Source organism: Sphingobium sp. LMA1-1-1.1, from assembly GCF_040676365.1.
Classification (GTDB): Bacteria; Pseudomonadota; Alphaproteobacteria; order Sphingomonadales; family Sphingomonadaceae; genus Sphingobium.
In genome coordinates this window covers 334,962-389,072 of the sequence record NZ_JBEGHS010000045.1, presented here as the reverse complement: position 1 = coordinate 389,072, position 54,111 = coordinate 334,962, and the positions used below count along the sequence as shown (strand labels likewise).

Genomic DNA, 54,111 nt, shown 5'->3' with positions numbered 1-54,111 from the left:
GATCGTTGCCGACGGGGACGAGATCGGCAATCACACCTATGACCATCCCAATCTCGCCACATGGTCCGAAGAGCCGACCCGGCTGCAGCTCAACGCCACCCAACGGCTGGTGCAGGCCTATACCGGGCGCAGCACGCGGCTGTTCCGTGCACCCTATTTCGGGGACGCGGAACCGACCACCGCGGACGAACTGGGGCCCGCGCTGACGGCGCAGAAGCTGGGCTATACGGTGGTTGGGCTGCACGTTGACCCCAATGACTGGCAGCGTCCCGGCGCCGATGCCATCGTGCAGCAGGTGATCGATCAGGTGCATGCGGCCGACAGCGAGCGGTCGGCGAACATCGTGCTGCTGCACGATGGCGGCGGCGAACGGTCGCAGACGGTGGCCGCGCTTCCCCGCATCATCGCGCAGCTGAGGGCCGAGGGCTATCGCTTCGTGCCGGTGTCCCAACTTGCCGGGCTGCCGCAGAATGCCGCCATGCCGCCGGTCAAGGCCAGCGACCTGCTGGCAGTGCGGGTCGATGTCGCCGCATTCGTGGTGCTGGCGACACTTTCCGCGCTGCTCGGCTGGATCTTCTACGTCGCCATCTCCCTGGGGCTGGCGCGGGCGGTGTTGATGACGCTGCTCGCCTGGTTCCAGGCGCGGCGGGGGCGGCCGACGCCACCGGATCATCAGCCGACCGTCTCCGTCATCATCCCCGCCTATAATGAGGCGCGGGTGATCGAAGAATCGGTGCGCCGCGTGCTGGCCAGCGACTATCCGGGCCTTCAGCTGATCGTCGCCGACGACGGGTCGAAGGACGCAACCAGCGCCATTGTTGCAGAGGCCTTCGCCAACGATCCGCGCGTCACGCTGCTGACGCTGCAGAATGGCGGCAAGGCGGCGGCGCTCAACCGCGCGCTGCAGGAGGCGACCGGAGAAGTCGTCATCGCGCTGGACGCCGACACGCAGTTCGAGCCGGCGACGATCCGCCGCCTTGCCCGCTGGTTCGCCGACCCCGCACTGGGCGCGGTGGCGGGCGACGCGCGGGTGGGCAATCGCGTGAACCTCGTCACCCGCTGGCAGGCGGTGGAATATATCACCGCGCAGAATCTGGAACGGCGTGCGCTGGCCGGCTTCGACGCGATAACGGTGGTGCCGGGCGCGGTCGGCGCTTGGCGCCGCGCGGCGCTGGACGCCGTTGGAGGCTATCCGGAAAACACGCTGGCAGAGGACCAGGATCTCACCATCGCGATCCAGCGCGCAGGCTGGCGCGTCACCTATGATCCCGAAGCGGTCGCATGGACCGAGGCGCCCGAAAGCTTCAGGACGCTGGCCAAGCAGCGCTATCGCTGGGCCTTCGGCACGCTGCAATGCCTGTGGAAGCATCGCCGCATCCTGCGCGATAGGAAGCCCACCGGCCTTGCCCTGGTCGGCCTGCCCCAGGCCTGGCTGTTCCAGATATTGTTCGCGGCCATTTCGCCCCTGATCGACCTGGCGCTCATCACCTCCATCATCGGCACGCTGGTCCGCGTGCACCAGCATGGCTGGGCGCAGACCAGCAACGATGTGTGGACGATGGGCGTCTACTGGCTGGCCTTCACCGGCATCGACGTCCTCTGCGGCTGGGTGGCCTATGCGCTCGACAATCACGACGTGCGCTATCCGCCGCACCTGCTGGTGGCGCAGCGCTTCGTCTACCGCCAGATCATGTACTGGGTCGTGGTGCGGGCGATCGCGTCGGCCATTGGCGGCTGGGTGGTCGGCTGGGGCAAGCTGGAGCGGACAGGCCGGGTCGCCGTCACCCAGCCAGGCATTCCGTCCGGGGCATGAACAAAGCTTAACATGACTTGGCAGCGCACCCGCTTCATCCTTCAATCGGCGGCGGAGATCCCGTCAGGACGGGCAAAGCGCCGCCAGCAAGTGAAGGAGATGATCCATGAAATACCTGATCTTCCCTCTCGTCGCTTTGGGCATGGGCACAGCCGCCATGGCGCAGGCGCCCAGCACCCCGCCCAGTTCCTACCCCCCCTGCTCCAAGACCGTGACCGACGAATGCACCAGCTCGTCGGGCGAAATGATGCACCATGCCGCACGCCCGGCCGCCCATCACAAGGCAGCACACCACAAGGCCGCGGCACATCACAAGGTCGCCGCACGGCATCACAGGACAGCGCATGCCGCCAAGCCCGCAGCCGAAGGCACGCCGGCGCCGAAACCCTCCTGATGCCGGCACGGCCGGGGAAGGATGGGACGCCGCCATCCTTCCCCGGCGCGACGGGGATGGGGGAGTAGGCGGATGACGAAGCGACCGATCGACAGGAACGCGACCGGCCTGCTGCTGGCCGGACTGGCGCTGTGCGCGCTGCTCATGAGCGGCGCCTTCTTCATGCATGTCCGCCGCGTCACGGACGGCCATATCGAAGCGGCGGCGGCCAAGGCCCGCGCGCTGCCCGGCATCACCCTGACCGACGGAAGCTGGCCCGACGGTCGCCCGGCGGTCGTCGTCACCAGCATGGAAACGGACGGGGAAGCCGCGCGCCTGGGCATCAGCGTCGGCGACGACGTGGTCAGCCTGAACGGCACGCCGATAAGCTCGCTGGATCAAGCCAGCACCTATCTGTTACATCATTCCCAGCCAAGGATAGCGCTGGGGCTGAAACATGCGGATCATATGCGCGTGGTGATGCTGGACCGGCCGGAAAGGGAGCAATGAGCCACAAGATTCTGGTGGTCGAGGACGATGCAGCCACCGCCGCCTACGTCGCCAAGGGCATGGGCGAGGCAGGCTTCACCGTCGACCGGGCGGACAATGGCCGGGACGGCCTGTTCCTGGCGAGCGACGGCAGCTATGGCGCGATCATCCTGGACAGGATGATGCCGGCGATGGACGGGATGGCGATGCTGAAGGCCCTGCGCGCGGCGGAGATCGAGACGCCGGTCATCATCCTTTCCGCGCTGGGAACGCCGGAGGACCGGGTAGAGGGGCTGACCAGCGGCGCGGACGATTATCTGGTGAAGCCCTTCGCCTTTGCCGAACTGATGGCGCGGGTGCAGTTGCTGCTGCGGCGGAGCGGCGGCAGCAGCGCGGTCGTCACCAGCCTGCGGCACGCGGATCTGGAAATGGATTTGCTTTCCCGGCGGGTGAAGCGGGGGTCGCGGAATATCGACCTGCAACCGCGCGAATTCCGCCTGCTGGAATATTTTCTGCGCCATCCCGACCAGGTGGTGACGCGCACCATGCTGCTGGAAGGCGTATGGGACTATCATTTCGATCCGGGCACCAACGTCATCGACGTGCATGTCAGCCGCCTGCGCCGCAAGCTGGACGAAGGCGGGGACAAGCCGCTGCTGCACACGGTGCGCGGCATGGGATACCGGCTGGGGCCGGAGGGCTGAGGGCGGGCGGAAAGCAGGGTGGTCTCAAGCTCAAGATCACCTACTTCGCCCTCCCCCCTTCCGGAACTTGACCAGCGGCTGAGGAGGCCCCGACCATCCCTGGAAACCATCCTTCCCGTCGTTGGTTCGGTTTTGTCCGATCGACCATCGGGCGGTTCGTGGGTCTGGCCTTTCTCTGCCAGTTCCTGGTGACCGGCGGCGTGCTGCTGTTCGTGCAGCAGGCAAGCCAGCGTACCGTCGTCGCCGCCGATCGTCAGGCGGCGGAGGATGCCCGCGACGACCTGCTTGCGCTCCATCGCAGCGGAGGGACCGCCGCCCTGCGCGCGGAGATCGCCCGACGTTTCCGCGCGGTCGAGGGGGAGCGCGCCGTGCTGCTGCTGACAGATCCGTCAGGCCGCCCCGTCAGCGGCAATCTGGGCGCTTGGCCTGCCGGACTGGCCGCTGACGGACGCTGGCAGATCATCTCGCTCTACCGCGTCGGCCGCGACGAGCCCGAGCCGATGGGCGTCATCCCGATAAGGTTGAAGGACAACACTCAATTGCTGGTCGGCATGGTGGTTTCCAACAGCCTGCAACTTACCCGCATCTATGAGGAGGCGCTGACCGCCGCCTTTGCAATAAGCCTGGTCCTGGCGCTGGGCAGCGCGATCATGCTGGGCCGCATCCTGGCGCGGCAGGTTTCGGACATCGCGGAAACCGCCAATGACGTGGCTGTCGGCGCGCTCGACCGGCGTGTGCCGACCGACGGCAGCGGCGACGCCTTCGACCGCCTGGGCCAGTCGATCAACGCCATGCTGGAGCGGATCGACGCCCTGGTGACGCAGTTGCGCATGATGACCGACGGCCTCGCCCACGACCTCAAATCCCCGGTGACGCGCCTGATTTCCGTTGTCGAGCAAGCCAGCGCCCAAACCGCCGACGACACCGCGCTCGACGCACTGGAAAAGGTGCATCATGAGGCGCAGACGCTGCGATCCATGCTCACCACGGCGCTGCTGATCAGCCGGACCGAAGCGGGATTCGGCGGCGACCAGCGGCGCGATACCGACGTCATGGAACTGCTGCGCGATGTGGGCGAGATCTACGGCCCGCTGGTGGAGGACAGCGGCTTTGCGCTGACGATCGCGGCCGCCGATCCGCTAGTCTTTCCGCTCCATCGCGAACTGGTGAGCCAGTCGCTCGCCAATCTGATCGAAAATGCGCTCTATTATGCTGAGGGGGGCGATCGCATAGAAATCAGCGCGGCGATCGACAATGGCGATCTGCTGATCACCGTGGCCGACAACGGTCGGGGGATTCCGGCAGAGAGCCGGGCCGCCGCCCTGAAGCGCTTCGGACGGCTCGATCCGGCGCGCGGCAAACCGGGATCGGGACTGGGCCTGTCGCTGGTCGAAGCGGTGGGGCGGCTGCACAACGGCATGGTGACGCTGGCTGATAATGGGCCCGGACTGAAGATCCTGCTGACCTTGCGGCGACCCTGAAAAGCGCATCCCGGGCAACGATCAGGGCGTGCAGTTCCACCGACCGCTGCCCAGGATGGTATCCGTTGTCGTGCTTGGAGAGTATGACAACGTTGTCCAATCGATGTAGACCCCTGTGGCTGCCAGATCAAGGGCATTTTTTCGTGACAATCCCTGCAGGAGTGCGCCCGGCCCGCCTGGCAGCAACGGTGGCTTCGCAAGAGGAACCTCGGCCCGCGGACAAACCGGGTAAACGCTGTTCCATCCCCCGGCCTTCCATGGCAAGAGCGGTGCCATGACGGCCCTTTTTCCCATTCAGTACTGCTGATGTCCAACATTCACGACGTTGCGGCCCTGGCCGGCGTATCCATCAAGTCCGTTTCGCGCGTGGTCAACAAGGCGCCCAATGTGAGCGAGGAACTGCGCGAACGGGTGACGACGGCGATCCGCCAGCTTGGCTATCGGCCCAACCAGTCGGCGCGGCGGCTGGCCGGCGGGCGGTCTTTCATGATCGCCTTCCTCTACAACAATCCCGCCCCTTCCTATAACAGCGGCATTCAGTCCGGCGCGGCGAACCGATGCCGGGACATGGGCTATCATCTGGTGGTCGAACCCATGCCGCTGTCGGGGGAGGAGCGCTTTGCCATTCTCGACCGGCTGGTGGCGGCGCTGCGGCCAGATGGCGTCTTCCTGGTGCCACCCCTGTCCGATGATGCGCAGTTGCTCCAGCGCCTGTCCGAACTGAAGCTGCCCTGCGCCCGCATCGCCGGCTCAGTGATGGCGGAGAGCTTCAACATCCCGACGCCGGAGCGCGCGGGGGGACGGATGGTCGCGGATCATCTGATCGGCCTTGGCCATCGCCGCATCGGCGTGATCACTCCGCCCGCCAGCCACAAGGCGGCGATGCAACGCGTCGAGGGTTTTCGCGACGGCATGGCCGCGGCGAAGCTGCCGCTCGATCCGCTGCTGTTTGTGGAGGGCGCCTTCGATTTCGAGTCCGGCATCAGCGCAGGCACGCATTTGCTGACCCAGGACCAGCGTCCCACCGCCATCTTCGCGACCAATGACGACATGGCGCTTGGCACCCTGACCGTCGCGCATCGGATGAAACTGCGCGTGCCGGAGGATCTGTCAGTGGTCGGCTTCGACGATACGCCCGCCGGCCTCACGGCCTGGCCGCCGCTCACCACCGTCAGCCAGCCGCTTGAGGAGATGGGCCGTGCCATGATCGACGCCCTGGCTGGAAGCGCCGATGATGCGCCGCATTTCACTTTCGACCTGGTGCAGCGCGACAGTTCCGGCCCGGCGCCCGCGTGACGGTTTGACGGCTCATCCCCGACCATGAAATGATCAGGATGATCAGCTGGGATGGCGCTGAAAAACGGGCCGGATCGCCCCGGCGATAGCGCAAACGCGACCCTTCCGATCCGGCACCCTGCCTCATCGCGTCAATTGGAATAGATTTTGATATCCTTGACGATCATATCACCCGAGCCATCGGCATAATCGCCATTGGTCTTTACAGCGACATCCATGATCGGATACCAGCGGAAGCCGGCGAACGGATTGACCGCCTGATAGGTTTCCTTGCCATCGATGAACCAGGTTATGTAGTCGGGCTGGATATCCACGGCAAAGCTGTGAAAACCCTTGGTGAACCCGCCGATGCCGTAGACCTCGTCGCTGTTCATGAATATGCCCTCCTGGAAGGTGCGGGTGATATTGGCGCCGCCATGCAGGGTGTTGGCGGTATAACGGTCGAAATCCCACCAACTCTCGAAGCCGAACCCCTCGTAGATATCGATCTCCGGCGGCCAACCGGCCGTGGAGATGAGCCAGAAAGCCGGCCATGACCCGCGCCGGTCGGGCATTTTGGCAGTGAATTCATATTGGCCATAGCCGATCTGGACTGGCCTGGTGTTGTGGCCGCTGAGGACGACCGAGCCGTAAACATAGGGGACGCCGTCCCACTCCAGCGGCTGTTTCAGTTTCTGGGTGTGCATGACAAGCCCTTCATCCGTGTAGCGCAGCGGCGCCTCGATCCCGGCATCACGATATACCCAGCCATCGAGATAAATGCCGGTTTCCTGGTTGCCCGGCTGCGAGCGGCCGTTGGGCAATTTGGTGGACCAGGCCTTGTCATGGCCTGCATCGGACCACTTCAATGTGTCCCGGCTCATCCGCCACTGAAGCGTGCCGCTTGGGCTGAAGGTTCGGGGTTCCCGGCCTTCTGTCTGCGCCGGCGTTGCTTCCTTCTGAAAGTCGCACTGCACATAGGCGCGGTCGGTGCCCATCATCCCGCCCCAGGGTGCCTCAACGAACCGGACGATGAAATCAGCCCCAGGGATCCCAAGGATGATCGGCACCTCCACCGTCTTGGTAAGCGGATCGCCCGGGCGGAAGATGACGGATTTATAGATGGGTTGGTAATTGATTCCGGCAACGCCTCTCACCAGACCGGTCCCATCCTCTGTCATGACCCTGGCAATCACGGTGTTCGGGGTGGGCCGGTCCAGGCTGATCGGAACATATGCTATGGTGGACCCGGGCCGATAGGTGGCTGGCCCGACGGATGCTGTGGCTCTTTCCGGATATCGAGTGCCATTGGCGAAGTCGAAACTGGCAAAATCCCCGGCATCCATCGACAGGGAGGAAGCAGCCGCCAACTGCTGCATGGATGCATCGTCTATGGCGGAGCGCATGAATGCCAATGTGCTGAACGCGTCGTCCGAAGCATGACGGCCATCTGTCGCCGCGAGCCGCGCTGTTCCACCTGAACGTTGAAAATTGACATTTGAGGTCAGACCCCAAGCGCTGACACAAACCACAAAAAGACATGCGAACAAAGCGCTCGAAAGCGAGCGCGAGAACGATGATTTTTTCATGATGCAACCCCCGTTGCTTTTTAGGCCGATTGGCCTTTTGTCCGCTCCTCCTTCAAGGGCAGATAGTCTCCGGCAATGTAGCCGTTCGAGTCTATCACATTGATTATCATATATTTTATTGCATCTGAAACGATCCTGAATGCGCGCCTCATCGGCTTTGCGGCACCTTTCATCGCGCTGCCTGCGGATGGCGTTTGGGACTGGGTGCCCGGATTGGTGAATCGCACGGAAGCAAACAGGGCTGCTGCTATCTTAACCCATGTTGTACAGATTCCCGGCAGACCGGAGGGACGGAGCGATCTCGATGCCTTCGGCCAGCGTCAGGCCGTCTTCTACATCGACGCCGAGATATCGGACCGTGTTCTCGATCTTGGAATGCCCGAGCAGGATTTGGACCGCGCGGAGATTGCCCGTGCCTTATAGATGATGGAGGCCTTTGTTCTACGCAGAGAGTGCGTGCCATCGCGGAGCCGCCTCTTTCGGTCGAACCAAAATCGAATTTCCCAAATCTGTTTGGACTTCAACGCGCGCTTTGAATCAACCTTCCTGTCCGCATTCCAGGCGGGGCGTTCTGAAAAGGCGGGGTCATACACTGAATGTCCCATGACACATCTCTGTTGGCCGCAGGTGGCCCGCGTCGCGCCCACCCAGTTGCCGGTGATGGTGCTGGGTCCAAGCGGCACCGGCAAGGAACTGGTAGCTCGCGCGATCCATACGACCTCTCCGCGCGCCGCAAAGCCGCTGGTCCCCGTTCATTGCGGCGCTGTGCCCGCGGACCTGTTGGAAAGCGAGCTGTTCGGCCATTTGAAGGGCAGCTTCACAGGTGCGCATGCCGATCGGCCGGGTCTGGTCGAAGCAGCGTCGGAAGGCACGCTTTTCCTCGATGAGATTGGGGAAATGCCAGCGGCGATGCAGGTCAAACTGCTGCGCTTTCTGGAGGACGGCAGCTATCAGCCTGTCGACGCGCGGGAGATGCGCCATGCCGATGTGCGGATCGTGGCCGCCACCCATCACAATCTGGAAGACGCCATTGCCGATGGCAGTTTCCGAGAGGATCTCTACTATCGCCTGCGCGGTCTGGTGCTGCGGACGCCTGCACTGGATGAACGGCCTGACGATATTGCGATGCTGGGCCGCCTGTTTCTGGGTCGTGCCAGCAACGGGGAGGGAATATTCGCCCCGGACGCGCTGGCGTGGCTGACGGCCCGACGCTGGCCGGGCAATGTGCGCGAACTGCGCGCAGCGGTAGAATGCGCGACCGCTCTTGCGCCCAGAGGTGCAACCGGCGTCACAATCAGCGCGGGCGACCTTGCGTTCGCCACAGGCGAAGTTGCGACTTCGGCACCCGCCCCGACAAATCAGACGCTGGAAGAGGAAATCGTCGCTCTGGAAAAGCGTCGGATCGTCGAGGCGCTCGACCGAACGGGGCATAATCATACGCATGCCGCGCGCGACCTAGGCCTGTCGCGAGTGGGGTTGCTCAAGAAAATGGACCGGATGGGCTTGCGCTAAATGGACACGCGCATGGTCGGGCTTCACGATAGCTGGTCGATCGAAACCCAGTCATCGGGACGCCACCAGCATTCGTCGCTACCGGTGCGGACTGCGCGTAAGCCGTCGATCCAGTTTGGGGTAGGAAACTGCCTTGCGGCAAGCGACCATTTGCGGAAACTTCGTTCGATATGGAAGTTCGCGAAGAGCGGACATCACTCTGTGCAGGTTTCAGCCAAAGCACGAACCCGCTTCGCGGGAGGGTCGCTTGGGGTGACGTAGCCGTCATTCGAACATAGGGCCACGAACGGCAAGTGTTGAAGAGATCGGACATTCAAGCAATCGACCAGGAAGGCGCCGATGGAGGGCCAAAGTCTTTTGGGTTCGAAGCCTGAAAGACTAGGCCCTGCGTGGAGCATCATCGTGATAGATCATCCGTAGCGGAAGCCCGCCATTGCGGATGCCAGGTCTCGATCTCGCGCGGTCGTTCGAGAAGTTCGCCGAGCGCCGCATGCCAGGCCGTGCGGTAGGGGCGGAGCAGCTGGACCTGCAACACGTCCTCGGGATCCGACCATGTTTCGTGAAGCTGGAAGCGGTTCGGTCGGTCGGGATCGACGTGCAGCGCCGCGTGGATGAAGCTCGCCGCGTGACGCATCGCCTCCAGCACCGGGTCGAGCAAGGCCCGGAAACGCTGCAGCCGATCCGGCCTGACATGGAACGTGATGACATAGGTCTCGCTCATCGCGGGATCCTCTGCGCGATATCGGTGGCAAGGCGCGCCGCATCGGTCACCATCACGCCGTGCGCCACCCCTGCATATATCAGAAGCTCGGCCTGGGGGATGATGGCCGCATAGCGCAGGGCGCTTGCCTCGATCGGTGCGGAAGCGTCGCGGTCGCCATGGAGGATGAGCACCGGCACATCGATCGCTGCGGCGTCTGCGGTCAGGTCGGCCTCCACGATCGTGCGCTGGAACGCCACCACCGCGCGGCGGGAACAGTCCATGACCATCGAAGCCATCCAGTCGTTCAGACGCGGGGGCGAACCGGGGGCGAAAGGCTCGATATTGTCGTCGATCCATCCCGACAGGTCACCGGCAAGTTGCATGCACAGGGCATCGAGCATCTGCGGTGTCAGGCCATTCTCTCCTGGCGCGGCCATGACGCGCGGGCCGGTCGCCCCGACCAGCACCAGCCGGGATACCCGCGCGCTTCCGTACCGGGCCAGATACCGCATTGCTTCCCCACCCGCGCCCGAATGCGCGACCAGCGTCACGTCGCGCAGATCCAGCGCATCGATCACCGCGCGTAGATCGTCGGCGAGGGAATCGTAATCGCAGCCGCCCCAATCGGTCGATCTGCCATGCCCTCTTCGATCATAGGCGATGGTGCGCAGCCCCATCGCGTTCATCAGGGTCATCGTTTCGCCCCAGATGCGCGAGTCCATCGCCCAGCCTGCGAGGAGAAGCATCGGCGGACCGCTGCCCCAGTCGCGCACGAACAGGGAGTGGCCGTCGCCACGCGCGACGAACGGCGGGGTCATGCCTCGCCTCCATCGAGGAAGCCGATGACCTCGGCGATGCGACCGTTTGCGTCCAGCCGTACGACGTCGGTTCCCGCCACGACGGGCACGCCGCCGTTGGGGGCGAGCGTCCAGGAAAAGCGCACGAAATCGCCGTGTCCATCGGGTGTTCCGGCGAGGGCGAAGCTGTGACCGGGAAACTGCGCGCGCGCGCCGCCGATCATTGCGGCGATGCCGTCATGCCCTGCGTCCTGCATCATCGGATCGGCATAGCGTGCATCCACGCTCCAGGTCTGGGACAGGCGTTCGCGGCGCGACGCAGCATCAGCGTCATTCCACAAGGCGACGTAGGCGCGGGCGATGGCATATGGGTCGGTCATGTTGGATCTCCTGTGCTACCGATCGGCAAGGTGACGCATCATGCGGAGCAATGCGATTACCTGGTGGGTAATCGCATCCGCACAGCAGGACGATAGGAGATGTCCCCATGGCAACGCGACTTCAGAGCGTGGGTGATATATTGCGCGACTGGCGTGGGCGACGTCGGTTGAGCCAGTTCGACCTTGCCGGGGAGGCGGAGGTCTCGACCCGGCACCTCAGCTTCGTCGAGAGTGGCCGCGCCGCGCCGAGCCGCGACCTGCTGCTCCGTCTCGCCGGACCTCTGGCGCTGCCGCTACGCGAGCGGAACCGGCTTCTGCTGGCGGGGGGATATGCGCCGATCTATTCGGAGCGTTCGATCGACGAGCCGGACATGGCTGCGGCACGCCAAGCCGTCGATGCCGTGCTGCGCGGGCACATGCCCTATCCCGCGCTGGCGGTTGACCGGCACTGGAACCTCGTTCTGGCGAACGAGGCTGCAGGTGCGTTGCTGGCGGATGTAGCTCCAGCGCTTCACGAAGCGCCGGTGAACGTGCTGCGGGCAAGCCTTCATCCCCGAGGATTGGCAGCCCGGATTGTTAACCTGCCGGAGTGGCGGCATCATGTGCTGACCCGTCTGCGCGACGAGGCCGACCGTGCCGGCGATCCGGTGCTCGCTGCACTCCACGACGAACTTCGTGCTTTACGCGCCCCGGCGAGCCGTCATCCTCCCGGGCCCGGCGGGCGTATCGCCGTGCCTCTCGTTCTGCGCGGTTCGAGTGACGGCCAAAACCTCAGCTTCATCTCCACAACGACCGTATTCGGGAGCGCCACCGACATCACGCTCGCCGAACTAACGCTCGAATGCTTCTATCCCGCGGATGACCAAACCCGGCTAGCGCTGCGCCCGACAGATCAGCGGGGATAACCGCTACCATCCGAATCAGTCGCTGTGCGATCGTACCTCAAACGGCCTGATCGCGTCTGATAGCCACACTCCTACGCAAGTGCAGCATTGTTTGGCCATTCAATCGCTGCGATTTTTTACCTCGAAAGATCTGTCGCATTGGTGAAACCGATTCTGAACTCGGCCTCTGTGACACCCACCCGGATCTCGAGTCAGTAGGCGGGCAATGGGATCGATAAGTCTGCTATCGGCAGAAGCTGCCATGTAAATTCGCTCGTCGAACGGCGTAAGCTAGGTCGCAAGCTACCGCTTCAAAGGTAGCCTGTGGAGTGGCAAATGCCGCCAACATAGCCGACATTGGGAAGTCGGCATGCGATCCTCAAACCGGTCGTATGTTCACGTCTCGTTTAGGAATTATTGCGGCATAGGGTTTTCAGACTGCCAGGACGATGCAGCTTTGCAATCGCGTCGATATCAATGTTTTTTTGGCGAGCGATGCGCTCCATCATCAGCTGATTTCCAGTCCATGGGTCATCACCATTATAGGCTGGATCGCGCTGTACCGCTGTCAGGCTCACATAACGCGCGCCTGCGACGTCCAGCCTTGCCAGCACCTCGGGCAGCATGACCGCGCCCCAACCGCTCAGATGGGTCAACAATATCTGGGGAATCATGCGGCCATAGACCTTGTGCGAAAGCGACTTCATCCGCACGATCCCCTGGTCGATATTTTTCAGATATTGCGCCTTCATGGTTGCGATTGCGGCGGTGTCCCCCTTGGCGAGGCAACGGGCATAGGCTTCGCTATAGGCCCAGTCGTCGAAACTGACTGTGGCTTCGGCAATCCGATATCCCCGCTGCTTCAGGAACGCCATGGCGCTGTCATGCTGGGCCTGATCCCTGCCCGCTGCCATGTTGGGAAAGCGGAAATAATGCCAATCCGCTCCGTCCATCCGGCGGGCGATCTCCTGCTCGCCGGTCACGACATCGGTTTTCCATTGCTCGAAAGAGGACGCGCGGTTCAGGTTCAAATGACTGTAGGAATGATTGCCTAACGGATAGCCGGCGCGGCGCCAGCTATCCAGAACCTTGCCTCCGTCCTTGTCCCGTTGCAGTTTCGCGACGTTCACGAGGCCGTAGGCTTCAGGCACCCCGTGCTGCTTCAATGCCTTGATATAAAGTTCGGCAATGGACAGTCGGGTCATACCGGTGGGCAATCGGCCATTTCCGGTCAGATCGTCCACCGTTATGGCAATGTCGAAGGGCCGTCTATCTCCGGAATAATCGGCGGAAGACCGCGGCGCAGCGACCAGCATGAGCGCAGTCATCGCGACCAGGACCGCGACTCCTACTCCTATCATCTTCACCCTGCCTCGGAGGGAGCGTCGCCCAGGCACAGCAGAGCCGTCAGCGAGCGACTTTCCGATTTTCCTGAATGTAGCCATGTCGTCCGTTTTGAATAGGCGCGCCAGCGTTTTTTGATGACGCGATGCCTTCACCCAACATGTAACATATTGGTTTACCCGAGAAATTCGATGAGTGTTGCATATTATGCGATGCAGTGACGCCGGCTCGGGTTTTGGCGGTCGAAAATCTGAAATAGTTTCTGCGCACTTTCTTGCCAATTCAATAAAGAAAAAGGGGCCGAGAATGCTTGATTCCATAAGGCATTCCTGCATCATAACGTCATACGACTTTTCGATAATCTTGATCGAATGCCGAACTTCCTGGTGATGGCCGATATTTCACGGGAGGATTGTGTATGATCAGGCAATATCGCGCGGATATTGACGGGCTGAGGACCGTGGCCGTCATCCCTGTCGTTATCTTTCACTTGGGCACTAGCCTCTTTTCCGGCGGGTTCGTCGGGGTCGATGTTTTTTTTGTCATCTCCGGCTTTCTGATCACGCAAACGCTTCTGGGTGAACAGGGCGGATGGCGCGACGCGCTGTTCGATTTCTACAAACGCCGCATCAAACGCATTTTCCCTGCGTTGTTCGCGCTCTATCTTTGCGTGATGTTGGCCGCTTTCGGCCTGCTGATGTCCGATCAGTCCGCCGAAGTCGCAAAGTCGATCATCGCTTCCATTTTCTTCCTGTCCAACATCCTGTTCTACAGTCAGAGCGGATATTTTGATGGAGAGTTGGACAGCAATCCACTGCTCCATACCTGGTCCCTTTCGGTGGAGGAGCAGTTTTATATATTCTTTCCGCTGCTGATCTTCTTCACCCGCAACTGGACCGCCGCGCACCGGCGGCAGCTTGTCTGGGCGTTGACGCTGGCCAGCTTCCTTGCCGCGCAATGGATGGTTTCCCGCAACGCGAGCGCGGCTTTTTACCTCATTCCCTTCCGCACCTGGGAACTGTCGCTGGGCTCGCTGCTGGCGATCGGGGCGATTCCCGCGCCGCGCCGGCAGTGGCAGGCCGAAGTCGGTGTAGCGGTTGGCCTGGCACTCATCGCCTACGCGGTCCTGTTCTACAACAAGGCCACCACTTTCCCCGGCGCGTCGGCTCTTGTCCCCTGCCTGGGGACGGCCCTCATATTGTTGTGCGGGGAAAGCTGGCGCACGTTGGGAGGACGGCTGCTTTCCATCCCGCCCATGCGTTTCGTCGGGCTCATATCCTATTCGCTCTATCTGTGGCACTGGCCGATCATTGTCTTCTATCGCAACATCGACAGCCGCCTGGACAATGTGGAGCGCGTATCGTTGCTGATCGCCGCTCTGGCAGCCGCAACGATTTCATGGGCATTTGTCGAAAAGCCTTTCCGCCGTTCGAGCCGCCTGAGCTCTCGCATTGTGGTGCTGCGGGGCACGGCTGCCATGGCGGCATGCGGCGCGGCGGTTTTTTCGTTGGCCGTCCTTAGCGACGTCCTTTATCCGATCTCGGCGCAGGCGCGCGGCGTCCTGGCTTATGGTGAGCGAACCGGCCGCACGGAGATGATGCGGACCGGATCCTGCTTCCTGACGACCCAAAATCGCCTTTCCGATTATTCATTCGAACGATGCATGAGGGCGCCGCACGACAAGTCCCGCGTCCTGATCGTGGGCGACAGTCATGCTGCCCATCTTTATTACGGACTGAACCATGCCCTGCCCAACGCTCACGTGCTGCAGGCAACGGCAGCCGGATGCAAACCCCTGGTCAACAGCCGCGGCGATGCCCGCTGTCTAGCGCTCATGCATCAGGTGTTCAACGAGCATCTGAAACGGATACGGCCGAACATGGTGATCCTGTCGGCGCGGTGGCTGGAGAAGGATGTCCCTGACATCGAAAAGACCGTGCGGCTGATCCAGCAAGCCACGCCACGCGTGATCGTTTCTGGTCCCATCGTCGAATATGATCAGCCGCTTCCCCGGCTGCTTGCAAGGCACATCGACCGGGACGAGCCCATAGACATGCATCGTAACAAACAGGTTCCGCTGGTCGACCGGCAATTGGCCGCAGCCATGAAGCGGGCGCACATTCCGTATTTCTCGCCCTATGCCAGCCTCTGCGCGCCGGACTGCCGCCTGTGGGTCACGCCAGGCGTGCCCGTCCAATTTGATTATGGCCACCTTACGCAACAGGGATCGGTTCTGATCGCCGATCTCATGGCTCGGCAAATCCAGCCCGAGCTTGCGGGCATCCCAAAGGCGGCCGACGTAGCTCAATTGCAGCCAGCAACTTATTGAAAGCTAAGCGGCGATTAGCATGGCCAAACGGCGAGCTTCGGTTGCGCCGTTTAGGCCCTGAAGCGATCAAGATTTGGCGCGCTACCGACCAAGACCGCAACATAGCGGACGGTTGTAGCGCTTCGCCCGACCGTCGAAACCGGCCGTTCATTCACGCTGCAAATTATGGCTCCCCTGGCCGATTTCAGGATGGCGGGTTAATGGCAGCAAATCGGGAAAGCTGCCCTTACCTCGTAGAAGAAGCCGCGCCGCAGTCGACCAGAGATTGCCCCTCATTGCCGGAGGCGTCTGGGCCTCGTTCATTGGAGATGTTTCCGGTACCTCGCTGCCGCATCGCCTCCCGGAATAAGATAACTTTTCGAGGCAGGCGTTAGTCAGCCTTCCGGCTGACGCCGCCTCTAAGCCGCCCATCTGCAAACCCGTCGCGGCACGGCCGACAATCAGGTTATCAACAGCTCAGGCTGCCATACCTCTTCACTGCGAAACCACCTTGGACCTGAGCACACGACAGATCCCGCCCTTTAGCCGAGCATCGGGCGACCGCGCGGCCATAGTGATCCGTATCGATCTGCCGACATTCCACGGCCTGGCCGCTGACCAGCGACTGGAGGTTAGCGGTGCTCGCATAAGGGTCGCCGGGCGTGCATTCGCGCCCCGGCCGGCAATGGCCGGGTAGTTCCGGCGCATCGATCGAGGAAAGGCGAATGCGGGTCTCGCCGAGCGTATCGTGTCACAGTCTAGAACCCGAGGACTCACGCATCCGATGCCGAGGCCCGCGTCTGCCTTTGCGGCGGGCCAACAGGGTAGGTTGCCGTCGAAATGGGTCAACGCGATGCTCAGCGCGCCGCCGCCGAGGCGGAGCGTTCAGCATCCTTCGGAAGTCGAAATCATCCCCGATCGGTGCACTATCGACGGAAGGGCTCAGCCTGTCACCTCTCAACCGCAGAAGGGCCGCGGCCAGGCTACATGCTGGAGGCCAAAGCGGACAGACTGCACGCGCCGGAAGCCGAACGGAACATAACGCCTCTGCAAGGGTTCTGAACCGGACACTGCCCGCTGGAGGTTGCTATGTCTCCTCGATCCGTTCTTGCTCTATCAGCTGTGACATCCGCATCGTTGCTCGCGTCTGCCGTGCTGGCGCAGCCCGCCACCGGAGGACAGCGCGCCTTCACCGTTGCCCTGACTGGGTCAGCCGAAGTCCCGGGTCCCGGCGATACGGATGGAGCCGGAACTGCCAAGATTAGCGTCAATGTTCCGAAAAAGCAGGTTTGTTACGAGTTGAGCGTATCCGGCATCGCCACGGCGACCGCTGCCCATATTCACGCGGGGGCTACAGGGATCGCAGGTCCGCCAGTGGTCACGTTGGATGCTCCCGCCTCAGGTGCCAGTAAAGGCTGTGTGGATGTTACAGCCAAACTCGCGGCGCAAATCCTTGGCCAGTCGAGCAGATATTATGTGAACGTCCACACCGGCGATTTCCCCGCTGGGGCAATTCGTGGCCAGTTGAAGTAGGCAACCTGTCGGCCTCCTGAGCGATTGTGGATGTCTCCCCGCCATTGCCCTCCCGCTTGTAGAAGAGACTAACAGCAGGCTGCGAACGGTCCCGTTACGGTCGAGGATAGCCTCGACCATCATGCTCGGCCTCTCGAGCAAGCAGTACATGGCGCGCGCACTGCAGATTTGCACTGAACGGCGACGGTGATAAGGCTGGCGGCATACCGTGATCACGCGGGCTTGATCGATGACGTTGAGCCACCTGTCATTCTCCGACTGGATCGAACATGCCTTCAGCCATGAAGTGGGCGTACACGGCAATGCGTGGTTCTTCGATATGGACGCGCCTTGGTGGGATCCGGCGCCCGGCGTGGCGGTCGACTACCTCACCCGTCTATTCGCTGAGCCGCTTCCCGCATTGCAATGGTTCAACGACGCGCAGATCGCGCAGGGCCTGACCTATCTCATGAATACATCCGCGTCAGGTGATAGCGGCTGGCTCTACTGCCGTGACGTCCCCGCGGCCGAGCGACAGCGCTGCGTCGAGGCGATCGCCGATCTGTTCGAGCAGATATTCGCGTTGCGCGCGGCGCCGGTTCTGAGCCACATTGATGAGCCGGGCGGTAATGCGCTCAACATACCCTGCTATATGTGGTTCGACGTCATGCCCTCTGTCGCGCTGGCCGATGACCCGGACAGGGATCGACTGCACCGCGCAATGCTGGCCACGATGGAGCGCATATTGGCGCTGGAGAATATCGCCTGTCAGGAAGCGGCGCTGCATGGCCTCGGGCATTGGGCAGCGGCGTATCCAGGCAAAGTGAGAGAGACGATCGAAGTCTATTTGCACGCAGACACCGGTAGGCGAGCCGACCTCTCGGCCTATGCGCGCGCCGCCCGCTGTGGCTGCGTTCAATAGTTGGGAGCGGCAGCGCCGTGATGAGCGGAGCCCGTGTAGGCGGGAACGTTAAGTCAGGCATTTCAACTTCCTGGCGCAAACGCAGCAACGTCGCCCGGCCGTCGCAGCATCTTGTCAACCTCGCTGGCGTGGACCTCCTCGGCATAGATCATCTGCCGCGCATATTCCTCCAGGGCGACCGAACGCCCTTCCACGAGGACCATCAGTTCGCGATAGAGCGCCAGTCCACGCCTTTCAGCCTCCAGCGACTCCCGCAGGATCGTGGCGATGTCCGTCGTATGGCTGTCAAGCAGCGGGCCGAGTCCCAGCGACGGATAGTCGCCTAGCATCGTGATCATTTCACCGGCTTGCTGCGCATGAAGCAACGACTCGTCGGCCTGTGTGCGTAGCCAGGAGATGATCGGGATTCGGCCGAAGCCGAACACCAAAAAGGAGTAATGGGTGTAGCGGACGACGCCCGCCAGCTCTTGCTCAAGGATGCGGTTGAGGACAGCTACGGTGGCGGACCTGTCGATGTTCTGCATCGCCAATTCCTTCCAGTTTGACCTGCGCCAGCATACGCCCTTTCTGCCGCCACTCCAATCGCTGGGGTTAAGGGTCTTTTGGGAGAGAGGCAGCCGGATCGGGTTGGCCTCGGCTTTGGGAAACAAGGCTCGGTCTTTTCTCCGCTGCCTCGTTTCGCTTCCGGCCTAAGTCTCTGCGCGCGCAAACAACTTCGTCACTACAAAACGCGCGAGCTGCTCGGGTGGCGGAACCCGACTCGATCGGAAGGAGTCGTCGGAAGCGTCGGACTTTCCGACTTCGCAATAGTCGTCCCGATAGCTGCCGTTTGTTCATCGAGCTTTGCCGGGCCAATGCGCTCATGCCGATCGGGCAGTCGGCGCTATCGCCGACTGCCCGCTCCTGCTGCACTCGGTCTATTACCGCAGCGCCGCGATCACCACCTCTGCCAAAGGCGTCGAGGATTGCGGGTTCTGACCGGTGAGCAGGTTGCCGTCCTTGACGACATAGGCGTGCCAGTTGGCGCCCTGCTCGAACAAAGCGCCCTGCTTGCGCAGCGTGTCGGCCAGCAGCCAGGGTGCGTTCGCCGCCGTTCCGAACTCGATCTCCTCCTCGTCGCTGAGCGAGGTCATCTTGCGACCGGCGAATGGCCAACCGCCATTCTCGTCCCGCGCCGCCAGCAGCGCCGCCGGGCCGTGGCAGACCGCCGCGATCACCTTGTCGGCCTTATCCGCCTCGATCAGTACCCGGCCCATATCGGGGTCCTTGTAGAGATCCTCGACCGGGCCATGACCGCCGGGGACGACGATGGCGTCATATTTGCTGGTGTCGATCTCGGCGAGCACCAGCGGCTTTTTGATCCGCGTCGCATTCTCGTCGAGATAGGCGCGCATGCGTTCAGCAATCTGCTCGCCGACGGTGTTTGGATCGAGGCTACGCTTGTCCATCGTCGGCACGATGCCGCCGGGGCTGGCGAGATCGACCTTGAAGCTGGCCCGCACGAAGGCTCCGTCGAGATCGACGAATTCCTGCGCCCATACACCGGATTCATAGATGGAACCATCGGCGCGGGTCCATTTGTCGGCGGCTGAAAGGACGATGAGGATATTAGTCATCGATAGTCTCCTTCTTGTTGTCGGAGGACGACGGGGTTGATGGGACAGTGAGAGGACGTGGTCAGATGTTCTGGCCGCCCGACACCTCGATCCGCTGGGCCGTGATCCAGCGATTGTCGGACCCGAGCAGGCTGGCGACGGCCGGCCCGATATCGTCGGGCACGCCAACCCGCCCAAGCGCGATCATGTTGGCGAACGCATCATTATATTCCGGCGTGTCGCGGACCGCACCCCCGAGGAAGTCGGTCTCGATAGCGCCGGGCGCGATTGCATTCGCGGTGATACCGCGGCTGCCGAGCTCCTTGGCCATGTACAGCGTCAGGATCTCGATCGCGCCCTTGGCGGCCGAATAGGCTGAGAAGCCGGGATAGGAAACCCGGGTCAGGCCCGACGAGAAGTTCACGATCCGGCCGCCGTCGACGATGAGTGGCAACAGCGCCTGGGTGAGGAAGAACACGCCCTTCACATGCACGTTGAAGAGCTGATCGAACTCCGCCTCGCTGGTTTCGGCGAAGCTTGCCATCTCGCCATGGCCGGCATTGTTGACCAGATGATCGACGCTCTCTCGACCCCAGGACTGGAGCGTCGCACGCACCCGCTCGACGAACGGCGCCAGCGCGATCACGTCGCCGACATCGAGCTGCAGCGCGATTGCCCTGCGGCCAAGCGCCTCGATCTCCGCGACGACGGCCTGAGCCTGGCTCTCGCCGCTGCGATAGGTGAAGATCACATCGCCGCCGTGGCGGGCGATGCTGAGGGCGGTGTTGCGGCCGAGGCCACGGCTGCCGCCGGTAACGAGGGTGATGGTGGTCATTGGTCGTTCCTTTCGTGGTGCTGATGTGTCGGCAGCCCGCCGACGGGGTGGTGGCTACGCCTCAGGCCATTCGGCCCTTGGCGGTTTGCGAAAGCGGGGTGTGGCGCCGTGCGGACGAGGTGCTCAGGCGATGGTGCAGCCGCACCATGTCCCGGCCGCACGCCCCCTCGATGAACAGAGCACTGATCGCCGCGAGCATGACTGCGAGCGCAGCGCTACCGGCGGCCGCGAAGGACGCTTGAAACTCGCGCCACTGCGTGACGGCGAGATTGTAGCGTGTGGTCGCACCGTTCTGGAGGATCGCGCAGGCTTTGGTGAGGATCGCCGGCCCAGTGATCAAGGTCAGCGCGGAGAATGGATCGTAGGACATTGTGGCTGCTCCTTTCTGCACAAGCGTGCTCACAGGGGCCGGCATAGTGCCGTGGCCCAGCGAATGGCTTTCATTTTTTCGGCGATGCCTGGTCAGCATATCCGCTGGCCGGAGCTCTTTAAGCTGGTGCCGTAATGCCTTATAGAATGGCGCGGCGGAAAGACTTTGTAGCTTTGCTGACCATACCTGCTAGGCATGACCTATGGAGCTTCGCCATCTGCGCTATTTCGTTGCGGTCGCCGAGGAAGGCAGCCTGACTGTCGCGGCTGAGAAGCGCCTGCACACAGCCCAACCGTCGCTCAGCCGCCAGCTTCGCGATCTGGAGTTGGAGGTCGGCACGCCGCTGCTAATCCGGACCTCACGTGGGGTGACGCTGACGCCTGCCGGGCAGATCTTTCTCGATCATGCACGGCTCGCCCTGACCCAGGCTGCCGAGGCCGTCGCCGCTGCGAGGCGCGTATCCCGCCCGGCCAAGGCCAGCTTCTCGGTCGGTTTCCTGACCGGGCAGGAAGTGGAATGGCTGCCCCACGTGACGCAGATACTGCGCGACCAGCTCAAGGAGATTGATTTCCGCGTCTCAAGCGACTTTTCGCCTGCCGTTGCCGAAGCCGTGCAGCGTGGCGAGATCGACCTCGGCTTCTCCCGCGTCGAGCCCCAGCCCGATGTGACCTATGAAGTGATCGCGTCCGAACCGATCGTGGCCATTCTCGCGGGTGACCATCCGCTCGCTAGCCGATCCGAGATCGAGCCGGTCAAACTCGGGGAATTTCCTTTCATCGGCTATACCGATACGCCGCACGTCCTGCGCGGGATCGTCGAGCGCTATCTGCGGGAGCGCGGCGTGAGCGTCTCATCCAGCCACTTTCTCGACAGCTTCGCGACTGGAATTTCCTTGGTGGCGTCGACCGGCGGACTGACGCTCTTGCCAGCCTATGTCGAAAAGCTGCTGCCTCGGTCCGTCGTGAGCAGGCCGCTTGCCGGACCTGCTCCCGTCATCGAAATCGCCGTTGGGTACCGGAAAGACAATCCTTCGCCGGTGTTGAATGATTTCCTACGAAGTATTGATTGGCTTATCGCTGCTCATGCTGCCGCCGCCCGGCAAGGTTCGCCGACCTAGCTCTTCGGGCGAAATCGCCAACATTCCCGCCGTTCACGGCGACAAACGGACTTCGCGATGGCAGTCATACGTTCATCTGAGCACGAGCATTTCAACGCGGTATTTTCAGCCACGGCTATCTGGCGGAATTCTTGCTCAGGCGCTATTCGGTTTGGATGGCAGGAGTACTCCCATCAGATAAGCTGGAAGACTGGCTAACGTCGCCGCCAGGCGCGGAGCCTCGCTGGTTTCAGGATCGAGGAAGGGCGTTCGAGCGGATCATTCGTAACCAGTTTCAATCGGAAGGGCTCGAGCCGCGCCTCAACATTCGTCCGAGCGGCGAAGAGATCGACGGGTCATTTGTCCTCGGCGAAAGCACCTACCTGGTCGAAGCGAAATGGCGCAAGGATCCGATCCCGGCTTCTGATCTCTACGCGTTTAAGGGCAAGGTGGATGGGAAGCTCGTCGGCACGATCGGCGTCTTCATATCGATGTCTGGCTATTCTTCCGAAGCGATCGACGCACTTAAGTTCGGCAAGGATATCAACCTTATTCTGTTCACTGGCGCGGACTTCCTGCTGGTCAATTCGGGAAAAATTGGCTTTACTGGCGCGCTTCGACGAAAACTGCGATACGCTGCCGAGGAGGGGCAACCATTCCTGCCGTTGATTCCAGACGGCAGCCGCCTTGAAGTGGCGGAGCCTGCTGTTACAGATCCGCGTGCACCGCTAGGCGAAACCCGATCATCGAGCCCGGTCTGGCACGTTGTCGTCGAGAGCGAGGCGGACGAGGCTGGCCTGCGCATAATTTTCAACCGGCTTGATCGGCGCTCCGCCGAACACGTCCGTTTTTGGGCGGCGGGCGGACAAACAGGGTTGGAGAGTCTCGTTCGTGAACTCGCCCTATCGGGCTGCGACAATGTCGCGGTGATTGTGGGAACCGATGTGCCGCCTGTGGTGCTCAACGGTTTGCGCGAGGAAATGCGGAACCATGGTAACTGGCTGTTGGTCCTGCCGACATCTGTCGAAGATTGGCTCGATAGTGCAGTTCCCGCGGATTATGCAAACGCCGTACCCGAAACCTCGGTCCGGGCAAAGGCGACACGGCGATGGGCCCGCAATGCGGATCTCGACCGCCTCCTACAATCGAGCCGTGGTTTTGCTGACCTATTCAAGCGGATTCAAAGCGACTTCCCGAGCGGTTTCGAAAGCGTTAGCTTTTAGGACCGACCCTGTCAGTCTTCCTTGGGTGATACGGGCCACGGCAATTTAAGGCCGCGTCCTCGCGCGAAGCTATTCAGAGTTTTAACAGAAACGAGCGCATTATAGGTGCGATCCTTCTTACCATACGGGCCCATATTCGTGCTGGTCGCGGCTCGTACCATGGAACCAATCTCTGTACGTTCATCGGCGAGAGGCATATGGCCATGGTTGATCAGTGAAAGGATTTCCTCGGCCAGCGCTTTCGCACGAGGAGACACTTCGAACTTTTCCTCCGGCAGGTTGTCGGCGAGAGCGCAGGCCGCGCGCCGGACTGTCAAACGCTGCACGCCAAGCCACCATTTCTGGCCTCCGTTGAACCGATTGAATTTGGTGAGGCCGAGATAGGTCAGGCACCCTGTGGCGATGATGATAAGGGGGACAAATACCCACGGACTTGCGAAGAATGCGTAGATGCCACCCCATACAGCCTTTGCCGCAATTAAAGTGGCCGGGACATAGCTCATGCCGTTAGCGCGGGCCATGTCGTATGATGTTGACGTCACGATCGGCATAGCCGCAAGTAATAGTGTACCAACGACACCGCCCAACCATTTCATACTGGATTTCATCGATACCCCCTCCCATTTCAATTATAGAAATTGTCGATGGGGTGCCACGCTGTTTTTACCAGCCGTTCTCATCGGCCCACAGAGAGCCAAGAGGGGTGAGCGGTGGTTTTTTTCATGGTCCGGGAAATGCCTCGCTCTGGTCGAGAAGAGCCGCTTCGATCGAAAGCTTCCATTCCGTCCTGAACCGCCAACAGAGCGGGCGTATGGTGCTCCTTGGGTTGACCTAGGAACCTGTCGTTCGTTCATTTGAAGGCGCATGCCTGGAGTGCCAAAGTCACATGGCTTTGCTATGGCTATCCTCAGTTGTTGTGGGAAAGGGCCAGCCGATGATTACCGTGTGGGGTGGGCAAACCTCGCGATCCATCCGGGTCGTCTGGGTGTTGGAGGAGATGGGCCTTCCCTACCTCGTGCGGCAGGTCGACATGCTGGCCGCCGAGCAAGACCCCGAATTTCTGGCGGTCAACCCCGCCGACTATATCCCGGCGATCCAGGACGGCGATGTCATCATGGTCGAGTCGATCGCGATCATGGAGTACCTGATGGCGCGCTACGGGCCGACGCCGTTGGCGCCGGCGCCGCACGATCCGAACTTCGCCGCCTACCAACAGTTTCTGCACCTCGGTGAAGCCGGCCTCGCGACTCTAATGATGCCCGTCGTCGTCAGCCGCTTCATCGCGCCCGAGGCCGAACGGGAGAACTGGGGCGCGACCTGGTGCCTGCGGTCGTTCCAGAAACGGCTGAAGCTGGTCAGCCAACGGCTTGCCAACTCGCCCTACCTCGCGGGCGAGACATTCACTGCGGCCGACATTTCGGTGACCTACGCGCTGAACCTAGGCCAACGGAACTGCGGCATCACCCTCGGCCACGCTGAACAAGCCTATATCGCGCGCACGACGGGCCGCGACGCCTATAAGCGCGCTATGGAGCGTTCGCACGAAGGGGTGAGCACCTAAGCCTCTGCCTGCCCCGCGCGCTGGGGCGTGAGACGGTAGCACCCGCCGACATAGCGGTCTTTCTGTAACATAGTGGTGAACCCCCAAAGCTGTCGGTTATTCATATGGCCAAAGTTTCAACTTAAATTGCCATCTGGCGTTGCCAGCTAGCTAGCAATCGGGGAACATGTGTGACGTACTTGGACGGACTGACCATCGCCGCGAACTGGGCGACCATTCTCACTGCTGTGATTGCAACAATGGCGTTTGGGCGCTTTCTACGCGGGCAAAATAATAGAAGGAAAGCGCTTGAGACGTATCTGCGGGAAGAGAAGCTGAGAGATCGCGATGAGGGCAGGCGAAGCGTCATCCACCTCATGGCGAACTTGGCGATGACTGAAGCTGAGATCCTTGCGGCAGCATTTCAGAGCAAACAGATCATGGCCATCCCTGGAATTGATGGAAACGGAAAGGCTAATAGATTGCTCTTCGAATATGAGGGCGATGACATTCCGGCACCTCGAAAATTCTAGCCACCTGAGTGCGGGTTCGCCAACATTGCTGACGTTCGCTGGACGAAATTTCCTCGCCGGAAGCGGTCTTACATTCACTTTAAAGCTGGCGAACTGAAATGATCGGCATTGGAACTCCGCGCCTGGTCGCAACGGTGCTGCGAACGACGACTTCTTCACAAATGGCACTTCAGCCCAATCCAGAAAAGGGCGCATCAATTCCGTTAATTAGATCGATAAACTATTCCAAGCCCTTCTTCTTACGATCTTCCAAATGAGCAGCATCAATGTCCGCGGCGAGATTAGCCGGATTGACCGACCTTTTTACAAGATCGGGCGATTGAATTCCCATACTTCCAACGAGGTCGAGAAACCACAAATCGGTGTCGGTACGCTTAGGCTTGATCTGCAAGTGCGTGGAACGATTGATGCTGAAGGCAAGAAAATCGGCGATCTGGATCAGCGGCTCTGCATCGGATGCCGCAAAGCGTCCATCGTATTGATCGCCCCATTCCCGAAACACCCTTTTAGCGAATGCAGAATCCGGCTTACCGCGCCCGGCGTCAATCCGGAGTATAAGCCGTGCAGGTGGCGGTGGAACTGCACGCTTTAGCTTAACGAGAAGAAAAAATAGAGCTTGGCCATCCCGTTCGCTAAGGTCAATGCCATCTAAGGAACCAGAAAAGCCCAGATCATGATCGGCGAGAGTTCGTTCATCGACAGTCTGGATGTGCACCCGCCATCGATACCGGCGATATATCTCTGCAAAGAACTCGAACAATTGGAGGTTGGCGCCCTTGGGCGCCTGCTCCCAGACGCCATATCGATTGTAGATATCCACAAAGTGAAATTCTGCAGGCGAGACCCCTAATAAAGTTGGCAATTCACTGAGGCATGCCCTGACGCTTTCGCGAACCTCATGAACTTGCGCATCGGGAAACTCCACAGCTACATAGGTTCGACGTTTACCTGTCACATATTTTGATGGCTTTGCATCTTCAGGCCCGTAAGTATCATCTATCGCAATATGCACCCGAAATTCCTTCTCGTAGATCGACGAGTGAACCTTCCTTCTGCACCCAGAGAACGTTCAGTGGAATGATCTGCCGTGCTTTTTTGATCGCTAGTTGCCCTTTCGCTGCCCGAGCGGAGCCGCCAAAAAGGCAGACGTTCGAAGTTCCGGGAGAGGAACTCAAAACTTGCCTTACGTTCACGGAAACCTCTCACCACAATTCGAGGCAGCTGCGCTCGTCAGAAATCGAGACGCTCGCTATCGTCGTCACCGTCCAGCCATGCGATGAGGTCCGCCCCGCCAGCTCCGACTTCGCTCGAACTGCCCTCTTCTCCCGGACCGTCGTCCCGCCAATCGTCTCCGTACCAGCTGCTGGTGTCGACGCCGGACACGATTTCCGCTTGGGACAGGTCCCGCGGATCTTCGAGCGGGACATCGAACAGGCACTGGAACGGGAAGCACTCGTCGAGCTCTGCGCCATCGCCACGCCGCAGATCGGAGTTCGAACCCCATTGCAGCGTGACCGAGACAGTGCCCGTGGCGCAATAGCGCACGGTCGAAGGACCGATCGAAGCGACCTCTGTTCTGTCGGTGTAGATTTCATCAATCGTGTGATGGGACGCCAGCTCGTCGATCGAAAGGATGGTTTCCGAGAGCAGGCTGTCGACCGCCCCTTCGTCGAGTCCTTCGGTCAGCGGATCGATGAGCGCCGCGCGGCAGTCGTGATAGGCATGGATCAACTCCTCCACGGCCGTCACCGTCGCTTCCGCCTCGGCGGCCTGCTCGGCGGGATCACGCACCAGCGTGTCGGCACGGCCATGAACATGCTTGCTGAGCTTGTTGAAGGCGCGGAGAAGTCCGGCGCGAAGCTCCTGGGGTTCAAGACCCAATTCATCTTTGAGATATCCGTCGGTCAGGCCGCCCTGCAGCCAATATTGGATGCGCTGCGCACGCACAGGCTTCGCCTGTCCTTCGATTGGCTTGTACCAGGCGCAGGCTTCGACTTCGGCATCCGGCGCAAGTGTACCCATGACATGTTCGAAAAGCATGCGGATGGCAGTCGCAAAGAGATTTAGACGCAGCGGATTGGCCTTGTCGCGAAGAACGCTCGCGGCACCTTCGATCGTGATACGGAAGAAGTCGTCAGGCGCCAACGGTGCCAACGCCGCGAGCCGATCTTCGGGAGCGGATGCGGAAGCCGATCCGCCGTTGCCGTCCGTGGCCTTGGTCACACAATCTCCTCCATGTTGTTTATCTCCCGCGCGGCACTTGGTGCAAGCGTCTTCCACTGGTCAAGATCTCCACGACACGAGCGCGTGCTCGACGGTAGCGGATGTCGCCTCTCGCCGCGCTCGCGCTGTTTATCCCGCTTGCTTGCCATCGGCATCACTAATGGATTGGCAGCTGCTCGCGGCCATCAGCGGCCATAAGCAAAACGGGGCGTCCAGCGCTCAACCGTTGCTACCTCGTCATCGTCATCTTCGTCCTCCGACTCGGCGAGATCATCCGAAGACAGTACCGTCAGGGTGAAACCATAGCAGCCAAGCCCAATCACCTCCTCGTCGAGATGCACATGGTTGTTGGTGTCGAACCAGTCCATGAGGTCGCATTCGCCCGTCGCGCGACGAGCCGCCAACACGTTCTCGGGCCGCGCGTTAAAGGCCGCCGTCGCGCCGACGGGCAGAGGGTCTCCCTTCTTGAGAAAGATACGCTTGCCCAGCCTTTTGAACGCGTCGGATGGAAAGGAGTAACTGACCTCCGCGCCGCTGCTGACGATGATGCAGAGGGGAAAGGATACGCATTCCGCAGCCCGGATCGCTGCCGCGGTGAGCGAGACGCGGGCGTCCTCGGCCAGCCGGCAGATGCCCTCAAGACCCACTCGATGCTGATCGAGATGGCTACGCACCAAGCCGCCCGGCATCAGCAGTCCGGCGGCGAAATGGTCTGCCTCGAGCTCAATTGAGCTGCTCCCTTCCGTAAACCCGGCCCGTGAGAAGTGCCGCCCGCCGGCCTTCAGAATCTCGTCAGGGTGGTCGGGCAGGAAATAATGTCCCAACTCGTGGGCCACGCTGAATCGCTCGAATCCCTCATTCTCGAGTTCGGCGGAATAAATGATGATCGGCTTAGGCTCAGCGAAAATGAGAGCGCCTGACACACCTGGCATCCCGGCCGGCTTCTTCTCGACATGAAGGTCGTGCTTAGCAGCGATCGCGAACGGGTCCACGGGAAAGGCGTGGTAGCCATCGTCCCGCGCCCGCTTCTGTCCAGTTTGGGTTGCCATCAGGAGACGGAATTTACCCGCCATCTCAGGACTTTCCTTCCCCCGCCAGCCGGTCGATGAGACCTTGGATATAATCTCGGTCGCCGGCAGTGAGCTTGTCCTCATTCCTGAAAGCCACCGTCGCCTGAACCCCCAATAGGTAATCCGACGATACGCTGAGTGCTGTCGCCAGGCGGCGCACATTTTCAAATGACGGCTTGCGGCGATTCGCCTCGAAGTGGGCGATCGCGGACGGCTGCATGTCGGAGCGATCCGCCAACTGGGCTTGGCTAAGTCCTTGTCGTTCGCGGGCTTCCTTCAGCCGTGTTCCAAACAGGGATTCCGAGCTTGACTCATTCATGACGATTCCGTATATAGTTGATGACGAACTCGTCAAATCCGTCTTGGGGCACCGTCGCTGATGGCCATAGCGGAACATGACGAGTTCGTCAAGATAGACATACGAGCTGTAGCGGTCAACCCCGCCGACAGGAGATTGAAGACATGAGCAATGACAAGCGCATCCACGTCGTGCCCCACAACGGGGCGTGGGCGACACGCCGCGAAGGCGCCAGCCGGGTCGGCAGCACGCACTCGACCCAGGCCGACGCAATCAACGCTGCCCGTGACCGGGCGATTCGTGGGGCCGGCGAGGTCGTGATCCACCGGCCCGACGGGCGGATTCGGGACGCCGATTCCTACGGCAGCGATCCCAATCCGCCCCTCGACCGCAAATACTGAGACATTGGCATCCGAGACGGGGCCTGCGTCGCCAAATCAGAAGGAAGAAGAGCATCATGGCTAAAGACAAGCTGGTCACGATCGCGATCAATTCGCGGAAGTTCGAGGAGCCGAAGGGTAAAATCAGCTACAACCGGGTTGTCGAACTGGCCTATCCTGATTTCGCGCAGTTCCCCGACGCCACTTACAGCATCGTCTACGAGCGCGGTGCTTCCGGCCATGTCCAGGGTACGCTCTCGAAGGGCGGATCCGTCGAAATCGTTGAAGGGATGCGCTTCCGTGTCAAACGCACTGGAGAATCATGACGACCTGAAGCGGCTGATCGAGAGGGATTATGCGCTCTCGATCGTCGGCGGCCATCTGGTGGTCAATGACGTCTATTACCTCGACAGCAGCGGGGAGCTCCACAAGGGGCGTCTCGCGGCGAAGCTGAATCTTCCGACGCCGGAAACTCTCGGTTCGCCATATAATCACCAGATGTATTGGTCGGGGGCCAACCCGCACTATGCGGATGGGACGGCCATTCCAAAATTGGGGACAGGCACCGTTTCGCTGCCGATCGGTGACACGACCTATGTTCGCCATCTCTCCAACAAGCCTGAGGAAGGCTTCGCAACCTACAGCCTGCTGGTCGAGCATTATGTATCTCTGATCTCGGGACCCGCCGAGCAGAAATACGGTGTGTCATCCCGCACCGGCGCGACCTACGACGTCCCGCCCGATACATCCCCTTTCAAGGTCCGCGACACTTTCTCAGCAAAGGCAGAGATCATGGACCTGAATCAGCTGGTTGCGGGCGACCGGGTTGCCGTCATTGGTCTCGGGGGCACTGGTGCCTTCGTGCTCGACTTCATCGTGAAGACGCCCGTAGCGACGATCGACGCATATGATTTCGATACTTTCAAAGTCCATAATGGCTTTCGCCTGCCGGGTGAGGTTCCGATGAACCAGTTCGGCCATCTGAAGACCGATGTCCTCCGGCGCAAATATGAGCCGTTTCGCCACGGCCTTACCTTTCATAACAAGCGCATCAGTGCGGGCGATGAGGCTCTATTCACCGATATTACTTTCGCGTTCGTCTGCATCGACGATGGCGAGGCGCGGGCGGAAATCTGCGAGATGCTCACCGGCCGCGGCATCGATTTCATCGATGTCGGCATGGGCGTCGAGAAGGAAGAAGGTTCGCTCGACGGTTTGGTCCGAACCACCCTATTCACGCAGGCGTCGGCAGCGAAAGCAATCGAGGAGGTACCGCTCGATCGCCGGACCGATGAGGGCGCTTATCGCACGTTCGTTCAAATCGTCGAACTCAATGCGCTGAATGCTGCAATCGCCGTTATGCGCTACAAGCAGCTCCGTGGCTTCTACACAGATGAGGCTGGCTACCGAAACAGCCTGATCTCGATCGGCTCCAGCAACTGGATTGGCGATGCATGAGATATCGACTCGTCGAGGTGGAGGAATTGCCGGAGATTCTCGAACCGGGTGCGCTCTACTGGTCCAGGGAATATGAAATCTCGGCACACCTTTGCGCATGCGGATGCGGCGACGTCATCTATCTGCCGATCGGTCCAGTCGACTTTTCCATCTCCGCCGACACGAGTGGGCCGACATTGATGCCATCTGTCGGAAACTGGAACGTTTGCAATGCGCATTACTTCATCATCGGCGGCAGCGTTGAATGGGCCGGTCAGTTGACTCCGCAGCAGATTGCCGAGGGTCGAGTTCGAGAGGATGCGCGGCGCGCGGCTTATTATAATCGGCGTGAAAGCTGGTGGCGCCGGTTCATCCGTCGGCTCAGCGCTTGGCTGCGGCAATGACCGCTTTTCCCCTCTTATAACTCTTAAGCTGCCTGTCGGGACTGTCCAACAAAGCAGACATGATGGCCGGCTCGAGCGCGGCAATGAGATGTCCGCTGCCGGCTAGCGAAATTTGGCCGCTAAGCGGCGAGGAAGGGTCGTCTCCGCCCGCCCTCATGCGAGCACCGGATTGGTTGCTTCAATTGCCTCGCACTCGGTTTGGACGCCCAACAATACCGGTTCGGCCATAATTTCGCTTTTGCAGAAGGTCCGGCAGCTCGTCTAAAGGCGGGCCGTCAGGATTTTGAACCACGATGAATTATCGCCATTCCTTCCATGCCGGCAATAGCGCCGATGTCGTAAAGCACAGCCTGCTGATCGCCCTGGTGCGGGCTTTGCAGCACAAGCCGGGCCCGCTGACCCTGATCGACACCCATGCCGGCTGCGGGCTGTACGACCTTGGCGGCGACGAAGCCCAACGCACCGGCGAAGCCACGCAGGGCGTGCTGCGGGTCTTTGCCGACCCGAACCCCTTGCTGGACGACTACCGCGCCGCCGTACGGGCGGTGAATGTGGGTGACGAACCGCACCTTTACCCCGGCTCACCGCGATTTCTGGCCCAGCTTTTGCGCCCGCAGGATTTCCTGATCCTGAACGAAAAGCACCCGGAAGACGCTTACGCCCTGCGCGGCGTGATGCGGGGCACGAGCGCGGCCGTGCATGAACGCGACGCCTACGAACTTTGGCTGGCTATGCTGCCGCCCAGCACCGCGCGCGGCGTGGTGGTGGTCGACCCGCCCTACGAGCAGCTGGACGAACGCCCGCGCATCACCGCCACCCTCGCCGCCGCTCACCGCAAATGGGCGCATGGCGTGACGGTGATCTGGTATCCGCTGAAGGACAGCGCCACGCATTGGCGGTGGAAACAGCAGTTACGCAAGCTCGGCATCCCGAAATTGCTACTGGTGGAGCATTGGCTATACGATAGCGAGCAACCTGGCATCTATAACGGCGCGGGCCTCTTTATCGTCAATCCGCCCTACGCTTTCACGCAGGCACTGCCGCCACTGTTGGAAGCTTTGCGCGCCGCGTTAGCGCCCGAAGAGCATAAGGGCGAGATTATATCCGGTTGGCTGGGCGATTAAAATAGAGCCTCGCCCCACCCATATCCAAAGGGGCACGCTCGTTGGCCGTGCTCCAGACATTGTGCCTCTGCGCCCGCTGGTAATGGACTCGATCATGTGATCCTGTTCGCTCGGAATGGCGACTGAGGGCGTCGAAAAAGCCTCCCGATGCCAGGGGTGGTGTACTGCTGCCGACATGCTAAGGGTCTGACATGTTTCAAGCACCCGGCCGCAGCGGCACTGTCGAGATCGATGGTTCCAAATTTGATTGGGAACTCCTGAGCGAGCCTCAATTGTCCTCTTCCGATGGCTGGAAGGGAATGACTGTCTCCCTGCGCCAGAGAAACATGCCGCGCGAAGCGGTACTGGAATTTCCCGCACCCAAGCGCCTGATGAGAGGATTGCCGAAAGGCCGTTTGCACATCAACGATGCGATTGCTTCGCGAGGGGTTCGGGCAGCATTATCGGCAGGATGGGATCCTGCTTCGCGAGGCAAACCTACGGTTTTCATGGTTGATGCCAACGGTGACTAAGGGGGGCATAGATCGTGCACTCCCGCCATCGCTGAAGCCGAACCACCATCTCGTTCGGTACCGACACGAAGCTGACTGATCCGCCTCGTCGGATCCATCCGTCCTTGCCGAACGCCCGTTCGCCCAAGACCTCCCCGATGACGCGTGTGACTGGTTGCGCCGCCGGTCCATGCCTGCAATAGCCGCCAGCCCGCCTCCACAATCCGCACATAACAGGACGGAATCATGACTTCGCTGGCTCGCTCGATCGGCATCGACTTCGGCACCACCAATTCGGTTGTCGCGCTGGGCGGCGTGGATGGCGAGGCGAGGATGGTGGATTATCCGGGGCCCGACAACACCGGGTCGATCTTCCGCTCCGCTCTTTGCTTCTGGGAGGATCATGGCGTTTCCGGCGGTGTCGCGCGTGAAGCGGGGCCTTGGGCCATCGCCGAGTTCCTTGAGTTCCCCCAAGGCAGCCGCTTCCTGCAATCTTTCAAATCCGTGGCAGCAAGTAGGGCGTTCGAACATGCAACAATCTTCGACAAGCGGCTTCGCTTCGAGGAGCTGGGCCATGTTTTCCTGGAGCGGTTGCGGGCGCATGCTGCCGACGCGCTAAAGGACCTCCCTTCCCGCATCATCGTGGGACGCCCAGTCCGCTATGCGGGGCAGCGCCCGGACAGCGCACTTGCCTGCCGGCGGTACGAACTCATGTTTGCGGCCCTCGAACGGGAAATCCATTATGTCTACGAGCCGCTGGGCGCTGCGTTCAGTTTTGCTTCCCGCCTGGCCGAACCTGCCACTCTGCTGGTCGCGGATTTCGGCGGCGGCACCAGCGACTTTTCTGTCGTACGGATAGAGGCGCCGGGGACCCTGCCGCGCTGTACGCCGCTCGGGTCCGCCGGCATCGGTATGGCGGGTGATCGCTTCGACTATCGCATCATGGATAAGCTGGTCCTGCCGATGTTGGGCAAGGGCGGCACCTATGCGTCCATGGGCAAGACGCTGGAAATACCGCCCGGCCATTTCGCCGATTTCGGCGACTGGGCCCGCCTCGCGCTGATGCATAACCGGCGTACGCTGGCCGAGCTGGAGAAGCTGAAGCGGGCAGCGAATGATCCCGCCGCGATCGACCGCATGATCGCCGTGGTGGAAAATGAGCTTGGCTATCCGCTCTATGACGCGGTTGGGCGGTTGAAGCGGACGCTTTCCGCCGAGGAGCGCGCGCACTTCCATTTCGACAGCTCGGGCGTGCGTGTGGAGGCGGACGTCAGCCGTGCCGATTTCGAAAGCTGGATTGCACCCGACCTCGCCCGCATCGGCGCGACGGTGGATGTAGCGCTCGACCGGGCTGGGATCAGCGCGGGTGCGATAGACCATGTTTTCCTGACCGGCGGCTCCTCATTGATCCCCTCCGTCCGCCGCTTGTTTGAGGAACGCTTCGCCGCGAGCCACATTGCGAGTGGCAATGAGTTGACCTCCATCGCCCACGGCCTCGCACTGATCGGTCAGGAGGCCAGCATCGCTGAATGGACGGCAAGCAGCGAAGATGAAATCGAGCAGGGTTGAATAGCGGTCGGGTACCAAAAATTGGCGCCGAATGACATCCGGTCGGCCCGCTCTGCGAAGCCCGCCTCCCCCTGAACGCGGGTCGGGAGAACATTGATCGCGGTCAGGCAGCCTTTTTTGGCGGCCCCATGCCTCACATCTTCAATCGGGGGGAAATGAGTGCATCCATGGACCAGATGCCGCCGCCGCGGGCGACAAGCGGAAGCAGGATCGCGGCCCAGCTGAGATGCGTCGGCCAAGCATCGGGATAGACGAATGTCTGGATGACTAGGGTCATGCCGAGCAGGGCGAATGCCGAAAGCCGCGTGAACAGGCCGAACAGCAGCAATATCGGGAAAAGATGCTCCGCCCAGGTCGCCATCGTTGCCGCAAGATCCGGCGGGACGAGCGGCAGGGCATATTCGGTGCGGAACAGTTCAAATGTGCTGTCGGTAATGGTAAGGATACCAACCACCTTGGTCCGTCCCGACAGGAAGAATATGGCTGCAATGCCCAGACGGGCGACCAGCAGCAACAGCGCATCGGGCAGCAGCGTTTCGATCCGCCGGACGATGGCGCCGTGGATTGGCGAGGGCAGATTCATCGTTCGTCTCCAGGAGGCATGGCCGGGACGGAATGGCGCCCCGGCCGCCATGGTCAGGCCTTGGGGGAAAGCGCGCCGTTGCCCTTGGGCGTCTTGATCGACGTGCAGGTGCCTGCCTTCACCAGCTTCCAGGCATTGCCCTGATAGTCGACCTTCGACGTGCCCGCGCAGCTCGTGCCGGGACCGGCCGCGCAGTCATTCTTGCCGGCGAGCGAGACGCCATAGCATTTCTCCATCTTCGGCTTCGTCTCGGCATGGGCGGACGCGGCGAGCGCGGTTGCCGAAGCGATAGCGATGCTGGCGGCGAGCGCGGCATGAGTGGTACGCATGATAATGTCCTCTTCGATCCGTCGCCTCTGCGCGCGACCCGGACAGGGGCCGGGCCGCGCGGTGACCGGGGAGGAGGCGTGAAGCCCGTGTCACATCGGTGGGTTCGGGGAAGGGCAAGGTGCGGTTACAATCGAACAGCGCAAAAAATTTCCGTCGATGATGTAACCGATGGCCGGTCCGGTCCGAACATGCGGGCGAGGAGATTGAATGCAGACCACAGAGGAGCATCTGCGCGCGTTGATGATCGATGGGCTGGACGGCGACGCCGCCGCCCATGCGGCCTTGCTGCGCCTGCTTGTTCCGCTGCTGCGGGGTTTCTATCGGCGCCGTGTTCGCGGCGCCGACGACGATGTCGAGGATATGGTGCAGGACACCCTTATAGCCGTTCACACCCGCCGCGCGACCTATGATCGCGGGCGCGCCTTCACCGCCTGGCTCTATGCGGTCGCCCGTTACAAGATGATCGACCATTTCCGCCGCGTCGGCCGGTTGCGGCCGATCGACGATCTGGAAGAATTGCTGGTCGCCGACGAATTTGAAGCAAGCAGCATCGCGAAGCTCGACATAGACGATCTGCTGGAGCAATTGCCGCCCAAGCAGGCGCGGATGATCCGCGCGACCCGGCTGGAGGGGTTGAGTGTCGCCGAAGCGGCAAGCGCGGAAGGCATAGGCGAATCCGACGTGAAGATTTCGGTGCATCGCGGGCTGAAGGCGCTAATGGCGCGGGTGCAGGGGGCGATGCGATGAACACGGACGATCTGATCCGGCAGCTTGCCAGCGATACCCGCCCGGTGGGCAGAAACAGCGTCGCGCGGCGGCTGGCCATCGGGATCGTCGCCGGCGGTATCGCGTCGGCGCTGCTGATCCTGGCGTCGATCGGCGTCCGCCCGGATCTGGGCACGGCCATGCAGGGCGCGTCCTTCTGGGTGAAATGGGGATACACCCTTTCCCTGTCGATCGCCGCGCTGATGATGACGGCCCAGCTCGCCCGGCCCGACAGCGGTCGATTGCGCGGCCTTTGGGCGCTTGCGATACCCGTCGTGCTTCTTGCGGCGGTCGGCCTGCTCGAACTGGCGCGCACGCCATCATCGCAATGGCTGGCAATGTGGCTCGGCCATAGCTGGAAGAGTTGCCCCTGGCTGGTCCTGTCGCTATCGGCCCCGATCTTTGCCGGCTTGCTATGGTCCTTCCGCAGGCTCGCCCCTACCCGGCTCCGCGCGGCCGGTGCGGCCGCCGGTCTGTCGGCAGGAGCCTTCGCGGCGACCGTCTACTGCATCCATTGTCCCGAAGTCTCGGCGATCTTCGTCCTGACCTGGTATTCTCTAGGAATATTGCTCGCGACCTTGATCGGCATGCTGGTCGGGCCGCGGCTGCTGCGCTGGTAAGCCGCAAACCGCGCGGTTACGGAGCCTATTCCCGGTCCCTAAAATTCCAACCGCCCCTGTAACCGCACGCCGCTCCAAACCGAATGACAGGGGCCATAATGGCTCAACATATTTTCGGAGAGATCATCATGCTCACCTATAATAGCGGCATCGGCATGGCCGCTTCCGCCGCCGCCATCGCGATCGTGTCGGCAGCAGCGGCCCCGGCCGTGGCGCAGGACAGCGCGGATACGAAGGTCGTCCATTGCTACGGCGTCAACAGCTGCAAGGGCACGTCCGACTGCAAGACCGCTAGCAACGAGTGCAAGGGGCAGAATGTCTGCAAGGGGCATGGTTTCAAGGCCATGACCGTCAAGGCGTGCAAGGCCGCCGGAGGCAGCCTGACCGAGCCGAAATGACGTTTCCATGCCCGGCGCGACTATCCGCGCCGGGCAGCATTATCAGCAGGGAGTGTGCCCATGATCCCGTCCTTTCCCGGTTTCGGACTTGGACTGCGCAAACCGCATTACGCCGACTTCCTGGACCACCGTATCGCGGTCGACTTTCTTGAGGTGATCTCGGAGAATTTCATGATCGACGGCGGTCGGCCGCGGCGTATCCTGCGCGACATCCGCGCCCGCTACCCCGTCGCCCTGCATGGCGTGTCCATGTCCATCGGCTCCGCCGACGGCCTCGATCGGGCCTATCTCATACGGCTTCGCGCGCTTGTCGATGACATCGAACCTTTGTTCGTTTCGGATCACCTGAGTTGGTCGCGGATCGAAGAGTTCAGTTCGCACGATCTGTTGCCATTGCCCTATACGCAGGAAGCATTCGACATCGTCAGCGCCAATATCGACCGCGCGCAGAACGCGCTGGGCCGTGCGATGCTTATCGAGAACCCTTCGACCTATATCGATCTCGCTCCAGCGGACATGACCGAATGGCAGTTCATCGACGCCCTGTGCGCGCGAACTGGCTGCGGTCTGCTGCTCGATGTGAACAATGTGTTCGTCAGCGCCAGCAATCATGGCTTCGACCCCATCGCCTATCTCAACGCCGTGCCGCATGATCGCGTGCGCCAGATCCATCTCGCCGGGCACAGTCAGGGCGACCATCTGCTGATCGACACGCATGACCGGGCGGTACCTCCGTCCGTGTGGCAGCTCTATGCACATGTCCTGCCGAAGCTTGGGCCGGTCGCGACGATGATCGAGCGCGACGACGCCATCCCGCCGTTGCTAGACCTTCTGGCCGAACTCGGAACTGCGCGTCGGATCGCCGCCGGAAAGCTGGAGGAAGCGGCATGAGCCTGCTGGCGCTTCAGCGCGACATGCGTGACTGGCTGATGCGGGAAGATGGGGCTGCTGCCGACCGCATCGGTGCGACCGCTGCGCCAGGTCTTGCCGTTTATCAAAATAATTATCGTACCCAACTTGTCGCCTGTCTGGAAAGCAGCTTCCAGCGGACACGCGCGTGGATCGGCGAAGACATGTTTCTTCATGCCGCCGTGCATCACATTGACAACGTCCCGCCGAGCAGTTGGACGCTTGACGCATATGGACGCGATTTTCCGGCAACACTTGCACGACTTCACGCTGCTGATCCCGAGATCGCGGAAATCGCCGGCATCGAGCTTGCACTCGAAGACCTGTTCATCGCAGCCGACAGCTCTGCCGTTGGGCTGGACGGTTTGGGCGATCTCGATTGGGATCGCGCGGTCTTGACGTTCGCGCCGTCGATCAACCTTCTGCATCTTAACACCAATGGCTTTGTCATATGGTCGGCCCTGGTTGATCAGAAGGAGCCGCCCGCGCCGCAATATCTGGACAGGCCCGATGTCGCCCTCTTGTGGCGTCAGGGCGAACAGTGCCGTATCAGGACTATCGACGATGCCGAATTGCAGGCGCTGCTCAAACTGCGTTGCGGCATGACATTCGGCGCATTGTGCCGCGACGTCGCTCTGTTGCTCGGAGAAGAGGCAGGCATGACGCTTGTTGGACGGTGTCTGGGCTCATGGCTTTCCGACCATATGGTCGTCGCCATAGACGATCGCGAGCAAGCTGCAGCACGGTGCTCATCGCATCTTCAGCTTTGAAGACCGCTTTTTGAAAGATGCCGTCGTTGCGGCTTCCTTTGAGGAACTGCAAAAATTGGTCGACACCTGAAGGAATAGCGGACCGTCTGCACCTGGGAAGCAAGAATGGGAGGCTGGGCGTCTCATAAGGGTCGAAATAGGTAGGCGGCACTTGGGACATTAGACGCATTCGTATTTCAGGGACCGCCAGAGCCGCTCGATGAAGACATTGTCCATCCAGCGTCCCCGGCCATCCATGCTGATCTTGATCTCGGCCGCCCGCAGAACGCCGGTGAAGGCGTTGCTGGTGAACTGACTGCCCTGATCCGAAGATCTCTGGCTTGCCAAAGCGGGCGAGCGCCTCCTCCAGCGCCGCGACGCAAAATCCCGCATCCATCGTGTTCGACAGCCGCCAGGCCAGCACCTTGCGGCTCGCCCAGTCCATGATGGCGACCAGATAGAGGAAGCCCTGGCGCATCGGAATGTAGGTCACGTCCGCGCACCACACATGATTGGGGCGCTCGATTGCCAGCTTGCGCAGCAGATAGGGATAGACCCGGTGCTGTGGGTGCGGATCGCTCGTTCGGGGCCGTTGGTAGATCGGCGTCAGACCCATCTTCGCCATCAACCGCCGAGTCCGACGGCGACCCACCGCACGGCCAAGGCGCTGCAGATGCCGCGCCATCTGGCGGCTGCCATACCAGGGGCAGTCCATGAACACGGTGTCGATCACCGCCATCAGCGCCAGCGTCTCGTCCGTTTCCGGAACCGGGGCGTAATAATAGGACGAACAACTGATCTGCAGCAGGCGGCATTGCGTCGAGATCAACAGGCGGTGGTGAGCAGGTTCGACCATCGCCCGCCTCCGATCCACGCTCATCGACCAAAGGCGTTCGCTAAAAAATCCCGCTCCACCATCAGTTGCCCGATCTTGGCGTGCAGCTTTTCCACCTCGCCCTCGCTGACTGCCTTGGCCGCATCGCTCGCCCCGGAGAACGTGCCCGCCATCCCGTCGATGGCCTGCCGCTTCCAGGCCGCGATCATCGTGTGATGGACCCCATGCTTGGCAGCCAGTTCTGTCAGCGTCAGGTCCCCACGGATCGCTTCCAGCGTCACCTTGGCTTTGAAATCGGCGCTGCAGCGCTTTCGTCTTCATTCCCGTACCAATCCATCAGGTCGGGATTAGGACGGATCGACATTCAGATGATGACGAGCCGAAAATGGTGATTGTTCGTGACCCGGCGCGCAGCGTACTTTCAGTATGTGAGCACCGGAAGCACGGAAAACCGCGATTTGCAGGCCGTCGGGGCTGGATGTCGATCCGTCCTAGCCGGCATGACCCAAGGCCTGGGTCAAATCTGCAAGGATGTCGTCGATATGCTCCAGCCCGATCGAGAGGCGCACATAGCCTTCCGATACACCGGCGGTGGCGCGCTCTTTCTCTGAAAGCTGGGAATGGGTGGTTGACGCGGGATGTATCGCCAGACTGCGCGCATCCCCGATATTGGCGACATGGTAAAACAACTGGAGCGCGTCGATGAACCGGCGGCCCGCTTCGCGACCGCCGGCAAGCTCAAAGCCGAGCAACCCACCATAACCTCCGGTCAGAATCCGGGCGGCTCTCTCGGCCTGCTGTCCGGTTTGCAGCGAGGGATGAATGACGTTCAGTACATCCGCCCGCGCGTTCAGGAAGGCTGCAACCTTGACGGCATTCTCACAATGCCGGGGCATGCGCAGGGGGAGGGTTTCCAGGCCCTGCAGTATCTGGAATGCGTTGAAAGGGGACAATGCCGACCCAAGGTCACGCAGCAATACCGTCCTTACGCGCAAGGCATAGGCGATCGGGCCCAGGGGCCTGGCCGCTTCGCTCCACACCGCTCCATGATAGCTTGGATCAGGTGTGTTGAGCAGGGGTTGTCGATCGGGGAATGCGCTCCAGTCGAAGTTGCCGCTATCCACGATCATGCCACCCACGGAAGTGCCATGCCCGCCGATATATTTGGTGGTCGAATAGACGATGATTGCCGCACCATGGTCGAACGGACGGGCAATCAGCGGGGCGGCCGTGTTATCCATGATGAGCGGAATGCCCATCGGCCTACCGAGTGCGGCGATCTCCGCAATCGGACATACAACGAGCTTGGGATTAGGCAGAGTTTCGGCGTACCAGGCCCGCGTGCGATCGTCGCTGGCGCGAACGAAGGCGTCTGGATCGGCGGGATCCACAAAGCGAACCTCGATGCCCATGTTCTTCAGCGTATTTGCAAACAGGTTCCAGGTGCCGCCATACAGGTCCGTCCCGCTGACAATATTGTCACCTGACTTCGCAAGATTCTGGATCGCAAAGGCCGAAGCGGATTGTCCCGACGCCACCGCGACCGCAGCGGCACCCCCTTCGAGCGCGGCAATGCGCTGTTCGAGGATGTCGGTCGTGGGATTGCCGAGGCGTGTGTAGATGTTGCCCAGTTCCTTCAGGGCGAACAAGTCAGCGGCATGATCGGCATCGCGAAACTGATAGGAGGTGGTTTGATAGATTGGCGGCGCGACCGATCCGGTCGCGGGATCTGCCCGCCACCCAACGTGAAGGACCATTGTTTCAGGGTGCAGGCTGTGGTCCGTCATCATGATCCTCTCTTCGTTGATGCCTTTGATAGGAAGATTGCTGAAATCATTCCCCGAAATTGGCACATCGCGATGCTAATTCTTAACGTTGCGCATTATGCATGTGAAGGAGGAATGGCTTTGCTGCCGCTCGTCCACCTAGCGCTGTCAAAGCAAATGCACGTGATGTCAGGAGGGGGGTTCCGCCTGCCCTTCCCACCCGAAATGCATCCGGTGGAGACGAGTTCGCATTGGACTGACAGCACCGTTCCCAGTCTATTTTCAGCCACATCAGCCGCCGGGTTCACTCGCTCCCTATGCGTGCCAGATAATAGGGGATCATTGCCCGCACCGCCCGTTCCGCATCGTGCCGGCGATAGCCGAGGCGCCGGACGCTCTCAGGTTCGGGTTCATAGGCGACAATTGTGTTACGCCCGGAATAAAGGGTGGCGTCGGGCATCGAAGGATGTTCGGCGTCGCGCACCGGCAGGGACTGCGGTCGGCCCAAGGCGTCGAGGATCAGTTCATAATAATGAGCGAACAGCCAATTCTCGTCGCCTACGAGATAGGCTTTCCCGTTCTCGCCCCGCTCGAGCGCGCCGGAGACAGCCTCGGCAAAGGACAGGATCGACATGAAATTGCCGCCACCTGGAATCATCCAGAGCGGTTGGCTGTCCATCTGGCCGAGCAGGTAACGGATCGACCATTCCAGTGAAATCGCACCCACGCCCTCCACATGACCCATGATAAAAGGGGCTTCCAGGCTACAGACGTGGAAGCTGTCGCTAGCCATGGCGCGCACAGCGTCGTCCGCCGCTTTGCGCGAAGCGACGTAGCCGCTCGCTTCGATGCGGTAGCGCGGAAGAACGGCAGTATAATAGCTGCCTACATAGACAGCCCGACCGATTCCGGCAGCGCGCGCCCGGGCGAAGAAGGCAGGCACGGCAATGTTGTTCGCCTGGTGGAAATAGGCTGCTTCGTTGGCGTTCGGCGGCAATTGCCGCACATCATTGGCTGCGGCGAAAACCAGGGCGTCGAAGCGCGACAGGAAGGCGACATCGAAATCGTCGGTCTGGTAGCTGCCCTGCGCGAAGGCGAGGCGATCGAGCGCACCGGGTGCAGGCGGATTGCGCCCTGCGATCGTCACGTCGTGACCCTGCTCGGCAAGGTGCAGCGCTGCGCCCGCGCCTATCAACCCGGTGCCGCCCACCACCAATATCCTGGCCATAGCCTCTCCTGCTGTAGCGCATGGCTCCGACCTCTGGGATCGGTTCAACGCGCGAGAAGAGTATCGAACCGGTAGCCGAGGCCAATTTTATTCTGCTGAATGGCGCATCCAGCACGGACGTGATCAGCTCCGCTACAGATTGTGGTCCAAATTGGCCGATGATAGCCTTCCGTACCGATAAAATTGGGAATGGAGAGCCGCTGTGGCAACGGTCCTGAAGGACGTCGAAGCACCTGCGCACGTGCCCGTCGATCTGATCTTTGATGTCGATATCTACAATTTGCCAGGGCTGGAACATGGGCAGACGCTCGACGTCCATGCGCTGTGGAAAGATGTTCAGGACCGGCATCCGCGTGTGTTCTGGACGCCGCGTTATGGCGGTCACTGGATAGTCAGTCGCTACGCTGACATAGAGAAGATACTGCTGGACCACGGCACATTTTCGAATGCGGAGCCCTTCATTCCCAAGGGCGTCATTCCGTTTCAGACGCCCGTGCAACTCGATCCACCCGAACATGGCCCATATCGCAAGCTGTTGATGCCAGCGTTCATGCCAGCGTCGCTAGCGCGCGCGACTGACCGCGCCCGCGCCGCAGCGGCATCGATCATCGAGGAGTTGCAGCCCCGCGGACGGTGCGAATTCGTCAAGGATTTCGCCGGCGTCATGCCGATTATGGCATTCCTGACCCTGATTGACCTTCCGGTCGAGGATTTCGCTTATCTGCGTAGCGTGGCGGTTGAAATGAGTGACCCAACCAATCCCAATGCGGCGCAAGCCTGGACGGACATGTCCAATTACGTGCTGCGCCAGATACAACTGCGCCGGGATGAACCGCGCGACGATTTCATCACGTCGATCCTGTCGGGACAGGTGGCAGGGAGGCCGCTGACCGATGATGAGATTTTCAGTATGTGCCTGCTGATTGTCGGGGGCGGACTGGACACGGTCGTGTCGATGACAAGCCTGGCCGCAAGTTACCTGGCGCAGCATCCTGAACTCCGGCGCATGATCGCAGCACGGCCTGAGCTGTTGGATAATGCTGTGGAAGAGATTGCGCGGCGTTTCGGCACCAGCAACCTCGGTCGATTGGTGCGCCAGGACACCGAAATCGCGGGCGCGAAAATGAAGGCGGGCGACATCGTGCTATGCCTGTTCCCCCTTGCAGGATTGGACGAGACGGTAAACGACGATCCGATGACGCTGAATTTTGAGCGCAAGCGTCCGAAACACCTGGCGTTTGGCACCGGCCCCCATACCTGCATCGGCAATCGTCTGGCCAAGCGGGAAATTCGCATATTTCTCGAAGAATGGTTCAAGCGGATTCCCGATTTTCGCTTAGTCGAAGGGTGTATGCCCCGAGTGCGCACGGGCATAGTCAATTCGGTCGAACGGCTCGATCTGGAATGGGACGTATAACGCGGCAGGATAAATTTGCTGACCAATTCGCGTGCCGTCTGCTTTGCTGAGATCGCACATGGCGGTACTGTCAAAGCAAACGGCCCCGCAGTAACGGTTGGCATGAACAAGCCTGTTGCCAGTCCATTCCGGTGCTTCAACTCCTCCCCGAAAGTAATCCGCCTCGTGGTGCTGATGTATGTCCGCTATCCGCTGTCACTGCGGAACGTGGAGGACCTGCTCTTCGAGCGTGGCATCGACATCTGTTATGAGACGGTGCGCCTCTGGTGGAACAGGTTCAGTCCACCGTTTGCGGACGACATCCGCCGGCAGCGGATCAGTTGTGCCACCCATGACCATAGCCATCCATGTCCGGGTCTGGCTGAATTCCACATGGCTGAGCGCGTAGCTATTAACGTACATTAGACCAAACATGATGACAGTCGATGTCGCGATCATGGCTGCGAAGCGACCGTAACTCATCGACATATCCATCTTTTTATTCCGGTCATGTTGCTCATATTCCATTGCCAATCTCCTTTTGCGGTCCCCTCCTTTTCATTCCGAATAGCGTGTGGTTGATCGCAACGTTCCCGCGATCGCTACACTCTCTAGGATGATTTTCGCGGCAGTCGACATCTACGCTGGACTCAGAACCGGAAGCGCAGCCCAGTAACCGGCGGACTTACAAAGAGAGACGCTCGGCCGCCTTGCCCAGTAGCGGCTTCTCTTCAACGGAATCCTCGCGCTTTTTGACCGAAAACATCATGTGGAGAGTGGTTTGCCTTTGTCTGACAGCACCGGTCTTAGCAATCTGTTTACTATGACGGCATAGAAGCGACAGATGTGGGAGAGGCTGTCGCTTGCTCAAGGCATTACAGATCGGATACAAGCCTCGTGAGGCACGTCACCCGGTGTTGATACCGGCGCGGATGCACATAGGCGCATCCTGGATCGAAGTTGTCATTCACAATCTGTCCTCCGGTGGTGCGCTTGTCGCATCTGACGAAGCCCCAGATCGCGGCACATATGTGGAAATTCGGCGAGGGCGACAGACCATCATTGGGCGGGTCGTCTGGCGAAAGGATCGCTTTTTCGGAATCCAGGCGCAGGGCAGGCTCGACGTCGCTGCCATAATCGACGAACCGCGCCTGGCTTCCCGCCCCCGGTCGGCGAATGACCCCGGATCTACCTTTGAGCGCCGAGCACAGCCGAGAATGGATGCTGATGCCAGGATCGCACGCCAATTGGAGAGCAGCCGGCGTTGGTCAGCGGTATTCCAGTTCGGTGTGTTTATCGCCCTGGCTCTCATTGCTGCTGGCTTCGCCGCCAGTCAAATATACGATGTCCTCTCGCCATCGTTTTCCGAAATAGAAAGTCACCTTTAACTTTACGTCCTTTGGGCCCGCAAATTTCGCACTCGGGCCATCGCCGTTCAGCAAAATATTTCATGGACAAACATGCGATATTGGATGCCATCGTGGCAGGCGGTGCATTGCCAGATCGACCGGGCTATTTCATCGCCCCGACCACCGTGCGGGGCATAGAGGATGGAGGCCGGCTGGCCGATGAAGAGTCGTTCGGTCCGCTTCTCCCTGTGGTGAAGGATCAAGGATGAGGAGAATGCGCTGCCTCATGCTACGGCCTTGGCGGATCGATCTGGTCGTCGATAATGGTGGTGAAGGCCTGCATGAGTTCACGCAGTTGCATGTCGTCAATATTGCGAAGTAGCAGAGCGCAGTGGGGACCTGCGCAAGAGAGAGGATCGTTCATGAAAGCGGCGGTACTGCGGGAAATCGGCAAACCATTGACCATTGAGGACGTTACGATCGGCGACGTGGGTCCGCGAGAGGTGAGAGTGGCTGTGAAGGCGGTCGGAGTGTGTCATTCGGACCTGCACTTCGCCGAAGGGCACGTGCCTTTTCCGCTGCCCACCATATTGGGCCATGAAGCGGCGGGAATCGTGATCGAGGTCGGCAGCGATGTACGCTCGGTCAAGCGTGGAGACCATGTCGTAGGCTGCCTCTCCGCCTTTTGCGGCCACTGCGCGTCGTGCGTTTCCGGCAGGCTGGTCCTGTGCAGCACGGGCGAGACGCGGCGGGACGCGGCAATGCCACCGCGGCTTTCCATCGGCGGCGAGGCCGTTCACCAGTTCGTCAACCTGTCGGCGTTTGCCGAGGAGGTGCTTGTCCATGAAAATGCCCTTGTGGCGATTTCGCGCGACATGCCCTCCGACAAGGCAGCCGTGCTGGGATGTGCGGTGCTGACGGGGGTTGGCGCCTCCATCCACTCGGCAGGGATCCGGCCCGGCCAGACCGTTGCGGTCATCGGTTGTGGGGGCGTAGGATTGTCGGCGATCAATGGTGCTCTTCTGGCGGGTGCTGGCAGGATCATCGCGGTTGACCGCGCCCCCGCCAAGCTCGAACTGGCGCGGCGCTTCGGCGCTACCGATGTCATTGAGGCAGGCGAAGACTTGGCCCATCAGATATTGGAGATGACCAGAGGCGGCGTCGATCATGCCATAGAAGCGATCGGTCTCAAATCCACCGTCGAAGCGGCTTTCGCCATGCTCCGCCCTGGCGGAATCGCGACGGTCGCCGGCATGATGCCCGTGGGAGTCAAGATCGAACTTGAGGGCTTCGCCCTGCTCGGTGAACGCCGGCTTCAGGGTTCGAACATGGGCTCGAACCATTTTCCGGTCGACATACCGCGCCTGGTAGATTTCTACATGCAAGGTCGCCTGAATCTTGATGACCTCGTGGCCGCGCATATCCGCTTGGATGAGATCGGCTCGGCCTTCGACGCCTTGCGAAAGGGCGAGACAGCAAGGTCTGTCATCATGTTCTGACCATAAGAAGGCGGTCTGCGTCGTTCGCTACGTGATTCCCGCTGATCTTAAAGCGGTTCCGAGATGCTGCAGGAGCTGCAAATGCATGATCGAGCGGATTTCACGCAGATGGCGCGAACAGCCCGATGTCAGCTATTCCGACTCATACGCAATCGGGTTGCAAGTGCGCAAACTGCCGGAAAATAGGCTTACCGTACTGTTGATGACGTGCAACAGTTCGACGACGACCGAGAACGCCAGCGTCTTCCAGCTTTGACAGCATATCGTCCAGCCGAAGGCCGCGCCGGATTTGGCCGGGGTCTCCAAGTCCGCCGTCAGGCCGCCGGCCCCCGGCGCTCGTCGGGCTCAACGCGAGCGCGAGAACGAATCTCCATGTCGCCAGTTACACTCATGACGGCATGGAGGTTGCAATGGATCTGAGCCACGAGATGCGTATGGGATGGGGTCGGTTCGCGGCGATGATCGCGGTATCCACCATCATCATGTTTTTTCTGATGTACCAACTGGTTTACAGTTGGGACCACGTCCTGTTCAGCCTGACGCGACTTGTCTCATCGTTCGTCATGGGCTGTGTAATGATAGCGGTAATGCTCGCCTTCATGTGGAAGATGTATCAGCCGCAAGCCGCAAAACTCCTGGTGCTCGCGGCGTCGGTCTTATGCGCCATCGCGCTTTTGGCGATCAACCGAAATCAGACGTTGGTTGGCGATACCGGCTTCATGAAAGCAATGATCCCGCATCATTCCATTGCAATCAACAACGCCCGGAAGGCGGACATTCGCGATCCACGCGTGCGCTACCTTGCGGATCGGATCACGCGCGATCAGGTCAAGGAGATCGCAGAGATGAAAATGCTGATACAGGATATCGAGCGACATGGCAGGCGGGCCGATCATCCGCTGCCCGCTGGTCCGACCAGGTTGGAACCCGATGGTCTGGCCGAGGCCCGCGACTTGCTGAGCGGCAAACTGCTGTCGGACAAGCCGCTTTAAGCTTGCATGTGCCCAAGTGGCAGAAGGGAGATGGTAGACCTGACCGCCACGGCGCACCGGTCGCGGGTGCATGGGGTAGGATGATCGTGGGTGCCGGTCGGGGCCTTAAGCCTTTTCCAGCGTGCACTGGAGCGGGTGCTGGTTCTGGCGGGCGAAGTCCATGACCTGGTTCACCTTGGTCTCCGCCACTTCATAGCTGAAGATGCCGCAGATGCCGACGCCGCGCTGGTGGACGTGCAGCATCACCCGCGTCGCCTCCTCCATGTCCATGCGGAAGAATTGCTGGAGGACGTGCACGACGAATTCCATCGGCGTGTAATCGTCATTCAGCATCAGCACCTTGTAAAGGGAGGGCTTTTTCGTCCGGGCGCGGGTGCGCGTCGCGATGCCGACATTGGGACCGCCCGAGCCTTCGCCCTGGTCGTCCTGATCTCTGTCCGTCATCATCACGGAATATGCCATGGTCGAGAAGCTGTTCATGATGGGCAAGGATATGGCGATTTGCGCTTGCATGGCAAGGGGGACGAGAGCGCGTAAACCATCCTTCCCGTCCGGAAGGGCCCTGGGGGAACGTGTGATGGGCGGTTTGCCGTCGGCGTGCGCCGTGGCCTGAAGGGACGGGCGCGCTCATCCTCCCATGGGTCGATTGTCGATCGGCGCCCTGGCGGAAAAGGAAAACGGCCCCGATGTCGGGGCCGTTCCTTGTTCCAGAACCCGAAGGCAAGATCAGGCGGCGAGCGCCTTCACCTTGTCGGTCACCACGGTCACGCGGGCGGTGAGCGGCGAGGTCACCTCGCTGGCCAGCTTGATCAGCGCTTCGCTGCTCTTGGCCGCTTCCTTGGTGAATTCATCGAAGCTGCTGGAGAGCAGCTGGCTCTGCAGCTGGAAGAATTCGGTCGGCGTCTTCACGGTCGAGAAGCTCTTGAACGACGCGGTCGCCTTTTCGAAGCTCTTGCGGCTGTAATCCACGGCTTCCTGGCCGATGGTCTCAAAGCCCTTGGCCGCGATCTTGCCGGATTCGACCAGCGCTTCGACATTGCCCTTGGCGATGTCGCTGAACTCCTCAATCGCCTTGGTCGACTTCTCGACGCTCACCTTGGCCTTCTCGTTGAGGTCGGCGTAAACCGTCTCCAGCTTGGCCTTGGTTTCTTCAGCGAATTTCTTTCCGGTTTCGATCACATCGTTCATCATCTTCGTTCCTTCTGTGGCGGGCAGCAACATGGGCTCTAGCGGCCCGGCCTTGGACGACAGGCTCTTCGATAGGTCCGGTTGAGCCGGCTTGGGCTCCACGACCGGCTTTGACTGCGGCTTTTCCACCTCTGGTGCCGCAGCGATGGGGGCCGGTTGCGCCGCCGCTTCCTTCACCAGTTCCGGTTCGGGCGCGGCATCGACTGCCGTGGTCGCCGCGATCACCGCCACCGGATCAGCCTTCGCCACGGGCGCCGGCTTGGCGACCGGTGCGGCAGGCTTGGCCAGTGCGGCAGGCTTGGGCGGTGCCGGCTTGCTGGCGGCAGGCTTTGCCGCCACCTTGGCCGGGACCTTGAGTGCCGCTTCGGCAGCCTTGAGCGCCTCGCTGGCGGACAGGGTCGACGACGCTTTTTTGGCGACGGGCTTTTTACGAACTGGCTTTGGGGTAACGGCCATGGACCAACCTCCATTTGTTGCACTGCACAATATAGGCATCGCATCGCCATTGCAAGCGTTTTTGTGCAGTGCAACAAATTTGCCATATACGGCCCGGCGCCCCGGCAAGGCGGACTGCCGCAAAAACCGTTCAGCAGGAAGGAACTAGCGGCTTTTCACATAGCGGCCGGGCGCGTCCTCGATCGCCTTGAGTCGGCCCTTGCCGGGGCGGCGGGCACCCTTCACCGGCACCGTGGCGGGGGTCTGTCCGCGAATCCATTCGATCCAGTCGGGCCACCAACTGCCCCTGGTCTCCCTCGCCTGCGCGAGAAACGCCTCCAGGGTCGGCTGCGATTCGTCGCAGCTCCAATATTGATATTTGCCGGCCGCGGGCGGGTTCACCACGCCCGCAATATGCCCCGAACCCGCGAGGAGGAAGCGGATCGGTCCGGAGAAATGCTCGGTCAGCTTCCACACGCTTTCCAGCGGGGCGATATGGTCTTCACGTCCGGCCTGGACATAAGCGGGCGTCCTGACCTGGCGCAGGTCGATGGGCGTGCCCGCGACGCTGATCGCGCCGGGCTGCACCAGCAGATTGTCGCGGTAGAGCTGCGTCAGATAATCCTTGTGCCAGCGCGCGGGCAGGTTGGTGGTGTCGCCATTCCAGTAGAGCAGGTCGAAGGGCGGATAATCCTGCCCCAGCAGGTAGTTGTTGACCACATAGTTCCAGATGAGGTCGCGCCCGCGCAGCAGGTTGAAGGTCGCGGCCATGTAGCGCCCGTCGAGGAAGCCGCCGGAGGAAAGCTGCTCCACCATCTTCATCTGCTCGTCATCGACGAACAGGGCGAGGTCGCCGGCCTTGCTGAAATCGACCTGGGCGGTGAAGAAGGTGGCGCTCGCGACCTTGTCCGCCTCCCCCCGCGCCGCCAGCAGCGCCAGCGTGGCGGCGAGCGTGGTGCCCGCGACGCAATAGCCGATGGTGTGGACGCTGGGCACGTCCAGCAGGTCGCGCACCGTGTCGATCGCATCGAGCTGGCCGTTCAGGATATAATCGTCCCAGACCAGGTCCTTCATCGAGCCGTCAGCCGATTTCCACGACACCAGGAAGACGCTGAGCCCCTGATCCACGGCCCATTTGACGAAACTCTTTTCCGGCGACAGGTCGAGAATGTAGAAGCGGTTGATCCAGGGCGGGAAGATCAGCAGCGGCGTTTCCATCACCGTTCCCGTCGTCGGCGCATAATGGATGAGCTGGTAGAGCGGGGTTTCCTTGATCACCTTGCCCGGCGTGGAGGCGATATTCCGTCCCACCTCGAACGCCGTGCCGTCGGTATGGCTAAGCTGGCCCTTTTCCAGATCGGCCAGCATGTGCTTGAGGCCCTTGACCAGATTTTCGCCGCCGCTCTGGATCGTCCTCTGCACGACCATGGGATTGGTCAGCGGGAAATTGCTGGGCGCGATCGCGTCCAGCAGGCCGGTGGTCGCGAAGCGCAGCTTGGCCTTTTGCCGGGGATCGACGCCGTCCACCGCATCGGCCATGCGCATCAGATAGTCGGAAAGCAGCAGATAGCTCTGCCGGATGAGGTCGTAAAAGGGATGCTCCGTCCAGGCCGGGTCGGCAAAACGGCGGTCGCGGGCCGCCGCGGGACTGCCCGAAGGCGGCGGCTTCGGCTGGTCACGCAGCAGCCCGCCCGACGTCAGGAAACGCTGCCACAGGGCAAGCCCCTCATCGGCGAAGCTGGTCTGGATGCGCGCCACCGCTTCCGGATCGAAGGGCAGCGTACGCCCGGCCGCGCCGGCCGCCTGCTCCAGCAGCAATTGCTGAGCGCGGCCCAGCACCTGGGTCCATTGCTGCATGTCCTGAAGCGTGGGGAGATGGGGTTCCATGACATCCTGTTCCTTCATGGCCACCTTCCTCCTCCTGGCATGGTCCGGTCTGCCGCTTTCTCTGGCGTGTCACGGGCTGGCGGGTTATAGCCGGATGGTGACGCGACGAATGCGCGTCACGCACTATTCCTCACAGCGAGCTTTCAGGAAAGCCCCAAATGTCCGAAGAATTCTACCGCATGAAGCGCCTGCCGCCCTATGTCATCGCTGAAGTGAACGCGATGCGGGCCGCCGCGCGCGCCGCGGGGGAGGACATTATCGACCTGGGCATGGGCAATCCCGACCTGCCGCCGCCCGACCATGTCATCGCCAAGCTGTGCGAGGTCGCGCAGAAACCGAGCGCGCACGGCTATTCCCAGTCGATGGGGATTCCGGGCCTGCGGAAAGCGCAGGCCAATTATTACGGCCGCCGCTTCGGCGTCGATCTGGACCCGGAGACGGAAGTCGTCGTGACCATGGGGTCGAAGGAGGGGCTGGCCAGCCTGGCCACAGCGATCACCGCGCCGGGGGATGTCGTGCTGGCGCCCAATCCCAGCTACCCGATCCACATGTTCGGCTTCATCATCGCGGGGGCGACGATCCGGTCCGTGCCGACGACGCCGGACGAGCATTATTGGCAGTCGCTGGAGCGGGCCATGGCCTTCACCGTGCCGCGCCCGTCCATCCTGGTCGTCGGCTATCCCAGCAACCCGACGGCAGAGACGGTCGATCTTGCCTTTTACGAGCGGCTGGTCGCCTGGGCGAAGGAGAACAAGGTCTGGGTGCTGTCCGACCTTGCCTATTCCGAACTTTATTATGACGGCAATCCGACGCCCTCCATCCTGCAGGTGCCGGGCGCGAAGGACGTCGCGGTCGAGTTCACCTCGCTCAGCAAGACCTATTCCATGGCGGGCTGGCGCATCGGCTTTGCCGTGGGCAACCGGCAATTGATCGCGGCGCTGAAGCGGGTGAAATCCTATCTGGATTATGGCGCGTTCACGCCGATCCAGGCGGCCGCCTGCGCGGCATTGAACGGGCCGCAGGACATCGTGCAGAAGAATCGCGAGCTCTATCACAAGCGCCGCGACGTGATGGTGGAGGCCTTTGGCCGGGCAGGATGGGACATTCCCGCGCCCCGCGCTTCGATGTTCGCCTGGGCGCCACTGCCGCCTGCATTGAAGGATATGGGCAGTCTGGAATTTTCCAAGCAGCTGCTGACCCATGCCAAGGTCGCGGTCGCGCCGGGCGTCGGCTATGGCGAGGATGGCGAGGGTTATGTGCGCATCGCCATGGTCGAGAATGAACAGCGGTTGCGCCAGGCGGCGCGCAATATCCGGCAATATCTGAAGTCGATGGGGGTCAACACCCCCGCCAAGGGCGCGGCCTGAGGGAGTATGGATGAGGCCGCACTCCTGCGAGGGCAGGAGTCCGGCTCCCTCCGTCCGGCTGCGCCTCCTGCGTTCGAACTGGATTCCTGCCGTCGCAGGCGCATGATTTCCTCATGTCTTGATGGCGTGCGCCCCATGCCATCATTTCGCCTCTTGCCATTTTCCTTGCTCTGCGCTGCTTTGACACGATGATCGCACTCCCCCAGGTTTCCCAGGTCGCCCAGACCATCCAGCTTGCGCTGGCCCCGGTCTTCCTGCTGACCGGCATTGGCGCGTTCCTGAACGTCTGCGTCGGGCGGCTTGCGCGCATCATCGACCGGGCGCGGGTGGTGGAGGAAAAGATCCTCGGCTCCCGCGGCAAGGAACATGACCGGATGGTCAGCGAAATCCGCGTGCTGGACCGGCGGATGAGCGTGGTGAACGGCGCGATCTTCCTGTCGGTGGCGTCGGCCTGCGCCGTCTGTCTGGTCGTCATCCTGCTGTTCGCCGCCAATCTGCTGGGTTCGCATCTGGGCACGCCGATCGCGATCCTGTTCAGCCTGGCGATGGTGTTGCAGGCGGCAGCGTTCGGCACTTTCATCCAGGAAATCCGGCTTGCCTCGCGGACCATCCACATCCGCAACGAAGTCCTCTATCACCAGGTCGAGGAAGAGGGCATGGAATGACGAAGTTCACCGTCAACGACCGGCCCGTCCAATATCGCATGGACCCGGCCACGCCGCTGCTCTGGGCGCTGCGCGACGCGTCCAACCTGACCGGCACGAAATATGGTTGCGGCACCGGCGATTGCGGCGCCTGCACGGTCGACATAGATGGCGAGGCGGTCCGGTCCTGCCAGGTGACGATCGCCGCGACCGAGGGGAAGTTCGTCACCACCATAGAGGGACTGTCACCTGATCGCGGCCATCCACTCCAACAGGTGTTCGCGGCGGACAATGTCTCGCAATGCGGATACTGCATTCCCGGGGTCATCATGGCAGCTTCGGTGCTGCTGCGGCGGTCGGGCGATCCGAGCGATGAGGAAATCGACGCCGCGATCACCAATATCTGCCGGTGCGGCATCTATCCCCGGTTGCGCGGCGCGATCCAGCGTGCCGGCAGGGTGATGCGCGGCGAGGAAGTGGTGGACGCCGTGCCGCCATCGGGCATCACGCCGGAGGAGGAGGCGAAAGCGGTTCCGGCGCTACAGAATCAGCCGAAGCGGTAGCCTGAAACGGCCCAGCCCAGCACGGTGCTGGCATGGTCGCGCACGGCCGCATCCCTGCCCCCCGCGCCCAGGGCGACCATCAGCGGCAGGAGATGTTCCTCACGCGGATGGGCGAAGTGGGCATGGGGCAGGTCGGTCCAGGCGGCGATGCGTCGCGCCCGGCTGGCGGGATCGGGGTTCAGGACGGCGTCGGTCAGGGCGTCGTCCCAAAGCTTCGCCGCCCCGGTCGCCTGCGCGCCGCGCACCCGCAGATTGTGGAAGCTGAGGCCCGAACCGACGATCAGGACGCCCTCGTCGCGCAGGGGTTCCAGCGCCCGGCCGGCGGCGATATGCG

At 61.4% G+C, this 54,111-nt stretch carries 59 protein-coding genes and 4 pseudogenes (2 of these 63 running past the window's edge); 37 read left to right on the top strand and 26 right to left on the bottom strand.

From position 1 onward, the window contains the following. The 6 genes from MRBLMA1_RS18705 to MRBLMA1_RS18680 form a co-directional block, all read left to right on the top strand. Positions 1-1,813, top strand: the 3' portion of a protein-coding gene (locus MRBLMA1_RS18705; RefSeq protein ID WP_363738840.1) for a glycosyltransferase. Its footprint begins 1,511 nt before the window's first position; the window shows 1,813 of its 3,324 coding nt (coding positions 1,512-3,324); its start codon lies beyond the left edge, outside the window; the stop codon is at positions 1,811-1,813. A 106-nt stretch (positions 1,814-1,919) separates the two neighbouring features. Beyond that, the gene (locus MRBLMA1_RS18700; RefSeq protein ID WP_363738838.1) at positions 1,920-2,207 is read left to right on the top strand and encodes a hypothetical protein; all 288 of its coding nucleotides are present in this window, start codon (positions 1,920-1,922) and stop codon (positions 2,205-2,207) included. A gap of 72 nt (positions 2,208-2,279) precedes the next feature. Further along, positions 2,280-2,696, top strand: coding sequence for a PDZ domain-containing protein (locus MRBLMA1_RS18695; RefSeq protein ID WP_363738837.1), 417 nt, complete (start codon positions 2,280-2,282; stop codon positions 2,694-2,696). Beyond that, entirely contained in the window at positions 2,693-3,379 is a 687-nt protein-coding gene (locus MRBLMA1_RS18690; protein WP_133653517.1) for a winged helix-turn-helix domain-containing protein, read from the top strand. The genes MRBLMA1_RS18695 and MRBLMA1_RS18690 overlap by 4 nt, the downstream gene beginning before the upstream one ends. A gap of 158 nt (positions 3,380-3,537) precedes the next feature. Then, positions 3,538-4,860: a sensor histidine kinase gene (locus MRBLMA1_RS18685; protein WP_414714776.1), complete on the top strand. Its 1,323-nt coding sequence runs from the start codon at positions 3,538-3,540 to the stop codon at positions 4,858-4,860. 306 nt (positions 4,861-5,166) lie between these two features. Then, on the top strand, positions 5,167-6,156 hold the full coding sequence (locus MRBLMA1_RS18680) for a LacI family DNA-binding transcriptional regulator (RefSeq protein ID WP_363738834.1): 990 nt from the start codon (positions 5,167-5,169) through the stop codon (positions 6,154-6,156). A 131-nt stretch (positions 6,157-6,287) separates the two neighbouring features. Here the strand turns inward: MRBLMA1_RS18680 and MRBLMA1_RS18675 are convergent, their stop codons facing one another. Beyond that, positions 6,288-7,724 (bottom strand): family 16 glycosylhydrolase, encoded by a 1,437-nt coding sequence (locus MRBLMA1_RS18675; RefSeq protein ID WP_414714719.1) that lies wholly within the window; start codon positions 7,722-7,724, stop codon positions 6,288-6,290. Between the two features lie 252 nt (positions 7,725-7,976). Beyond that, positions 7,977-8,329: pseudogene (locus tag MRBLMA1_RS18670) on the bottom strand (tyrosine-type recombinase/integrase). Between MRBLMA1_RS18670 and MRBLMA1_RS18665 the strand changes: the two are divergent. Continuing rightward, positions 8,328-9,236 (top strand): sigma-54 interaction domain-containing protein, encoded by a 909-nt coding sequence (locus tag MRBLMA1_RS18665; protein ID WP_363738831.1) that lies wholly within the window; start codon positions 8,328-8,330, stop codon positions 9,234-9,236. The pseudogene MRBLMA1_RS18670 and the gene MRBLMA1_RS18665 sit on opposite strands and share 2 nt — an antisense overlap. 397 nt (positions 9,237-9,633) lie before the next feature. Here MRBLMA1_RS18665 and MRBLMA1_RS18660 read toward each other — a convergent pair whose 3' ends face one another. Genes MRBLMA1_RS18660 through MRBLMA1_RS18650 form a run of 3 tightly spaced genes read right to left on the bottom strand, consistent with a single transcriptional unit; the run spans position 9,634 to position 11,116 of the window. Next, positions 9,634-9,957 (bottom strand): putative quinol monooxygenase, encoded by a 324-nt coding sequence (locus MRBLMA1_RS18660; protein WP_363738829.1) that lies wholly within the window; start codon positions 9,955-9,957, stop codon positions 9,634-9,636. Then, complete coding sequence (locus MRBLMA1_RS18655) at positions 9,954-10,757, bottom strand: alpha/beta fold hydrolase (RefSeq protein WP_363738827.1); 804 nt, start codon at positions 10,755-10,757, stop codon at positions 9,954-9,956. The genes MRBLMA1_RS18660 and MRBLMA1_RS18655 overlap by 4 nt, the downstream gene beginning before the upstream one ends. After that, the gene (locus MRBLMA1_RS18650; RefSeq protein WP_363738825.1) at positions 10,754-11,116 is read right to left on the bottom strand and encodes a nuclear transport factor 2 family protein; all 363 of its coding nucleotides are present in this window, start codon (positions 11,114-11,116) and stop codon (positions 10,754-10,756) included. The genes MRBLMA1_RS18655 and MRBLMA1_RS18650 overlap by 4 nt, the downstream gene beginning before the upstream one ends. 107 nt (positions 11,117-11,223) lie before the next feature. On the opposite strand from MRBLMA1_RS18650, the gene MRBLMA1_RS18645 reads away from it, so the two are divergent. After that, positions 11,224-12,021, top strand: coding sequence for a helix-turn-helix domain-containing protein (locus MRBLMA1_RS18645; RefSeq protein ID WP_363738823.1), 798 nt, complete (start codon positions 11,224-11,226; stop codon positions 12,019-12,021). 386 nt (positions 12,022-12,407) lie between these two features. Here MRBLMA1_RS18645 and MRBLMA1_RS18640 read toward each other — a convergent pair whose 3' ends face one another. Further along, positions 12,408-13,664, bottom strand: a complete 1,257-nt coding sequence (locus MRBLMA1_RS18640) for a polysaccharide deacetylase family protein (RefSeq protein WP_363738822.1) — start codon at positions 13,662-13,664, stop codon at positions 12,408-12,410. Between the two features lie 98 nt (positions 13,665-13,762). Here MRBLMA1_RS18640 and MRBLMA1_RS18635 point away from each other — a divergent pair, with 98 nt between their 5' ends. Continuing rightward, positions 13,763-15,673: an acyltransferase family protein gene (locus tag MRBLMA1_RS18635; protein ID WP_363738820.1), complete on the top strand. Its 1,911-nt coding sequence runs from the start codon at positions 13,763-13,765 to the stop codon at positions 15,671-15,673. Between the two features lie 448 nt (positions 15,674-16,121). Here the strand turns inward: MRBLMA1_RS18635 and MRBLMA1_RS18630 are convergent, their stop codons facing one another. Further along, complete coding sequence (locus MRBLMA1_RS18630) at positions 16,122-16,364, bottom strand: thermonuclease family protein (protein ID WP_363738969.1); 243 nt, start codon at positions 16,362-16,364, stop codon at positions 16,122-16,124. A gap of 377 nt (positions 16,365-16,741) precedes the next feature. On the opposite strand from MRBLMA1_RS18630, the gene MRBLMA1_RS18625 reads away from it, so the two are divergent. Both MRBLMA1_RS18625 and MRBLMA1_RS18620 read left to right on the top strand, forming a co-directional pair. Further along, the gene (locus tag MRBLMA1_RS18625) at positions 16,742-17,185 is read left to right on the top strand and encodes a CHRD domain-containing protein (RefSeq protein ID WP_363738818.1); all 444 of its coding nucleotides are present in this window, start codon (positions 16,742-16,744) and stop codon (positions 17,183-17,185) included. Between the two features lie 229 nt (positions 17,186-17,414). Further along, complete coding sequence (locus MRBLMA1_RS18620; protein ID WP_363738816.1) at positions 17,415-18,086, top strand: hypothetical protein; 672 nt, start codon at positions 17,415-17,417, stop codon at positions 18,084-18,086. 62 nt (positions 18,087-18,148) lie between these two features. On the opposite strand, the gene MRBLMA1_RS18615 is transcribed toward MRBLMA1_RS18620, so the two are convergent. From MRBLMA1_RS18615 to MRBLMA1_RS18600, 4 genes are all read right to left on the bottom strand, one after another. Continuing rightward, positions 18,149-18,610, bottom strand: a complete 462-nt coding sequence (locus MRBLMA1_RS18615; RefSeq protein ID WP_363738814.1) for a ferritin-like domain-containing protein — start codon at positions 18,608-18,610, stop codon at positions 18,149-18,151. A 396-nt stretch (positions 18,611-19,006) separates the two neighbouring features. Continuing rightward, positions 19,007-19,702, bottom strand: coding sequence for a type 1 glutamine amidotransferase domain-containing protein (locus MRBLMA1_RS18610; protein ID WP_363738812.1), 696 nt, complete (start codon positions 19,700-19,702; stop codon positions 19,007-19,009). Between the two features lie 61 nt (positions 19,703-19,763). After that, positions 19,764-20,516 (bottom strand): SDR family NAD(P)-dependent oxidoreductase, encoded by a 753-nt coding sequence (locus tag MRBLMA1_RS18605; protein WP_363738810.1) that lies wholly within the window; start codon positions 20,514-20,516, stop codon positions 19,764-19,766. A gap of 61 nt (positions 20,517-20,577) precedes the next feature. After that, a complete protein-coding gene (locus MRBLMA1_RS18600; RefSeq protein ID WP_363738808.1) occupies positions 20,578-20,886 on the bottom strand; it encodes a hypothetical protein in 309 nt (102 codons plus the stop codon). 202 nt (positions 20,887-21,088) lie between these two features. On the opposite strand from MRBLMA1_RS18600, the gene MRBLMA1_RS18595 reads away from it, so the two are divergent. Continuing rightward, positions 21,089-22,003, top strand: a complete 915-nt coding sequence (locus tag MRBLMA1_RS18595; RefSeq protein WP_363738806.1) for a LysR substrate-binding domain-containing protein — start codon at positions 21,089-21,091, stop codon at positions 22,001-22,003. Between the two features lie 155 nt (positions 22,004-22,158). Continuing rightward, entirely contained in the window at positions 22,159-23,205 is a 1,047-nt protein-coding gene (locus MRBLMA1_RS18590; RefSeq protein WP_363738804.1) for a restriction endonuclease, read from the top strand. Positions 23,206-23,216: 11 nt separating this feature from the next. Here the strand turns inward: MRBLMA1_RS18590 and MRBLMA1_RS18585 are convergent, their stop codons facing one another. Then, entirely contained in the window at positions 23,217-23,813 is a 597-nt protein-coding gene (locus MRBLMA1_RS18585) for a hypothetical protein (protein WP_363738802.1), read from the bottom strand. A 326-nt stretch (positions 23,814-24,139) separates the two neighbouring features. Between MRBLMA1_RS18585 and MRBLMA1_RS18580 the strand changes: the two genes are divergently transcribed. Further along, positions 24,140-24,766, top strand: a complete 627-nt coding sequence (locus MRBLMA1_RS18580) for a glutathione S-transferase family protein (RefSeq protein WP_363738800.1) — start codon at positions 24,140-24,142, stop codon at positions 24,764-24,766. Between the two features lie 179 nt (positions 24,767-24,945). After that, positions 24,946-25,278, top strand: coding sequence for a hypothetical protein (locus tag MRBLMA1_RS18575; RefSeq protein WP_363738798.1), 333 nt, complete (start codon positions 24,946-24,948; stop codon positions 25,276-25,278). A 220-nt stretch (positions 25,279-25,498) separates the two neighbouring features. On the opposite strand, the gene MRBLMA1_RS18570 is transcribed toward MRBLMA1_RS18575, so the two are convergent. The 4 genes from MRBLMA1_RS18570 to MRBLMA1_RS18555 form a co-directional block, all read right to left on the bottom strand. Then, positions 25,499-26,290, bottom strand: coding sequence for a hypothetical protein (locus tag MRBLMA1_RS18570; RefSeq protein ID WP_363738796.1), 792 nt, complete (start codon positions 26,288-26,290; stop codon positions 25,499-25,501). A 218-nt stretch (positions 26,291-26,508) separates the two neighbouring features. Then, positions 26,509-27,501, bottom strand: a complete 993-nt coding sequence (locus MRBLMA1_RS18565) for a hypothetical protein (protein ID WP_363738794.1) — start codon at positions 27,499-27,501, stop codon at positions 26,509-26,511. A 185-nt stretch (positions 27,502-27,686) separates the two neighbouring features. Then, on the bottom strand, positions 27,687-28,574 hold the full coding sequence (locus MRBLMA1_RS18560) for an ImmA/IrrE family metallo-endopeptidase (RefSeq protein WP_363738792.1): 888 nt from the start codon (positions 28,572-28,574) through the stop codon (positions 27,687-27,689). Position 28,575: 1 nt separating this feature from the next. Beyond that, positions 28,576-28,890 carry a helix-turn-helix domain-containing protein gene (locus MRBLMA1_RS18555; RefSeq protein WP_363738790.1) on the bottom strand — a complete coding sequence of 105 codons (315 nt, stop codon included), beginning with the start codon at positions 28,888-28,890 and terminating at the stop codon, positions 28,576-28,578. A gap of 143 nt (positions 28,891-29,033) precedes the next feature. Between MRBLMA1_RS18555 and MRBLMA1_RS18550 the strand changes: the two genes are divergently transcribed. The 7 genes from MRBLMA1_RS18550 (at position 29,034) to MRBLMA1_RS18520 (ending at position 34,274) form a co-directional block, all read left to right on the top strand. Next, positions 29,034-29,270 (top strand): DUF2188 domain-containing protein, encoded by a 237-nt coding sequence (locus tag MRBLMA1_RS18550; RefSeq protein WP_363738788.1) that lies wholly within the window; start codon positions 29,034-29,036, stop codon positions 29,268-29,270. Between the two features lie 56 nt (positions 29,271-29,326). Continuing rightward, on the top strand, positions 29,327-29,575 hold the full coding sequence (locus tag MRBLMA1_RS18545) for a multiubiquitin domain-containing protein (protein WP_363738786.1): 249 nt from the start codon (positions 29,327-29,329) through the stop codon (positions 29,573-29,575). Further along, a complete protein-coding gene (locus MRBLMA1_RS18540; RefSeq protein WP_363738784.1) occupies positions 29,532-30,707 on the top strand; it encodes a ThiF family adenylyltransferase in 1,176 nt (391 codons plus the stop codon). Before MRBLMA1_RS18545 ends, MRBLMA1_RS18540 begins: the two co-directional genes overlap by 44 nt. Then, entirely contained in the window at positions 30,704-31,090 is a 387-nt protein-coding gene (locus tag MRBLMA1_RS18535) for a DUF6527 family protein (RefSeq protein WP_363738782.1), read from the top strand. Before MRBLMA1_RS18540 ends, MRBLMA1_RS18535 begins: the two co-directional genes overlap by 4 nt. A gap of 293 nt (positions 31,091-31,383) precedes the next feature. Further along, positions 31,384-32,214 (top strand): 23S rRNA (adenine(2030)-N(6))-methyltransferase RlmJ, encoded by an 831-nt coding sequence (locus MRBLMA1_RS18530; RefSeq protein ID WP_363738780.1) that lies wholly within the window; start codon positions 31,384-31,386, stop codon positions 32,212-32,214. Positions 32,215-32,405: 191 nt separating this feature from the next. Then, a complete protein-coding gene (locus tag MRBLMA1_RS18525) occupies positions 32,406-32,726 on the top strand; it encodes a hypothetical protein (RefSeq protein ID WP_363738779.1) in 321 nt (106 codons plus the stop codon). Positions 32,727-32,951: 225 nt separating this feature from the next. Then, on the top strand, positions 32,952-34,274 hold the full coding sequence (locus MRBLMA1_RS18520; protein ID WP_363738777.1) for an Hsp70 family protein: 1,323 nt from the start codon (positions 32,952-32,954) through the stop codon (positions 34,272-34,274). 133 nt (positions 34,275-34,407) lie between these two features. Here MRBLMA1_RS18520 and MRBLMA1_RS18515 read toward each other — a convergent pair whose 3' ends face one another. Beyond that, complete coding sequence (locus tag MRBLMA1_RS18515) at positions 34,408-34,857, bottom strand: DoxX family protein (RefSeq protein ID WP_363738775.1); 450 nt, start codon at positions 34,855-34,857, stop codon at positions 34,408-34,410. A gap of 53 nt (positions 34,858-34,910) precedes the next feature. Next, positions 34,911-35,186 (bottom strand): DUF2282 domain-containing protein, encoded by a 276-nt coding sequence (locus MRBLMA1_RS18510; RefSeq protein ID WP_363738773.1) that lies wholly within the window; start codon positions 35,184-35,186, stop codon positions 34,911-34,913. A 208-nt stretch (positions 35,187-35,394) separates the two neighbouring features. On the opposite strand from MRBLMA1_RS18510, the gene MRBLMA1_RS18505 reads away from it, so the two are divergent. The 5 genes from MRBLMA1_RS18505 to MRBLMA1_RS18485 all read left to right on the top strand — a co-directional run bounded on the left by MRBLMA1_RS18505 (position 35,395) and on the right by MRBLMA1_RS18485 (position 38,649). After that, positions 35,395-35,934, top strand: a complete 540-nt coding sequence (locus tag MRBLMA1_RS18505; protein WP_363738772.1) for a sigma-70 family RNA polymerase sigma factor — start codon at positions 35,395-35,397, stop codon at positions 35,932-35,934. Beyond that, entirely contained in the window at positions 35,931-36,572 is a 642-nt protein-coding gene (locus MRBLMA1_RS18500; RefSeq protein ID WP_363738770.1) for a DUF1109 domain-containing protein, read from the top strand. Before MRBLMA1_RS18505 ends, MRBLMA1_RS18500 begins: the two co-directional genes overlap by 4 nt. 128 nt (positions 36,573-36,700) lie before the next feature. Then, positions 36,701-36,970 (top strand): hypothetical protein, encoded by a 270-nt coding sequence (locus MRBLMA1_RS18495; RefSeq protein WP_363738967.1) that lies wholly within the window; start codon positions 36,701-36,703, stop codon positions 36,968-36,970. Between the two features lie 60 nt (positions 36,971-37,030). Further along, positions 37,031-37,861, top strand: a complete 831-nt coding sequence (locus MRBLMA1_RS18490; protein WP_363738768.1) for a DUF692 domain-containing protein — start codon at positions 37,031-37,033, stop codon at positions 37,859-37,861. Further along, positions 37,858-38,649: a DNA-binding domain-containing protein gene (locus MRBLMA1_RS18485; protein ID WP_363738766.1), complete on the top strand. Its 792-nt coding sequence runs from the start codon at positions 37,858-37,860 to the stop codon at positions 38,647-38,649. The genes MRBLMA1_RS18490 and MRBLMA1_RS18485 overlap by 4 nt, the downstream gene beginning before the upstream one ends. Before the next feature lie 162 nt (positions 38,650-38,811). Here the strand turns inward: MRBLMA1_RS18485 and MRBLMA1_RS18480 are convergent. The 3 genes and pseudogenes from MRBLMA1_RS18480 to MRBLMA1_RS18470 all read right to left on the bottom strand — a co-directional run. After that, a pseudogene (locus tag MRBLMA1_RS18480) lies at positions 38,812-39,777 on the bottom strand (IS3 family transposase); the annotation flags it as partial. A gap of 177 nt (positions 39,778-39,954) precedes the next feature. Next, positions 39,955-41,250 (bottom strand): O-acetylhomoserine aminocarboxypropyltransferase/cysteine synthase family protein, encoded by a 1,296-nt coding sequence (locus MRBLMA1_RS18475; protein ID WP_363738965.1) that lies wholly within the window; start codon positions 41,248-41,250, stop codon positions 39,955-39,957. Between the two features lie 283 nt (positions 41,251-41,533). Continuing rightward, on the bottom strand, positions 41,534-42,457 hold the full coding sequence (locus MRBLMA1_RS18470; RefSeq protein WP_363738764.1) for an NAD-dependent epimerase/dehydratase family protein: 924 nt from the start codon (positions 42,455-42,457) through the stop codon (positions 41,534-41,536). Between the two features lie 202 nt (positions 42,458-42,659). On the opposite strand from MRBLMA1_RS18470, the gene MRBLMA1_RS18465 reads away from it, so the two are divergent. Both MRBLMA1_RS18465 and MRBLMA1_RS22355 read left to right on the top strand, forming a co-directional pair. Further along, positions 42,660-43,874, top strand: a complete 1,215-nt coding sequence (locus tag MRBLMA1_RS18465) for a cytochrome P450 (protein ID WP_363738762.1) — start codon at positions 42,660-42,662, stop codon at positions 43,872-43,874. A 102-nt stretch (positions 43,875-43,976) separates the two neighbouring features. After that, positions 43,977-44,195 (top strand): annotated as a pseudogene (locus MRBLMA1_RS22355) (IS6 family transposase); the annotation flags it as partial. Positions 44,196-44,201: 6 nt separating this feature from the next. Here the strand turns inward: MRBLMA1_RS22355 and MRBLMA1_RS18460 are convergent. Continuing rightward, positions 44,202-44,336, bottom strand: a pseudogene (locus MRBLMA1_RS18460) (DUF305 domain-containing protein); the annotation flags it as partial. A gap of 380 nt (positions 44,337-44,716) precedes the next feature. Here MRBLMA1_RS18460 and MRBLMA1_RS18455 point away from each other — a divergent pair. The 5 genes from MRBLMA1_RS18455 (at position 44,717) to MRBLMA1_RS18435 (ending at position 47,693) form a co-directional block, all read left to right on the top strand. After that, entirely contained in the window at positions 44,717-45,241 is a 525-nt protein-coding gene (locus tag MRBLMA1_RS18455) for a PilZ domain-containing protein (protein WP_363738760.1), read from the top strand. A gap of 11 nt (positions 45,242-45,252) precedes the next feature. Next, the gene (locus MRBLMA1_RS18450) at positions 45,253-45,471 is read left to right on the top strand and encodes an aldehyde dehydrogenase family protein (protein ID WP_414714718.1); all 219 of its coding nucleotides are present in this window, start codon (positions 45,253-45,255) and stop codon (positions 45,469-45,471) included. Positions 45,472-45,525: 54 nt separating this feature from the next. Then, on the top strand, positions 45,526-46,701 hold the full coding sequence (locus tag MRBLMA1_RS18445; RefSeq protein WP_363738756.1) for a Zn-dependent alcohol dehydrogenase: 1,176 nt from the start codon (positions 45,526-45,528) through the stop codon (positions 46,699-46,701). A gap of 85 nt (positions 46,702-46,786) precedes the next feature. Beyond that, positions 46,787-46,957 (top strand): hypothetical protein, encoded by a 171-nt coding sequence (locus MRBLMA1_RS18440; RefSeq protein ID WP_363738754.1) that lies wholly within the window; start codon positions 46,787-46,789, stop codon positions 46,955-46,957. Positions 46,958-47,111: 154 nt separating this feature from the next. Beyond that, positions 47,112-47,693, top strand: coding sequence for a DUF305 domain-containing protein (locus MRBLMA1_RS18435; protein WP_363738752.1), 582 nt, complete (start codon positions 47,112-47,114; stop codon positions 47,691-47,693). Positions 47,694-47,798: 105 nt separating this feature from the next. On the opposite strand, the gene clpS is transcribed toward MRBLMA1_RS18435, so the two are convergent. From clpS to MRBLMA1_RS18420, 3 genes are all read right to left on the bottom strand, one after another. Then, complete coding sequence (clpS, locus tag MRBLMA1_RS18430) at positions 47,799-48,155, bottom strand: ATP-dependent Clp protease adapter ClpS (protein WP_414714658.1); 357 nt, start codon at positions 48,153-48,155, stop codon at positions 47,799-47,801. A gap of 264 nt (positions 48,156-48,419) precedes the next feature. Further along, complete coding sequence (locus MRBLMA1_RS18425; RefSeq protein WP_363738748.1) at positions 48,420-49,337, bottom strand: phasin family protein; 918 nt, start codon at positions 49,335-49,337, stop codon at positions 48,420-48,422. A gap of 144 nt (positions 49,338-49,481) precedes the next feature. Continuing rightward, the gene (locus MRBLMA1_RS18420; RefSeq protein ID WP_363738746.1) at positions 49,482-51,221 is read right to left on the bottom strand and encodes a PHA/PHB synthase family protein; all 1,740 of its coding nucleotides are present in this window, start codon (positions 51,219-51,221) and stop codon (positions 49,482-49,484) included. Positions 51,222-51,361: 140 nt separating this feature from the next. Between MRBLMA1_RS18420 and MRBLMA1_RS18415 the strand changes: the two genes are divergently transcribed. The 3 genes from MRBLMA1_RS18415 to MRBLMA1_RS18405 all read left to right on the top strand — a co-directional run bounded on the left by MRBLMA1_RS18415 (position 51,362) and on the right by MRBLMA1_RS18405 (position 53,777). Then, positions 51,362-52,570, top strand: coding sequence for an LL-diaminopimelate aminotransferase (locus MRBLMA1_RS18415; RefSeq protein WP_133653531.1), 1,209 nt, complete (start codon positions 51,362-51,364; stop codon positions 52,568-52,570). 188 nt (positions 52,571-52,758) lie between these two features. Beyond that, entirely contained in the window at positions 52,759-53,235 is a 477-nt protein-coding gene (locus MRBLMA1_RS18410; RefSeq protein WP_363738743.1) for a DUF2721 domain-containing protein, read from the top strand. After that, the gene (locus MRBLMA1_RS18405; protein WP_363738741.1) at positions 53,232-53,777 is read left to right on the top strand and encodes a (2Fe-2S)-binding protein; all 546 of its coding nucleotides are present in this window, start codon (positions 53,232-53,234) and stop codon (positions 53,775-53,777) included. The genes MRBLMA1_RS18410 and MRBLMA1_RS18405 overlap by 4 nt, the downstream gene beginning before the upstream one ends. Here the strand turns inward: MRBLMA1_RS18405 and MRBLMA1_RS18400 are convergent. After that, on the bottom strand, positions 53,762-54,111 hold the end of the coding sequence (locus MRBLMA1_RS18400) for a DODA-type extradiol aromatic ring-opening family dioxygenase (protein ID WP_363738739.1). The gene runs 460 nt beyond the window's last position; only the last 350 of its 810 coding nucleotides appear in the window; its start codon lies beyond the right edge, outside the window; it ends in the stop codon at positions 53,762-53,764. The genes MRBLMA1_RS18405 and MRBLMA1_RS18400 overlap by 16 nt on opposite strands.

Coding starts and splice junctions, on each gene's coding strand:
- MRBLMA1_RS18515 (WP_363738775.1), bottom strand. CDS start 34,857: ATGAATCTGCCCTCGCCAATCCACGGCGCCATCGTCCGGCGGATCGAA.
- MRBLMA1_RS18655 (WP_363738827.1), bottom strand. CDS start 10,757: ATGACCCCGCCGTTCGTCGCGCGTGGCGACGGCCACTCCCTGTTCGTG.
- MRBLMA1_RS18645 (WP_363738823.1), top strand. CDS start 11,224: ATGGCAACGCGACTTCAGAGCGTGGGTGATATATTGCGCGACTGGCGT.
- MRBLMA1_RS18635 (WP_363738820.1), top strand. CDS start 13,763: ATGATCAGGCAATATCGCGCGGATATTGACGGGCTGAGGACCGTGGCC.
- MRBLMA1_RS18505 (WP_363738772.1), top strand. CDS start 35,395: ATGCAGACCACAGAGGAGCATCTGCGCGCGTTGATGATCGATGGGCTG.
- MRBLMA1_RS18640 (WP_363738822.1), bottom strand. CDS start 13,664: ATGGAATCAAGCATTCTCGGCCCCTTTTTCTTTATTGAATTGGCAAGA.
- MRBLMA1_RS18595 (WP_363738806.1), top strand. CDS start 21,089: ATGGAGCTTCGCCATCTGCGCTATTTCGTTGCGGTCGCCGAGGAAGGC.
- MRBLMA1_RS18550 (WP_363738788.1), top strand. CDS start 29,034: ATGAGCAATGACAAGCGCATCCACGTCGTGCCCCACAACGGGGCGTGG.
- MRBLMA1_RS18425 (WP_363738748.1), bottom strand. CDS start 49,337: ATGGCCGTTACCCCAAAGCCAGTTCGTAAAAAGCCCGTCGCCAAAAAA.
- MRBLMA1_RS18615 (WP_363738814.1), bottom strand. CDS start 18,610: ATGCAGAACATCGACAGGTCCGCCACCGTAGCTGTCCTCAACCGCATC.
- MRBLMA1_RS18585 (WP_363738802.1), bottom strand. CDS start 23,813: ATGAAATCCAGTATGAAATGGTTGGGCGGTGTCGTTGGTACACTATTA.
- MRBLMA1_RS18410 (WP_363738743.1), top strand. CDS start 52,759: ATGATCGCACTCCCCCAGGTTTCCCAGGTCGCCCAGACCATCCAGCTT.
- MRBLMA1_RS18545 (WP_363738786.1), top strand. CDS start 29,327: ATGGCTAAAGACAAGCTGGTCACGATCGCGATCAATTCGCGGAAGTTC.
- MRBLMA1_RS18530 (WP_363738780.1), top strand. CDS start 31,384: ATGAATTATCGCCATTCCTTCCATGCCGGCAATAGCGCCGATGTCGTA.
- clpS (WP_414714658.1), bottom strand. CDS start 48,155: ATGGCATATTCCGTGATGATGACGGACAGAGATCAGGACGACCAGGGC.
- MRBLMA1_RS18475 (WP_363738965.1), bottom strand. CDS start 41,250: ATGACGGACCACAGCCTGCACCCTGAAACAATGGTCCTTCACGTTGGG.
- MRBLMA1_RS18485 (WP_363738766.1), top strand. CDS start 37,858: ATGAGCCTGCTGGCGCTTCAGCGCGACATGCGTGACTGGCTGATGCGG.
- MRBLMA1_RS18525 (WP_363738779.1), top strand. CDS start 32,406: ATGTTTCAAGCACCCGGCCGCAGCGGCACTGTCGAGATCGATGGTTCC.
- MRBLMA1_RS18660 (WP_363738829.1), bottom strand. CDS start 9,957: ATGAGCGAGACCTATGTCATCACGTTCCATGTCAGGCCGGATCGGCTG.
- MRBLMA1_RS18695 (WP_363738837.1), top strand. CDS start 2,280: ATGACGAAGCGACCGATCGACAGGAACGCGACCGGCCTGCTGCTGGCC.
- MRBLMA1_RS18490 (WP_363738768.1), top strand. CDS start 37,031: ATGATCCCGTCCTTTCCCGGTTTCGGACTTGGACTGCGCAAACCGCAT.
- MRBLMA1_RS18415 (WP_133653531.1), top strand. CDS start 51,362: ATGTCCGAAGAATTCTACCGCATGAAGCGCCTGCCGCCCTATGTCATC.
- MRBLMA1_RS18510 (WP_363738773.1), bottom strand. CDS start 35,186: ATGCGTACCACTCATGCCGCGCTCGCCGCCAGCATCGCTATCGCTTCG.
- MRBLMA1_RS18610 (WP_363738812.1), bottom strand. CDS start 19,702: ATGACTAATATCCTCATCGTCCTTTCAGCCGCCGACAAATGGACCCGC.
- MRBLMA1_RS18560 (WP_363738792.1), bottom strand. CDS start 28,574: ATGGCGGGTAAATTCCGTCTCCTGATGGCAACCCAAACTGGACAGAAG.
- MRBLMA1_RS18625 (WP_363738818.1), top strand. CDS start 16,742: ATGTCTCCTCGATCCGTTCTTGCTCTATCAGCTGTGACATCCGCATCG.
- MRBLMA1_RS18665 (WP_363738831.1), top strand. CDS start 8,328: ATGACACATCTCTGTTGGCCGCAGGTGGCCCGCGTCGCGCCCACCCAG.
- MRBLMA1_RS18520 (WP_363738777.1), top strand. CDS start 32,952: ATGACTTCGCTGGCTCGCTCGATCGGCATCGACTTCGGCACCACCAAT.
- MRBLMA1_RS18555 (WP_363738790.1), bottom strand. CDS start 28,890: ATGAATGAGTCAAGCTCGGAATCCCTGTTTGGAACACGGCTGAAGGAA.
- MRBLMA1_RS18605 (WP_363738810.1), bottom strand. CDS start 20,516: ATGACCACCATCACCCTCGTTACCGGCGGCAGCCGTGGCCTCGGCCGC.
- MRBLMA1_RS18590 (WP_363738804.1), top strand. CDS start 22,159: ATGGCAGGAGTACTCCCATCAGATAAGCTGGAAGACTGGCTAACGTCG.
- MRBLMA1_RS18680 (WP_363738834.1), top strand. CDS start 5,167: ATGTCCAACATTCACGACGTTGCGGCCCTGGCCGGCGTATCCATCAAG.
- MRBLMA1_RS18675 (WP_414714719.1), bottom strand. CDS start 7,724: ATGAAAAAATCATCGTTCTCGCGCTCGCTTTCGAGCGCTTTGTTCGCA.
- MRBLMA1_RS18700 (WP_363738838.1), top strand. CDS start 1,920: ATGAAATACCTGATCTTCCCTCTCGTCGCTTTGGGCATGGGCACAGCC.
- MRBLMA1_RS18650 (WP_363738825.1), bottom strand. CDS start 11,116: ATGACCGACCCATATGCCATCGCCCGCGCCTACGTCGCCTTGTGGAAT.
- MRBLMA1_RS18690 (WP_133653517.1), top strand. CDS start 2,693: ATGAGCCACAAGATTCTGGTGGTCGAGGACGATGCAGCCACCGCCGCC.
- MRBLMA1_RS18620 (WP_363738816.1), top strand. CDS start 17,415: ATGACGTTGAGCCACCTGTCATTCTCCGACTGGATCGAACATGCCTTC.
- MRBLMA1_RS18435 (WP_363738752.1), top strand. CDS start 47,112: ATGGATCTGAGCCACGAGATGCGTATGGGATGGGGTCGGTTCGCGGCG.
- MRBLMA1_RS18420 (WP_363738746.1), bottom strand. CDS start 51,221: ATGAAGGAACAGGATGTCATGGAACCCCATCTCCCCACGCTTCAGGAC.
- MRBLMA1_RS18500 (WP_363738770.1), top strand. CDS start 35,931: ATGAACACGGACGATCTGATCCGGCAGCTTGCCAGCGATACCCGCCCG.
- MRBLMA1_RS18440 (WP_363738754.1), top strand. CDS start 46,787: ATGATCGAGCGGATTTCACGCAGATGGCGCGAACAGCCCGATGTCAGC.
- MRBLMA1_RS18535 (WP_363738782.1), top strand. CDS start 30,704: ATGAGATATCGACTCGTCGAGGTGGAGGAATTGCCGGAGATTCTCGAA.
- MRBLMA1_RS18495 (WP_363738967.1), top strand. CDS start 36,701: ATGCTCACCTATAATAGCGGCATCGGCATGGCCGCTTCCGCCGCCGCC.
- MRBLMA1_RS18600 (WP_363738808.1), bottom strand. CDS start 20,886: ATGTCCTACGATCCATTCTCCGCGCTGACCTTGATCACTGGGCCGGCG.
- MRBLMA1_RS18580 (WP_363738800.1), top strand. CDS start 24,140: ATGATTACCGTGTGGGGTGGGCAAACCTCGCGATCCATCCGGGTCGTC.
- MRBLMA1_RS18470 (WP_363738764.1), bottom strand. CDS start 42,457: ATGGCCAGGATATTGGTGGTGGGCGGCACCGGGTTGATAGGCGCGGGC.
- MRBLMA1_RS18405 (WP_363738741.1), top strand. CDS start 53,232: ATGACGAAGTTCACCGTCAACGACCGGCCCGTCCAATATCGCATGGAC.
- MRBLMA1_RS18445 (WP_363738756.1), top strand. CDS start 45,526: ATGGTGGTGAAGGCCTGCATGAGTTCACGCAGTTGCATGTCGTCAATA.